This is a genomic window from Methylomonas sp. 11b (assembly GCF_000515215.1).
In the GTDB taxonomy this organism is placed as follows: domain Bacteria; phylum Pseudomonadota; class Gammaproteobacteria; order Methylococcales; family Methylomonadaceae; genus Methylomonas.
This window is the reverse complement of the sequence record NZ_KI911557.1, coordinates 2,636,794-2,693,176: the sequence shown is the minus strand read 5'-3', so window position 1 is coordinate 2,693,176 and position 56,383 is coordinate 2,636,794. Positions and strand designations below refer to the sequence as shown.

Here is a 56,383-nt window from a genome sequence, read left to right as displayed (position 1 = left end):
GAATTTTTCTCAGGCAGACCAATGGCCATCCTAATCATTTCGGAAAACTGGTCTTTAATGAATTTTTTAGGTGGTGCATAGATATCGCTATATCCAGCATCTTGATCAAGATAAAAAATTGGAAGCAATGTAGAAAGATATGGCAGGCTAAGTTTATTGTCAGTTGCTACTAAATTACTTACTTCAAAGCCTAACCAATCGAACAAAAAATAATGAATATTCTTTTTCATCAAAGAATCGCTGTATGTTATTGTTTGGATCTGTTACTTCAATATCAACATCTTTGCTGTAGACTCTTTTTATCTTAAGAATGCCTTTTGGTGTGTCTACCATCAATATCGCGTAATTACAATGATCATATATATCGTTTCTAAAAATACTTGGATATCCTAAACAATAAGTTATTGTCTGCACTAGAGGCGTTTTCCCGCATCCGTTTGGGCCATACAATTGGGTAATATCTTTCCCAAATGTAAGCAAGTCAGACTTCCAGCCAAACTGACCAGATGGAAATATTTGCAGGCTAACTAATTTCATTCGAGTTCCATATCCAATTGTTTTGAAATGCAAATATTTCTATAGGCCCGCGAGATTTGCGCTAAGTTATAAGATAAATCATTCTCTAATTCCAACGCTCTGTTGATTACTTTTTTTCCTAAGTCAGTAATCTTGATTCGGCTTTTTCTATTATTAACTTCTACTAAATTTGTATGCTCTAAAAAACTTAGCGCGTTTACAGTTCTCACTCTTAAATTGGCTGACCATCCAATATGTTGCGCAGAACCTTTAAATCCTAACATGCTTGATTCGATGCTTTCACCAACCAATTGTCCTATTTCAGCAACTCGAGGTTTTCTTTTGTCTTTGGCCATCATTAAAATAATCAGGCAAATTAAAGGCAACTGAAACAGAGCTTCATTTTCTAGTAATCTGTTCCTTTTTTCACTGACAAAGGAAACATTAATTGATATATCGGATAGCTCTATTTTTTCAAAAAAATCATCGAAATTCATGACTTTCCTTTCACTAACTCTGAAAAAACACCACCCAAAACAAGATCTTCATTTAGGTCGTATAAGATTTTGTTTTCACTTAACTTTAAAATTAAGTTTTTGATAGGAATTTTTAATGAAAATAAGCTTATTGCACTTCCATGATTATTTTCATTAACCAATACTCTTCTGACCTCACTAATTATTGCATTCAAATCCATTTCTGCTAAAACATGCCTGTTATTCCTAAGCCATATATCCCATTTTGTTTTGCATCGCGAGCAATATTCTATAGCTTCATTATTTGCCCCTGATGCTAATAAAGTTCTTTGTATGATTGAGGCGTTTTTTATAGCTTTGGTGTCGCCGCCATCAATCAGGCTATTATATGCATCTTTAGATATGCTTAAAATAGAGAGTAAGTCGTCTATTGATATTCCTGAAAGCCTTTCCACAGATTCAAATGTGATTTCTTTAATAACTCCGCTGGATTTACTTTCAACAAGATTCAATAGTTTTAATAATATTTCTTTTGCTTCAGCGTATTCTAGATCTACTTCACTGAATGTATAAATCTTGTTCCTGGCTAAAGGTTCAAAATTATCATCTACCTGTTTTAGATATTGAACATCTGCTTCAATGCGAAATTTCGCTATTCTATCTTTAACATCTTCTTCCGTAAGCTCTGTTTCATAGCAAAGATTAAAATTATCAATCAATGTTTTCGAAAAAATATTTTCAAATTTTTTGGCCTTAATGTCTTCGAGAAGATTTTCTATGTCATCATCACTATTAACATTGGTTTGGAAAACAACAGCATCGCAAAACTCATGAAAAGCAATAGTATGAAGTAGTAACTTGCCAGCAAAGCTATTCTTAATATCATCAGAGGTTTGGCTGCGTTGATCTTTTTTTCTAGTCTTTAATCCAAAAACTTCATTAAGTGTCCACAGATGATTTTGTTTACCCTTTGTCTTAACTTGATAAAAAATATAGCAATATCCTTCAGGTGTTTTCATTCGAATAACAAAATCGTCATGAAAATCACAATAAACCCTATCAATGTTACCACCCTCTAAGATTGATAAAGAAGCTATAGCTGCCGAACGAACTTGAGCTCTGTAGCGACTAAAAGAATCCCTACCATTTTGTTCACGCGGTTGTACGGTATCAAGCATTTTTTGCCTTCATATCTAGATTTCCATTTTTTTGTTTTTGCTCTATTCAGACATTAGGTTGAAAAATTATGATTTTTGGATATTTAAATCATTTTGAATTAAAAATGTTTTTCTTATAAATATAGGTTTTTCAGCACATTAATTCTTTGCGGGCGCTTTTTCGAACCTTATAAATTATAGATCATGTATGAGCTCTGGGCTTTGTTGCATAAATCCGATGGCAACCCCATGTTAAGGTCAAATTGTTAACCTAGCGCCTCGGATGCCAAAGCCACAATCCGCGAAATACCGAATCACCAACTGGCGAGACTAGAATCGCTCCTTGAAGCAACGGGGTGACCTGCCGCTATGGATTGATAAAGAGATGGATTGGTTGGCACTTGCCAGTGGAAAGCGAGGACGAGCAGAGAAATTCTCGGATGCCACCATTCAGTTCTGCCTCATGGTTACCCTAAGTCTGTCCTACGGGTTGGGGTAAGGGGAAATTTGCTTGCGAATGGATTTATGCAACAAAGCCTATCCGCTACCACAAGGCAATCAGCCGTCTTCTTGAAGCGCAGGGAAATCCATTTCGGGCGCTGGTAGCTTTTTCTGGTAGCAAGGTTGTGGATGGTATCGAATACATAGAGGCTGCATTTAGGGAGATTATCTGTCCATATTTGCAATTTTTTAATGGACACCGCTAAAAATTGTAACCTATTGATAATAAAGATATTAGTTTTGTCCATTGCCGTTAAAGTTGAGAGTAAAATGCCGCATCTGCGCGAGAAACAGCATAACAAGGCGTTTTACAAATTATGCGAGTACATGGAACCTGACTATCACCAATTGGAATTTGATATGCGGCTTTATCTGACCTATCTGGATTTAGGCGGGACGATTTATTGAGTTCATTCAAACTCCATGAGCTAACGGTTCACGGCCTGTTCTCCGCGACTTAATGGCTGTGCATATCCATGACGATGCGATATTTCTAAATTTTGCCTGGCTATAGTGTCACTATTGCGTCAGAATTTACTTACTTTTTTACAGACATTTTTATTGGAGAATCATCATGCGCGTAGCAGAATTAATGACTACCAAGGTATTTACCGTCGAACCGCACGATCTGATTGATCGCGTGTTCTTTTTGATCCATTACGAAAAAATCCGTCATCTGCCCGTGGTTGAAAAAGGCAAATTGGTCGGCATCGTTTCCGACCGGGATTTATACAAGGCTCTGGGGCCAAAAAGTAATTCCAATGCGGTGGAGGCCAGTAAGGACAACAGTCAATTGCATGTGGTTTCGCAAAAAGTCGTGCACATCATGCACCGCGGCGTTTACACCGTTACCCCGGAAACTCCGGCGTCGGAAGCAGCGGCAATGATGGCGGAACACCGCGTCGGCGCTTTACCTGTGGTGGAAAAAGACAAACTGGTAGGCATATTGTCCGCCACCGATATTTTAAGGGTGTTCGCCAAGCTGGAGCGCGCGCACGAAAAGTTGGAACAACAGATCAAAGAAGGCGCCGCGCACGGCTAAAACGGCCTAATATAAATGGGGCGATGCTGGTTGTTTCGCCCCGGGCCAACGCCTCAACCGGTAATCGCGGCTCTTTTATCCACTAAGTAAATCCATTCGTCTTGTTCTTTAACTTTCAGCGCGGTCAGTTTTTTGCCCAGGCAAATTTCGCTTAAAGACTCGCCGCTGACTGGGTCGTAGCAAATGCTGTGCATGGAACACTGCAAATAGCGTCCCGATTCGTCGAAAATGTTGCTGTTCTCACAATCCAATGCCTTAGGCATGTGCACGCATTGGTTTAGATAGCCGTAAACCTCTCCTTGAAAGCGCACCAGAACCGCGTTACGCGGCGTGCCTCGATAGAGCAGCTTAAACGAAAATTTGCCGAGTTCGGGAAGTTGTTGCGTGGGGCAGATGGTAAATTGGTGTTTCACCGACATGATTAGTATCCTCCGCTAGTTTCGGAAGCAAGCCTCGGGCCACAAAACTTTCGGTTTAAATGACCAGTCGTCGGTGAATTAGCATTTGTCGCTAAGGTTTAGCGAGCGTATCCGAACCAGCGGATATTAAGACGCTTTTGCCTGTTTCTTGGTTTTGCTCAATTGCGCCAGGAAATAGGTGTCGTAGTGCCAGCCGATACGGGGTGGTGGCGGTGTGCGTAAAATCATAAAGCCTCGATTTTTGCTGGGGTAGTGCTGAATTAATTAAGACGTTTCTTCGGGCTGCCGGAAGGCAATTACAAGAGGAGACGGTAGGAGTACGAGGGGCAAGGTTGCAGTTTTGCTGTCATTGTCGGTCGTTTGTAATCTCACTGTGGTTCGATCACGGCTTCGAATCTACCAGGAAACTGGCGACAATGATAGCAATAACTTACTTTGGCGCTTTTCTGTCTAGTGTGGGGCCTGCAATTAGCGTTGGTATTGCAGGTAAATAGCCGGAAAATTAGCTGTCATTCAAGCCGGCTTCATTGTTTTGTTCCTCGTGTTCGTTACGGATCAGCCAGTCCAGAATCAAGGCATAACTGGTTGCCAGTAAGGTTGGGCCGATAAATACACCGATAAAGCCGAAGGCCAACAGGCCGCCGAAAATGCCGAATACGATCAACACAAACGGCAATTCCACTTCCCTGCTGATCAGAATCGGCCGCAGCCAGTTGTCGATAGTGCCGACGAACAGCAAAAACCACAGCGCGATAAAGATTGCCCAGCCGGTCTCGCCTTCCGCCAGCAACCATAAGGCAATCGGCAGCCAGATCACCGTGCCGGCCGCGGGAATAATCATCAAAAAAAACGCGATTACGCCCAGCACAAAGGCGTAAGGTACGCCGGCGATGACAAAGCCCAGGATAGAAGCCAGCGCCTGCACCAGGGCAGTGCCGAGAATGCCGTATACCACCGCGCGCAGACTGGAACGCACGATGTGCAGGATGCGTTGGGTGCGCTCGCCGGCCAGGCGTTCGACGCCAATTACGACGTGTTGGGCTACGTGTTCGCCGTCGCGATAGAAAAAAAACAGCACCAAAATAGCTAGGCCCATATGCATCAGTTCGCCGGCTAAACCGATTCCCTGTTGCAGCACCCAGCTACTGGCGCCCAAGGCATATTGCCGGGCCAGATTGACGAGACGACTGGAGTCTTCGCCGACACTTTGCCAGGCAGCGACAGCGTTGTCGCCGACTACCGGCAAAGATTGCAACCAAGCCGGAGGCTCTGGCCACACATGCCGGCTTTGATTAAGCCATTGCAGCAAGTGGTTTATATCTTCGGTAAATGTCAGCGTGGCGGCTACGAACGGCGTCAGCAGCAATATGCCTATCGGCAGAACCATCGCGGTGGCTGCCCAGTTGGCGGTCAGCTTCCAGTCGCGTAAACGCAAATACAGCGGCCAGGTGACAAAACACAGAATGGCCGCCCATAGCAAATCGAAAATAAACGGCCTTAATACCTGATAGCAGGCAAATAGCAGCAGGCATAAGGCGGCCAGACTGGCGATTTTTTCGTAACGGGAAATCTGGATAGGCATGATCGAGTAGACGGCAGCTAACTGAATTAGAGTTAATATCTGGAGTTTACGGCATTATCGGTTAAGCCGGTATGACAGCCGGCGAATTAAACAATGCTTGCTTGTCCGGCGGCGCTTTACTTAGAATGCGGTAGCCTTTATCTGGAGCCCTGCCGTGAGCGAAGTCCGAGAGTTTATTCCGATCAATATCGCCGTGTTGACGGTATCCGATACGCGGACTGAATTGGACGACGTATCCGGGCAAACCTTGGTCACTGGTTTGACCGATGCGGGGCATAACTTGATCGATAAAAAAATCGTTCCCGACGATATTTATCAAATCCGCGCCGCCGTTAGTCATTGGATCGCCGATCCGGCAGTCAATGCGGTTATTACGACAGGCGGCACCGGTGTGACGGGCCGCGACGGTACCCCGGAAGCGATTCAGCCATTGTTGGATAAGGTGTTGGATGGCTTTGGCGAAGTGTTTCGGATGATTTCTTATCAAGACATCAAAAGTTCGACGATGCAATCGCGGGCTATTGCCGGTGTGGCCAACGCCACGTACATATTCTGCGTGCCCGGTTCGTCCGGCGCCTGCCGCACTGCTTGGGAGTCCTTGATCAAGGAACAATTGGATTACCGCACTCGGCCGTGTAATCTGGTGCAACTGATGCCGCGCCTGTTGGAGAAATAATGCGTCCACCTTTTTTGTTTCTGGCCGCCGTCGGCGGATTTATTGGCGTGGCGATGGGTGCATTCGGTGCGCATGGCTTGAAGCATTTATTATCCGAGCATCTGCTGGAAGTTTATAAAACCGCGGTAAGCTACCAGATGTGGCATGTATTGATCCTGGCCTTGATTGCGGTGTTACCGGAACATAAATTATTGCGCTGGGCCGGCTGGTGTTTGGTGGCCGGCATCGTGCTGTTTTCCGGCAGTCTATACTTACTGGCGATATTCAATATCGGTTGGCTGGGCATGATTACGCCGTTTGGCGGCCTGGCCTTTTTAGCGGCATGGGCCTTATTGGCTTATGTGGCTTGGCAGAAAAACCAGGAGCTGTAGATGGACACGAAACCGCCCGTTCGACCTTCCATGCCGCCACCGGCATCCACTCGGCCCGGTGCGACTCGCCGTGACGATACCCACGAAGTAAAAGTGCCGCCGGTTCCGGAAGATGCCATGCTCAAAGTCCTGCACGCGGTGATTCACTTTGCGGTCAGAATATTGGCGGTACTGATGGTACTGGTGATTTTGTGGGGCGTGGCTGACGTGGGCTACGTGATGTTTCAGCGAGTGGTCGCGGCACCATTTTTGATGCTGACGGTCTCCGACATACTGGTGATCTTTGGTTCGTTCATGGCAGTGTTGATCGCGATCGAGATATTTATCAACATCACGCTGTACATTAAACACGACACACTACCGATCAAAATGGTCATAGCCACTGCCTTGATGGCCGTGGCCCGAAAAGTCATCATGCTGGATTTCAAGGATTTGGATCCGGCTTACATTATGGCCATTGCTGCGGTCATCGTGGCATTGGGCCTTACTTACTGGCTGATTTCCTATAAACCGCCACAACCTGTCAAACAAGACGAGCGATAAATGATGCGCGATGCAAGCCCGCAAACGGTTTTCCTGAAAGACTACACCCCACCCGAATATCTGATCGAACAGATTGAACTGAATTTCGATTTGGACGAGCAACACACGCAGGTCCGCTCGACCTTGAGTCTGCGCCGCAATCCGCAAAGCCAGGACAGCAGTACCGCATTGACCTTGCTTGGCGAGGAATTGCAGTTGGTCAGTATCGCGATAGACGGCCAATTGCTGGAGCAAAGCCAGTATGTCCTGGGCGAAGAAGCCTTGGTCGTGCATGAAGTGCCGCAGGATAGGCCGTTTCAGATCGTCATCGAAAATGTCATCAATCCGCAAGCTAACACGGCGCTGGAAGGTTTGTATTTATCCAGCAGCATGCTGTGTACCCAGTGCGAGGCGCAGGGCTTTCGGAAAATCACCTGGTTTTTGGACCGGCCGGATGTGATGAGCCGGTTTAAAACCACCTTGATTGGGGACAAGAGCAAATATCCGGTCTTGCTGTCCAACGGCAATAAAACCGGCAGCGGCGAATTGGATGGCAATCGGCACTGGGTAAGCTGGGAAGACCCATTCGCCAAGCCTTGTTACTTATTTGCCTTGGTGGCCGGGCAGTTGGAATGCGTGGCTGACCAATTTACTACGATGAGCGGCCGCAATATCGCGCTGGAAATATTTGTCGAGCAGCACAATGTCGACAAATGCGCTCACGCGATGCAGTCCTTGAAAAACGCGATGCGTTGGGATGAAGAAACCTACGGTCTGGAATACGACCTAGATTTGTACATGATCGTCGCGGTCGACCATTTCAATATGGGCGCGATGGAAAACAAGGGGCTGAACGTATTCAACACCAAGTTTGTGCTGGCTCGGCCGGATACCGCTACCGACAGCGATTACGAACATATCGAAGGCGTGATCGGTCACGAATATTTCCATAACTGGTCCGGCAACCGGGTAACTTGCCGCGACTGGTTTCAGTTGAGTTTGAAGGAAGGCTTTACCGTCTTCCGCGACCAGCAATTCAGTGGCGATCGCACCTCGCCAGCCGTGAAACGCATAGAAGACGTCAACGCCTTGCGCACTCGCCAGTTTGCAGAGGATGCTGGCCCGCTGGCGCATCCGATTCGTCCGGAAGCTTATATCGAAATCAACAATTTCTACACGCTGACTGTCTATGAAAAAGGCGCGGAAGTGGTGCGGATGCTGCACACCTTGCTGGGTGCGGCCGGTTTCAGAAAGGGCTGTGATTTATATTTTCAACGCCATGACGGTCAGGCGGTAACTTGCGAGGATTTTGTCAAGGCGCTCGAAGGCGCTAATGGCGTGGAATTAAACCAGTTCCGTCTTTGGTATTCGCAAGCCGGTACGCCGGTGTTGACAGTCAGTCAGCAATACAACGCCGAATCGCAACAACTGCATCTGACCATTCAGCAAAGCTGTCCGCCCACACCCAACCAGCCGGTGAAAGCTCCGCTGCATATTCCGGTAAAGCTGGGCTTACTTGCCGCCGACGGTTCGGCTGCGCAGATTCACTGCAACGGTGCCAGCCAGGCGGAAATTACCTTGAATGTCACGGAAGCGGAGCAAACCTTTAGCTTTGATAAGTTGGCACAGCAGCCGGTCGTGTCCTTGCTAAGAGGCTTTTCCGCGCCGGTTACGCTGAAAATGGAGCGTAGCCTGGACGAATTGGCATTTTTGCTGCGGCACGACAGCGATACCTTTAATCGCTGGGAAGCCGGTCAGCAATTGGCGGTGCAGGTGATTTTCAAGCTGATCGACGCAATAGAGTTGGGCCGGCCTTTGCAGTTGGAACCGGTTATCGTCGATGCTTATCGTAGCGTGTTGACCGATAGCAGCGGCGATTTGTCTTATCAAGCACTATTGTTGGCGTTACCGGAAGAAAGTTATTTGTCCGGGCAGATGGCTATCATCGATGTCGAAGCCATCCATCAAGCCCGCGAATTTGTGAAAAAAAACCTGGCCGAGCAATTGCAAGTCGAGTTTAAACAGTTGTACTCGGAACATCATCGGGACGAATCCGGCAGTTTCGACGCCGGTGCAGTGGGGCGGCGGCGTTTGAAAAATGCTTGCTTGAGTTATTTGAGCAAACTGGAAAATGCGGACGTTTATCATATCGCCGAGCAGCAGTTCTACAGTGCCCGGAATATGACCGATCAATTGGCGGCTTTGTCGGCGATTGTGAACAGCAATCATCCGGCCAAGGCCAGAAGTTTGGACAGTTTTTATGTGCAATGGCGGCAAGAAGCGCTGGTTATCGACAAATGGTTTACCTTGCAAGCCACCAGTAGCATGCCCAATACCTTTGCGACCGTGCAGGCCTTGATGAAGCATCCTGCTTTCGATATGAAGACGCCTAACCGCGTGCGTTCCTTGATCGGCGCTTTCAGTCAAGCCAATCCGCTGCACTTCCATGCCCAAAACGGCGAGGGTTATCGCTTCCTGGCCGATCAGGTCTTGGCGCTGAATACCCTAAATCCGCAAATCGCCTCCAGGATGGTGACCGGGTTGGCGCAATGGCGGCGTTATGACGCAGCCCGGCAGGGCTTGATGAAACAGCAATTACAGCGTATCGTCGCTACCGAGCATCTGTCCAAGGATGTTTATGAGATCGCCAGCAAGAGTTTGGCGTAGTTGTCACAATCACGTAAACTAGCGCCGAAATAAGCCATTCGCATCAAGCATGAACCCACGCACCGCCCAGGTTGAGCGCAATACGCTCGAAACCCAGATCAAAGTTTCCATTAATCTCGACGGCAACGGCACGGCCGCGTTTACCACCGGCTTGCCGTTTTTGGATCACATGCTGGATCAAATAGCCAGACACGGATTGATAGACATTGAAGTTGTGTCGCATGGTGACTTACATATCGATGCCCATCACAGCGTGGAAGACATTGGCATTACGCTCGGTCAAGCCTTTGCCAAAGCGCTAGGCGATAAAAAAGGCATTTACCGATATGGTCACGCCTATTGCCCGCTGGATGAATCGTTATCGCGGGTGGTGGTGGATTTCTCCGGCCGTCCCGGCTTGTTTTATCAAGTGGAATTCAAGCGCGCCTTTATTGGCAGCTTCGATGTGGATTTATTTAAAGAGTTTTTCCAGGGCTTTGTGAATCATGCCGGCGTCACATTGCACATCGACAATCTGAAAGGCGGCAATGCTCATCATATTGCCGAAACCGTATTCAAGGCATTCGGCCGGGCCGTGCGGATGGCAATCAGCCATGACGAGCGGATGGCCGGTATCATGCCTTCCACTAAAGGCAGTCTATAATTTCCCCATTTTTCGCCTAGAAACCCCGACCTTGTATCTCTAGTTTTATGTCATCAGTAGCCGTTATCGATTACGGAATGGGAAATCTGCATTCCATTGCCAAAGCGCTTCAACATGCCGATAGCCGCGTAAATGTGCAAATAACAGCCGATGCTTCGGTGATCCGCACGGCCGATCGCGTGGTGTTTCCCGGTGTTGGGGCGATACGCGATTGTATGCAGGCCCTGAACGAGAGTGGTTTGGCGGATGTGATTCGTGAAGTAGCGCAAAGCAAACCTTTTCTGGGTATCTGCTTGGGTATGCAGGCCTTGCTAACCGACAGCGAGGAAAACGACGGCATTACCTGTCTGAATATATTCCCCGGTCACGCCCGCCGTTTTGCCGATCACATGCTGGATGCCGAGGGTAATGTTTTGAAAATCCCGCATATGGGCTGGAATCAGGTCAAGCAAAACCCGCATCCGCTCTGGCACAATATTCCGGATCATAGCCGCTTTTATTTCGTACACAGCTATTATGCGGCGCCGGACGATTCGCGCGACAGTGCTGCAACGGCCGATTATCCGCAAGCATTTACCTGCGCACTGGCAAAAGATAATAAATTTGCCGTGCAATTTCATCCCGAAAAAAGCCAGACCGTAGGATTGCAGCTATTGCAAAACTTCCTGGCATGGGATGGAGCCGCGTAACTCCCCAACCCTTAGATGTTGGCTTTACTAACCTTTAGATTTAGTGTTTTAACTGTCGAGATTTAAATATGTTGCTGATACCCGCAATTGACTTGAAGGAAGGAAAATGTGTCCGTTTGCGCCAGGGTCGTATGGAAGACGACACCGTATTCTCGGACGATCCGGTGGCTGTGGCCGGGCGTTGGGTAGAGGCAGGGGCAAAACGATTGCACCTAGTCGATTTAGACGGCGCCTTCGCCGGTAAACCGAAAAATGCCCAGGTTATTAACGCCATCGTCCAGGCTTATCCCGATGTGCCGGTGCAAATCGGCGGCGGCATCCGTGACGAAGACACCATCCAGGCCTATTTAGAGGCCGGTGTGCAATATGTCATTATCGGCACCAAGGCCGTCAGCGAACCGCATTTTGTCCGCGACGTGTCGATTGAGTTTCCCGGCCACATCATCATCGGTCTGGACGCCAGAGACGGCAAAGTAGCGATAGATGGCTGGTCGAAACTGTCTCGCCACGATGTGATCGACCTGGCGCAAAAATTTGAGTCCAACGGCGTCGCCGCCATTATCTACACCGATATTTCCCGCGACGGCATGATGCAAGGCGTCAACGTGGAGGCCACTGCCAAATTGGCGCGTTCGGTGCATATTCCGGTCATCGCCTCCGGCGGCATTACCAATTTGGACGACATTCGCGCCCTCGGCGAGGTAGCGCACGAAGGTATCATGGGCGCTATTACCGGGCGGGCCATCTACGAAGGTACGCTGGATTTTGCCGAAGGGGAAAAGCTCGCCGAGTCTTTCGGCGGAGCCGATGTCTGAGCTATTAGCCGGTAAATCGTAAACAATGAGCTTAGCCAAACGTATTATTCCCTGCCTGGATGTCGATAACGGCCGCGTCGTTAAAGGCGTTAAGTTCGTCGATATCCGCGATGCTGGTGACCCGGTGGAGATTGCCCGTCGCTATGACCGGGAAGGCGCGGACGAAATCACCTTTCTGGACATCACAGCTACCCACGACAACCGCGACACCATCGTCCATGTGGTCGAGCAAGTGGCCAGCGAAGTGTTTATTCCGCTGACCGTGGGCGGCGGCATCCGGGTGTTGGAGGATATTCGCCGCATGCTCAATGCCGGTGCGGACAAAGTGGGTATCAACAGCGCCGCAGTGTTTAGACCGGAATTCGTCAAGGAAGCCGCCGAAAAATTCGGCTCGCAATGTATCGTGGTTGCCATCGATGCCAAAAAAGTTAGTGGCGATGGCGAGGAAGACCGTTGGGAAATCTTTACCCACGGCGGCCGTAAGCCAACCGGTATCAATGCTGTCGAATGGGCCGTGAGAATGAAAGACTACGGGGCCGGCGAAATTTTGTTGACCAGTATGGACCGCGATGGTACCAAATCCGGCTTTGACTTGGCTTTGACCCGCGCCATCAGCGAAGCGGTCAGCATTCCGGTCATCGCCTCCGGCGGCGTCGGCAATCTCGATCATTTAGCTGACGGCATCATCGAAGGCAAAGCGGACGCAGTGCTGGCCGCCAGCATTTTTCACTTTGCCGAATATACGATAGAGCAGGCCAAAAAACATATGCAATCCAGAGGCATAGAGGTGCGTTTATGAGCGCGGCATGGCTGGAAGAAATCCAGTGGACCGCAGACGGCTTGGTGCCGGTCATCGCGCAACTGCACGATAGCGGCCGCGTGGTAATGTTTGCCTGGATGAATCGCGAGTCACTGGCCTTAACGGTTGCCGAAGGTTATGCGGTATATTGGTCTCGTTCGCGTAATCGCTTGTGGCGCAAGGGCGAAGAGTCCGGTCATCGGCAAAAGGTTATCGATATACAATTGGATTGTGATGCCGACGTAATATTGCTTAAAATTGAGCAGGAAGGCGGTATCGCCTGCCATACCGGCCGGGAAAGCTGTTTTTTTCGTAGCCTGGCAGACGGCGAATGGCACACCACCGAGCCTGTGCTGAAAGACCCCAAAGCCATCTACAAATAGATAATCATACGCCGGCATAGCTCAGCAGGTAGAGCAGCGCACTCGTAACGCGAAGGTCGTAGGTTCGATTCCTATTGCCGGCACCATTAATATCAACCCATTACCCTTTTTAAAAATTGCCTCGTTACACTCACGTGCAAAGTGCCGGGAAGTTTGAGAAAGCAGGCAAAAATACGGATGGTGTATAGACTTATGCCATCTTGCCCGGCCAGTCAATTTGTCCAAGCCTCGGCTGGTTTTTAGCACCGTCCGGAGCCTTCCAATCCTGACTTTTTTATCCGAAGGAATCCAACATCCTTCCCTTGCACTTTACAGAGACAACACATTTTGAGTTTAAATAGTTACCAGTCGGTTGATCGCGAGCAATTAGCCAAAGACATCAGTCAAATCCACAAACAAGCGTTAGCGGATATTGGTCCCGCAGATTTCGACCACTTAAAAAAGGTGGAACGTTGGGGAAAAGTTTGTTCGCTCATCGGTTACGCTACTGCCTGGATTTTCCCCAATCCGATTTCAGCGTTGTTGATCAGTCAAGGTAGTTTTTCCCGCTGGACCGGGGTAGGCCATCCCATCGTGCATAAAGCCTTCGATAAAATGCAGGACGTGGATAAAAATTACACCAGCAAGAAGTTTGCAAAGGGTTGGCGGCGGTTTTTGGATTGGCCGGATTGGATGACTCCCGCCGGCTGGCATCACGAACATGATTTATTGCATCATTACAACTTGGGTGAAGAAACCGACCCCAACAATGCCCAACACAACATGGAATGGTTGCGGCAATCCAAACTGCCCATTTGGCAACGCTATGTCATCGTGGCGTTTTTTTCCGGTATCTGGAAAATCATTTATTACACGCCGCGCACGCATAAAGAATTAGTTTTGAATGCCGCCCGCTTGCAAGGTAAGCCCAAGCCGGAAACCACGCGTATCGGCGCCTGGAGTCTGTTTACGCCCCAAGGTAAGGCGTTGTGGCTGCAAAGCGTGTTGCCTTATACGGCGTATCGGTTTGTGTTGTTACCGTTACTGTTCTTACCGCTGGGCGGCTTTGCCGTTGTCAGTGTATTGATAAACTCCATTCTGGCGGAAATTCTCACCAATATGCACAGCTTTCTGGTGATGATTCCCAATCATGCCGGCGACGACGTGATGATGTTCGATGAAAAATCGCATAGCAAGGGAGAGTTTTATTTGCGGCAGATTTTGGGTTCGGTCAATTATCCAACCGGGTCTAATTTGAATGACTTTTTCTACGGCTGGTTGAATTACCAAATTGAGCACCATTTATGGCCGGATTTGCCGCTAAGCCAATACCAAAAATTGCAGCCGCAAGTGAAAGCCCTGTGCGAAAAGCATAATATTCCTTACTGCCAGGAATCGGTATTTAAACGCATGCTGAAAGCAGCGGATATTATGGTTGGCAAAACCTCAATGCTGAAGCCCGCGGTTGTTTAATCCGTCCAGCGCGACTTGCTCAAATAACTACTGAATCAAACTTAACGTATTAGGCAATTAGCCTCTTCGATTCCCGGTTACTGGCGATACGCGTTAATTTATGTCAATGCAGTTAATCTGCCCACACACGAGTGTAATCAACGAAAATACTATGAGCGACATCAGAGATACCAAACCCGAACCCATCGCAGCAAAACCAAACTGGAATTACGACTCGTATTTTCTAGCTCAGCTTGAACGCATCAATCAGCAGTCAGCTAGTAAGCAGCCGAAAAAGCGCGTTGTCGAGCAGGCCCCGAAAGACGACGCAGACGCAGTCGACGAAGAATAAATAGTTTATCCGCGTAAACCGCGCAATACGGTTTAGTCTGCTTATGCCGCCTATTAGCGGACAGGACTACCAGCCGTTTTTTGTAAACTAATTTAGGCAAGGTTTCACCTAATTTTTCTGAATCTACCGTCTCGTGCAAAGTGGCGACAAACTTGCTGAGGTTGTATGTTCTCTATTTGCCGGGATTTGTTGGGTTACCGGTGTGCAGCGCCAGGATGGTAGCCAGGCAGCATTGCCAACGGCTTTGTCCCTATCGTCAAAGCGGCTAAACGAAACTGAATGAAAATGTGCGAACGGCCTACACATTTTTCTATATCGCAGTAATATCGTTACTTAAAAATTCTGTCGGAGAGCGAAATGTATTGCCCAAATTGTGGAAAGCAAAATCCGGATAATGCGAATTTCTGCCTTGAGTGTGGCGCAGCCATGCAATCGAATAACGGCTATCGCGGGCCAGTAACTAACGGACGGGACATGACGTTTACCGAATCGGTGTCCGGTTGTTTTGCAAAGGCATTTGTTTTTACAGGTAGAGCCTCGAGAGCCGAATACTGGTGGTTCGCGCTTTTCACACTATTGGTATCGATGATAGCGGGGATCATAGATCAATCGGCCTACGGCGAGCCGGCAACCGTCACGGCAATCACCAACTTGGTTATTCTATTTCCTTCGCTGGCTGTTAATATCCGCCGATTACACGATACCGGGCATAGCGGCTGGTGGTATCTGATTATTCTGACCATCATCGGCATCATCCCGTATGTCATCTGGATGGTGTCAAAAGGCGATGACCGTGCAAACGAATACGGGGCGCCTGTTTAACGCCCCCATCATTTTAAATTTCGTCGAGCAATCAATTAGCCGGGCTGATGACCAATATTGCGTTGTTCGCATCGCTAATATTGAACATTATTTTGGTCGGGCTTCTTGTCTTCAATGCCAGAAATACTCGACGCAAACATCAAAATCAAAAACAGCCCACCCTTAGAACGCCTGCCAATGTAAGGACAATTTCCTGTCCATCCTGCGCGCAGCACATCAAATTTACCTTGCCCATCGACGGTAACAAAGCGCGTTGCCGAAAGTGCCATGCACAATTCAAATTGGACATCGACGAACATCGCAATGTGTATATAACCGAAATAAAACTGCCTGAAGACGAGCAACACATCAAATCTTTGGCGGATTGTTATTTAATTCTTGGCCTGACGGCTGAAGCCCTACCGATAGACATCAAAGCGGCATACAAAAAGAAAATATCCGAATACCACCCGGACCGCGTCGGCGTGTTTGGTGCAAAAATCAAACAACTCGCCGAGGAAGAAACTCGACAAATAAACGCCGCCTACGCCATGCTGCAAGAGCAGGGCATGGTGTGACATTGTCAAACCGAGTTCAGGTTTATTGGTGCTGACAACCGCTAAACGATTTTGAGTGGCTTAACATTGGCGTGTAAACATAACCAGCGGTACAGCGATTAACAAACGCCGAAATCATCCTATGCCGAGTCTATTCATTGTTGATGAATGCGTGCGAGCGAATACACTAGCTGGCGGCGTAGCATATCTGTCAGATATGGATTTCAATCAAATCAGGGAATGAGCGTGACAGCATCGTATTTCCACTATTGGGGTAAAGCCAAGCCAGAAGCCGATGACGGTCCGGCTTACCATTGTGTGGATGTGGTGGTCGAGTGGAAATTGTTTAAGTTACTGACCGGCAACGATGGTTCACTGAAGTTGCGTATTTCGACCCTTCTGAGACATTCACCATCTAATCAACCGAGCGACCGGTTCTGGACCTAAAGCCGCTTATCAGCAACAATGCATCTCTTTGTGTACAGTTAGTCTGGGTCATTTTAAAAGCAATTCGTACCTAGTGCTTGCCAGTACATAAACCCAATTTTGATAGAGTCGCTTTTCTTATGCATATCCTGATTGTCGATGATTCTCGCTCGATTGCGTTGCCGGTAATTGCCTTTCTAGAGCAACATGGTAATCGAGTTTCCTACGCACAAAACGGCCAGGAGGCAATCCAATCCTATCGTCGCGAAGAGCCAAATCTGATCTTAATGGACATCATTATGCCTGTAATGGATGGCATCGAGGCTACGCGTCAAATCAAGGCGATGAGCAAAGCTCGGTGGGTGCCAATATTGCTGATGAGCGGACTATCAGAGAAAAAGGATGTGATCCATGGATTAGATGCCGGGGCCGATGACTATCTGGTTAAGCCGATAGACTTTGATGTGTTAGAAGCCCGTTTGCGTTCTTTTCACCGGATTACACTGATTCAGGATAGCTTGTTTAGTGTGCTGGATAATGTCTACGAGGCGATTCTGACGATTAATGAACAAGGTATGGTTCAAAGCTATAACCATGCCGCAGAACGTATTTTTGGCTATATAGCTGACGAGGTGATTGGGCAAAATGTCACCATGCTAATGCCGTCGCCTTACCGTGATGAACATGACCACTACTTGGGACGCTATTTGAAGGAGCGTATCCCTCATGTGATCGGTATCGGCAGGAAAGTCGCCGGACTTCGCAAAAATGGCCAAACCTTTCCCATGCGTTTATCTGTAACCGAAGTGCGGCGTAATAATGAAAGTTTATTCATTGGCTTGGTCAGCGATATTACCGAAGAAGAAATCGCACGTCAGCACATTGAATTTCTGGCTTTGCACGATCCGCTCACCGGGCTTCCCAACCGAACTCACTTCAATCAGACTCTCGAAGCTGTATTCTTGAATCGTGGCGATAGCAGTTTCGCGCTTTTGTTTATCGATCTTGATGGTTTCAAGTTGATCAACGACGCCATGGGTCATGATGCTGGAGACACTGCGCTCAAAGCTGCGGCCAGCCGTTTGCGGCATAGTCTTGCGGCAGATGATTTTATCGCCCGTCTCGGTGGTGACGAGTTTGTAGCCATTATTCGCAATGTGGCCGATGCAGACGTTGTCCTGATTATTGCCAATCGTATACTCGAATCGGTATCCCAACCCATGGAGTTACTTGGCAAACCGGCTAGTATGGGTGCCAGCATTGGTGTTGCTATGGTACCGCAGCATGGGACAGTGGCCAGTGAAGTATTGTCTGCTGCAGATAATGCTATGTATGTTGCCAAAGGATCCGGCAAGGGACGGGTAGTTTTGGTCGGTAGCACGACATAACTTATCAAGTTTGAAAATAGTCTATTTGGTGCTTACTGGGTGATCACCCAAATGTTTTTTCGATCTAGGTCAGCTACTATTAATAGAGATGCCTGCCTATTGCGCCAGTATCCAAAATCAGTTCGAGATTGGATCCTTTAGGAATAAGCGGCCTTACAATTTGCCAAGAGCAGCTTACAAGGATTTTTGTATGGCCCAAAAAATTATTCCGACACAACGGGAAATCGTGATGCGCGATGATGCCTTCATCGTGACCAAAACCGATAGGACCGGCAAAATCACCTACGCCAATCCGATCTTCATTGAATTTTCCGGATTTACTGAAAGCGAACTCTTAGGCAAGCAGCACAATATTGTGCGGCATCCCGATATGCCTCGCACTATATTTAACATGCTGTGGAACACCGTCAAAGCAGGCGAAGAGTTTTTCGGTTATGTCAAAAACCTCAGCAAAGACGGCTCGTTCTATTGGGTGCACGCCACTGTCACCCCGAGTTATGCGGACAATAATGGCGATGGATCTGAAATCATCGGTTTCTTTTCGGTCCGTCGTAAGCCGAACAAAGACAAATTGACCATCATTCAGGATTTCTACCGCGATATATTGACTGCTGAAAAACGTCAAGATCGCAGTGACGCGATTTCTGCTGGCACCGAGGTATTAAACAAAACACTGCAATCATCTGGGAAAAGCTACCATGAATTCATCCTTACGCTTTAACGGTTCTACCAGCGTAGCCTGGATGCTCGTATTGATGAGTGTCACCACCACGGAGTCTTTACTGATGGCGGGTATTGAATGGATTAATCTGATTCCCAATGCCTTTGGTTTTCTGATCTTCTATCTGTACCGCCAAAACGCTCGAGAAGAGAAACAAATTCTTACGGCGCTGAAAATAATGGCTCATCAAATAGAGCAAGGTAAGCTCGAATATCGCATTACGCAAATTTCGGAGCGGGCGGAACTGGCACCTGTGGCTTGGCAATTCAACAGCGCCTTGGACCAGGTGGAGACTTACATGAGAGAAGTGGCGGGGTGTTTCAACTCCGCCAAAAAGCAGCAGTTTTATCGACAGCCCAACCCTGTGGGCATTCAAGGCGCGTTTAGCCGCAGTTTGGTAAGCATTCAAACCTCGTTGGATATGATGCAGGCGAATTACCTGAACAATCTACGGGAATCGCTGTTTTCACACCTGGGACAAATGAAAACCAAAAACCTGTTATCCAGTTTGCAGCGGAGTCAGTCCGATTTATCGACGATCACCGAGCAGATGCGGCAAGTAGAAAATATTTCCAGTAAAGCGTCAAATATCGCCGCCGATAGCCGGGCTTCATTGGGAAATGTAATCGAAAAATTGACGAGCATCATCCAGAAAATTGAAGTCATGAAAGACTCATCGCTGGAGTTGAGTGAAAGTAGTAAGGAAATCACCGCTGTCACCTCGTTAATTGCTAGTATCGCTGACCAAACTAATTTGTTGGCGCTCAATGCAGCGATCGAAGCGGCTCGCGCGGGTGAGCATGGCCGCGGCTTTGCGGTAGTGGCGGATGAAGTGCGGAAATTAGCTGAAAACACCAAAAACGCTACTCAAAAAATCAACACGACAATTAAAAAGTTCACTCATGCCACCACGGTCATCGTGGGGGACACTGATAGTATGGCCAGCATGACCGACGAATCGAAAGCGGCGATTGCGCAGTTTGAACATAACATTACGGAGGTTAGCGATATTTCCATGGAAACCTACGGCAAAGTCAGTTTTACCCAAATGGTCGGTGAAATTGCCTTGGCCAAAGTCAATCAATTGATTTATATCCAAAATGGCTATCGTGCAGTGGAAACAGGATTAAACTCCGACGAAGCCAGAGCGGTGATGGCTAACCATCATGAATGTAATTTTGGAAAATGGTTTCATTTTGGTACAGGTGCAAGCAACTATAGCCATTTGCCATCCTATTCAAAAATTGATCAGCCGCATGAACAGTCTCACGCGTGTATGCACCAAGCCATGCACAATCTAGCTGAAAATTGGCAAACGTCTCCGGTCATTCAGCAGAAAATCGTTACTAATTTCGATGCCATCGAACACTTTGGTTTGGAAATAGCAGGCTTCCTTGACTCGATAGTTGCCGAAAAGCAGCGGTATGAGGGCGGCATTTCGAAGAGTCATGGTGAAGTGAATTTGTTTTAGGCCCGTGAAACATTTGAGCCGCCTTAAGAGTCGAGTCAACTTTAACCAGAGAATAACGTCTCTCAACTAAGCCCACGTTCCGTAACAATCGCGATGTTATTTAGGTGTGCCGGTCAGAACCCTTGTTACATCAGGTAAAGCTTGTTCAGATACCCCAAGTTTTAGCCGTCTGCTGTTTGGCATATACGAGTCTTTCAGGCGTTTGATTTTTCAATCTGCTGGCAGGCCGCTATTGGCCGGTCGGCGACGTTGATGGGTTTCGATTGGAATGCGATTGTTGGTTTCGACATTGGAATCGGTGGCGGATTTCATCGGAATACTCAAGCTGCAAAAACTCATGCTTTGCATGGTTTACAGAAAAAAGCCGCCCAAAATGGCGGAAAAATCCGGCTTCAGCTCCGTCAATTTCACAGGGGAACTGCAAATCACCGACCCTGATAAATTCCGTTAAACCTTTTTGGCGACCTGGGTTGGGCCAAGGCCTCAGATTACGGCTGGCTGATAGTAATACAACCGGGCAACGGGTAGTTTTTGGGGGGGTGTTCCAACGCTTTGTGGGGGCTTACAGAGGGTTTGTCGGTGCGCACAAGCGTTTCGGAGGTGCCGACGCGCGTTCTGTGGATGCCCCCAAACGGTCTGTGCGTGCGTCCAGACCTGCCGGGAGTGCCGCCAAACGTTTCGGGCGTAAATCCGAGCCTGCCGTGCGTACGCTAGAATGCTTCGTAGGTACGCTCGAACCTTCTGTGGTTGCCCATGAAGGCTTCGGAAGTGTCGCTGTTTCCGGATCGATTTTGCTCGTACCGTGAATAAGAAATGAACTTAAACCGGCGATAGGCGCTTTTTTACCGGAGGGGTATGCGATTTGGATGGCCGACGCAACCAGCAAACCCCTGTCTAGCGATTGATTGGCGCCGACTACTTACTTTGTCACTTGAAGAAAGACTGTTCGACAGGCTCCCACGGATATTATTCAGTCTAAGCTGCTATTTCTGAGCGGCTTGCGGGCAGGTAAATTGCTAAAATGGCGCGTTGGCGGGCAGAAGTGGTCGAGCCCTGCTTTAACCTGGATCCCTTATTCATACCTGGAGTCGGTCACGCAACGGGGGTATCGAATGGTGATGCGGTGTGGTATTTGTTAGTGGTATCTTGATTGAGTGCATCCGTATCAGGTGGCGTATTGGTGCCGGTATTTGTTGATTCGGTTTGTATTGGCTCGGTTCCCCGGGATTAGAAGAGGAATTTATATGATGATGTTGCAGCAAGGCTCCGCCGAAGTTAACAGGGTCGATGCGCCGGAGATGATGGCCTTAAGCGGCCGCAAATGCCGCGGATTTGCTGTTGTCATTAACTTGATATGAACAATATTCCACCCAAACGCGGTCTGGGCCGCGGGCTTGAAGCTTTATTAACCGATATGCCGGCTAAACCGGTAACGGATAAACAAAGGATTAAGGCTGATGCAGTGCCGGTGCGAGCGGTCCGCCAAGAAAATAGCCATGTGCTTCAAGAAGCCGAAGCTTTAAAGACCCTGTTGGAGGAGCTTGAAAACGTGTTGAGTGACTTCAATCCGGATTCGCCTACTTATTAGTCTTTAAATATCGCCGCGCCCACGACGGCCGGAGCCCCGCGGCTATAGTGGATTTCCGCGTTCGCGGGGATGACGACTCCAGAGAATTAAGGGCCGGGCTAATATTATTCACCCGGCCCTATTTATCCCAGGCGCCCCGTTCGGGCTGAGCTCGTCTAAGCCTGAGGTTGTTGGCCCTTCGATAGACTCCGTACCCTCAAGGTCATTAATGCGAACGGTATTTAAGGGCCATGTTAATAAACGCCCACTGAATCAGTGTCACGGAAGCGGGTTTGCCGGGAATGGCAAAAGAGTATTTGGTACTGGAGCTTTCTAGGCACCATGATACGCAGGGTCAAGGTACGGTAGGAAACATCAAATGGCGCGCCCGAGAGGATTCGAACCTCTGGCCTCAGCCTCCGGAGGGCTGCGCTCTATCCAGCTGAGCTACGGGCGCAATGTGATTTGCGGTCAAGCGGTGTAGGCTTTTTACCTTAATCCTGAAAACCTAAGAGGATTTACTTTCAGGATATATAACGGCTACTGGGCCGTATCGGGTAAGCGCGCCATTATAAGATTAAATGCCGTTAAAGTCATCGCCAATCCGGGTTTAAACGGCGGATTTTCCTTTATTGAGTTTTGCCAGCAGTTGTTTTTGCCGATTCAGCCGTTCGGATTTTTCCGCTTCCGCTCTGGCTTGGCGCCGGTTTTTGGCTTGGTGGCGCTGTCTGGACTGGTCCGCATTAGCGGTGGTCCATTCGCTGATTGCAGGGATCATGCTGATGCAGTTGACCGGGCAGGGGGCGATGCATAATTCGCAGCCGGTACACAAGGCGGCGATGATGGTATGCATATGCTTGGACGCACCGAGGATGGCGTCGGTGGGGCAAGGCGGCAGGCATTTGGTGCAGCCTATGCAGGCGGCCTCGTCTATCACGGCTACGTGTAGCGGGCGCTGGACACCGAATGCCGGATTCAAAGGCTTGGCGGGTACTTTTAATAAATCGGCCAGCAACTGGATGCCTTGGTCGCCGCCCGGTGGGCACTGGTCTATGTCCGCTAGACCGTTACTGATGGCTTCCGCATAAGGCCGGCAACCCTGATAGCCGCATTTGCGGCATTGGGTTTGCGGTAGTAGTGCGTCGATTTGGTCGGCTAGCGATGTCTCGTTTAGCGCGCTCATTGCCAATTAATCAATCTCCACGGCTTTGCGTTATTTAACCCGCATGCCCGGCTGTGCGCCTTGGTCCGGCGATAGCACCCAGATGTCTTTGCCGCCGGGGCCGGCCGCCAGCACCATGCCTTCCGAGGTGCCAAAGCGCATTTTGCGCGGCTTTAGATTTGCCACTACCACGGTCAATTTGCCTTCCAGCTCTTCCGGTGCGTAAGCCGATTTGATGCCGGCGAAAATATTGCGGGTTTCGCTGCCCAGATCGACGGTCAGTTGCAGCAGTTTTTCGGCGCCTTCCACCGATTCGGCTTTGACGATCCGGCCGATACGCAAATCTATTTTGGCGAAATCTTCGATCTCTATCGCTTCGGCAATCGGTTCGGCTATCGCTTTTGCCACTTGCTCGGGATTGGGTTCTACAGCGGCAGTTTGTTTGACCGGTTTGGCTGACACCGATGGCGTTTTTTCCAGATTTTCCTTGGAAGCTTCCACAATCGCGGCAATCTTGTCAGGCTCTACTCGAGTCATCAACGGTATGAAGCTGTTGATTTTATGGCCGAGCAGCGGTTGCACTTCGTCCGGCCAGCTTTGCGCCGGGATGTTTAAAAAGCTTTCGGCATTGCTTGCCAGCGTCGGAATGACCGGGCGTAGATAAACGACCAGCAGCCGAAATAGATTCACGCCCATGCTGCATACCGCATGCAGCTCGGCGTCTTTGCCTTCTTCCTTGGCGATTAGCCAGGGCTTTTTCTCGTCGATGTACTGATTAGCTTTGTCGGCCAGCGCCATGATTTCCCGCATCGCTTTACCGAACTCACGGCTTTCGTAAAGATCGGCGATGGTGCTGTTGGCGTCGACAAACTGTTGGAATAAGGCCGGTTCCGTGCATTCAGCGGAAAGTACGCCGTCGAAGCGCTTGGCGATGAAACCGGAACAGCGGCTGGCGATGTTGACCACTTTACCGACCAGGTCCGAGTTAACCCGTTGGCTGAAGTCGTCGAAGTTTAAATCAATGTCATCCACGCCGGCGCTGAGTTTGGCGGCGAAGTAATAACGCAAATATTCCGGATTCAGATGGTCCAGGTAAGTGCGGGCCTTGATGAAGGTACCGCGGGATTTGGACATTTTTTCGCCGTTCACGGTCAAGAAGCCGTGGGCGAAAATTGCGCTCGGGGTGCGGAAGTCGGCGCCGTGTAGCATGGCCGGCCAGAACAGGGCGTGGAAATAAATGATGTCCTTGCCGATGAAGTGATACAGCTCGGCGGTGCTGTCTTTTTGCCAAAAGCTGTCGAAGTCCAGGCTTTGGCGGTCGCAGAAGTGTTTGAAGCTGGCCATGTAGCCGATGGGCGCATCCAGCCAGACGTAAAAATACTTGCCCGGTGCGTCTGGGATCTCGAAGCCGAAATACGGCGCATCGCGGGAGATGTCCCATTGCTGCAAGCCGTTTTCCAGCCATTCTGCCATCTTGTTACTCACTTCCGGTTGCAAGTGGCCGGCAGTGGTCCAGTCGCGTAACATCTCGGCGAAATGGCCCAGTTCGAAGAAATAATGCTCGGAATCTTTTTCGATGGGGCGTTCGCCGGAGATTGCGGAGACGGCATTTTTTAATTCGGTAGGTGAATAGGTGGCGCCGCAGGCTTCGCAGCTGTCGCCGTATTGGTCGGCCGCGCCGCATTTCGGGCATTCGCCTTTGATGAAGCGGTCCGGCAGGAACATATTTTTGACCGGATCGTAAGCCTGGGTGATGCTACGTTGGCTGATGTGGCCGCCGTCGCGCAGGCGCTTGTAGATCAGCGCCGAGTATTCTTTGTTTTCCGGGGAATGGGTGCTGTGGTATTGATCGAAGGCAACGCCGAACTCCTGGAAGTCGGCGCGGTGCTGCTTTTCCACATCCGCAATTAATTGTTCCGGAGTAATGCCTTCCTTGTCGGCGCGTAGCATGATCGGCGTACCGTGGGTGTCGTCGGCGCAAACGTAATAGCAATTGTGCCCGCGCTGTTTCTGGAACCGCACCCAGATGTCGGTTTGGATGTATTCGACGAGATGGCCCAAGTGGATAGGGCCGTTGGCATACGGTAAGGCGCTGGTAACAAGGATTTTTCGGTTAGACATGGGGTTAAAACAGCCTGGGAAAATGAGGGCGGATTATGGCATAAATCGCCAGGGCTTTCATGGTTTGGGCGGCGCTTTGCCGATTGCCGGCGCGTTACCCGGATGTGGGGGCGAGGGATGTTTGGTAATAGGGATCAGTAAGGTACAATCCCAATCAAGCCTCCAGCTTAAGCGCTATACCGTCCGGCATGGCATACTAAAGTCGGATAGGCCTTAGCCCTTTTTGAACCACTTAAACTTATAAGAAGAGGTAACATCATGAGAAAAACGTTGTTTCTGGCCATCGCGATGCTGGCTTCCGGTACTGCTGCGGCGGCTACCGATCATTATCTGTTGCGCGACGGCAATCATGTGCAGCATTTGAAGGTCACGACCTTAGGTAAAGAAATTAACGCCACGGTGGATGTGGATTTCGAACCCAATCCCGACGAAGCCGGCAAGCACGCCTGTTCCGCAACGGTATCCGATGAAGCTAAGAGCGTCGGCGAAAACGAATTGGTATTGAAAAAACACATTGAGGGCGAAGCACGCTCTTGCTCTGTGAAAATTCATTTGACGCCTAACGGTGCCAAATTGGAGCAATCGGAGGAATGCACTTACTTCGCGGCCGGTATTTGCAGTTTCTCCAGCAATGGTAAGGAACTGGTCAAAATCAAATAAATTCCTGGCGCAATGGCTTCGGCTTATTGCGCCGTTTTTTATTTTTCTCCTCGGGTTTGCCAGGACTGCCAGCTTGCCTTTTTAATAGCTATTGTTAACGCTTTTCATCAGTTGCTCGTATGGTTGGTTTTCAAAAATTGTGTGATATGCCGCACTGTAGAGACATATTGTCGCGCGGCAATCGGCCACATTTTAAACGTTAGGGTTATTTGCTAGATTATCGCCAGCTCATGCGGGTTTGCATGGGCTTTAATCGTCCCCCCGATAATCGAGAAGCCAAGGAGTTTTTTATGAAAAAAGCACACATGATGATAGTAGCCGCAGCTGTTGCCGCGCTGGGTTTGACCACTGCGTTGAATGTTACTAATGCTAATGAAGCGGCTGGCGAGGATGTCAAAACCGTCGCCTGGTACGTAGCCAACATTAAGGAGGCTCGCGCCCAAAACCAAGCCTGTCACGATGACCCGGCTATTCAAGGCAGCGCCAATTGCGCTAATTCCTTGCACGCGTTGGAAATCACCTTTAAAGGCGGCAACTGAGACCTGTTAAATCTATCCGGTTCAATAACTTGCCGGACAAGACTTTACGATATTACTATTAACCCGACCCTATTTATTACCGATATTCCATTCGGGCTGGGCTCGACGAAGCCCAGGCTGGTGTGCCCTTCGATAGACGCAAAGCGAACGGTATTTAAGGGCCGGGTTAATTCTAATTATTAAATATCGTCGCTCCCGCGAAAGCGGGAGCCCAGTGGCTATACTGGATTCGCTGAGCGTCTATAACGGTTGCGACCTTCTCGGGAATGACGACTACAGGGAGTTTAAGAGTCTGTTGGATAGATGGTTTTGAACGGTTTGGTTTGAACCGAGATAATTGTTCTTGGCGGACATTTCCGCCTGTTTTGTGAACGAACAATCCCCTTTCATTGCTTGTCCGGATGGCGTTTACCGGTTTGCTTAGTTGACGTCCGTCGTCTAAATAAGCAAGCCGGCAACGCAATGCAAATTCCCGCTTTCCGAGTGCTTTCTGTAGCCGTTGCGGATGAATAGTCGCTAAAGTGCATGATTTTAGCGGTAACTTTTAAGTCCTTCCTTTCTTCATTTCCATAGCACGCGGTCGAACGGTAAGCGAAGCCTACAAGTTGGTGTCGGCGGTTACTGAAATAATTCTCAAAGCTGAAAATCTGCTAAATTAACCTTTCAATTTGTCAGATAATTCGACCTTTAGACCATGCATAAAGCCAGCCAAAATCAAATTCATATTTCTGCCAACTTGGGTGAATACGCTATTCCACCTTTAAAAGATATGTTGGTATTAGGCAAGGAGTCGCCGATTGGCTGTATTGCCATGCGCCGGGCTATCGAACTATTGGTAAAAGCACCGTTTGAGCATATTGAGTTCGATGACGATGTGATCAGCGATATTTTGGTGAGACAGAGCTTGCTAAAACGCATCAGCAAAGGCGCGTTGATCGACTTTGTGCTGAATCAGATAAAGCCGTTGATGAGTGTCGATGAAATATTGCATGCGGAGATGGATATTTCCGTTCAACTTAATACCAAGCTATGAAACAACTGGCGGTTGGCGATTGTTTATGGCCGCATGTTTCTCGGGTCAAGGAGGAGGATCGGCCATATAGCGTGGCATGCGATATTGTTTTTGCCGTGTTTCGGGATGCTCCGGCGGAAGAGTTTTGCGGTTTGGCCACCGATCACGATATATCAAAACATCCCAATTGGATTTTTGCCGATTTGGTCGAACATCGGCCGATGCTTAGTGTCGCTCCCAAGCTTGGCGTCCGCAAAGCGTTAGGTCTGATGGATGAAAATCAGTTGGGCGCCTTGGCCGTGCTCAATAAAGGTCAATTCGTCGGTGTGGTTACCCGGCAAAGTATTTTGGAAGCTCTACTAAACCGCGAACGGCAATTACTGAAAGAGACTATGCGCCTTAAGATTGCGGCGGAAACCAACCACGAGCAAACTGTAGTGTGGGTCGAACGTTTGGCGGCATTGAACGACGCTGCGCGCAGTTTATTGGGAGTGTTGGCGCATACATCTATCGAAACCGAGTTATTGCAGGCCGGCATTGATGCGCTTTGCAAGCTATTGGATGCCCGTTATGGTGCTATTGGAATTGTCGACAATGTCGGTGCGTTGAAGGAATTTATTTATGCCGGAATCAGCGACGAACAGGCTCAGCAAATCGGGCATTTACCGGAGGGCAGGGGCTTGTTGGGGGTCGTGATTGAGGAAAATGTCTCGTTGCGGCTTGAGGATATGGGCAAGGACCCGCGCAGCGCCGGTTTTCCGCAGCATCATCCGCAGATGAAATCCTTATTGGCGGTGCCTATTTCCCATCAAGGCCGGGTGTATGGGCGTATCTATCTCAGCGATAAATACAGTGGTGAGCTGTTTACCAAGAACGATGAAGAGTTGGCGTTGAGTTTTGCGCATTCATTGTCGCTGGTAATCGATAACGCCCGGGAAATTGAGGAAGTGAAACGTGCACGGCAACGCCTGGATTACATTGCCCATTTCGATGCGCTTACCGAGTTGCCGAACCGAACTTTGTTAACCGATAGAGCCTTGCAGTTCATTACGCAAGCGCAGCGCAAGAATGACATTATCGCGTTTCTATTTCTCGATCTGGATAACTTCAAGGCGATCAACGATACCTTTGGACATGCCGTGGGTGACGAATTGCTCAGAGCTGTTGCTAAGCGAATTTCGGATTGTTTGAGGGAAGGCGATACGCCCTCCAGAATGGGTGGCGATGAGTTTATTATCATGCTGCCCAATATTGCAGATAGTCTGGACGCCGCCAAAGTGGCCATCAAAATATTACATGCCTTGAACGAGCCTTTGCAGGTTCAACAGCATCAAATCTATTCCCGGGCCAGTATCGGTATCAGTATTTATCCGGATAATTCGCTTTCGTTTGACGAGTTGCTGGCGCAGGCCGACTCTGCTTTGTATCACGCCAAAAAACTGGGCAAAAATAATTATCAGTTTTTTACCCCGGAAATGAACAGCGCCGCTCAGTATTATCTGAAGTTGGAGCATCATTTGCGCCAGGCCCTGGAGTTGGAGGAACTGGTGTTGCATTATCAGCCGCAGGTGAAAATCGACAACGGTTGCATCATCGGCATGGAGGCCTTGATCCGTTGGCACAATCAAGCCTTGGGTATCGTCATGCCGGATCAATTCATCGGCTTGGCGGAAGAGACCGGGCTGATCGTCCCGATAGGAGCTTGGGTATTGCGGACTGCATGCAAACAAGCGCGGGCCTGGCAGTTGGCCGGTATGCCGATTCGAATTGCGGTCAATTTGTCCGGACGGCAGTTTCACCGTTTCCAAGATCAGCGTCAGCTGCTGGATGTGGTGTTGGATGTGCTGAAAGAAACCGAACTTTCGCCGGAGTTGTTGGAGTTAGAGATTACCGAAAGCATCTTGATGCATAAGCTGGATACGACGCTGGACACGCTGAATCAGATCAAGCAGCTGGGAGTGCGGATTTCGGTGGATGATTTCGGTACCGGTTATTCTTCGCTCAGTTATTTGAAGCGTTTTCCGCTCGATACCTTAAAAATCGATAAGTCGTTCGTGAAGGATATTTGCACCGATGCCAACGACAGAGCGATTGTGTCGGCTATTTCGGCCATGGCGGGCCAGCTGAGGCTGGAGTTGGTAGCGGAAGGCGTCGAAGATCAGAGTCAGTTGGATTTTTTGGGTGGACAGCAGTGCAATTACGGACAAGGGTATTTTTTCAGCAAACCTGTGCCGGCCGAGCAGGCGTCGGCCTTGTTGCGGCAGTCCTTGCAGGGCCGGCAATAAGTCCTGGCTGCACTTAGTTTCTTGCAGCCTGTTTCGGATCTATGGCTTTAACGTCCATGTCGAAATTCTGCTTGATGCGTTGCGCTACGGTTTTGGCTTCTTTCTTATTCTTAAACGGTCCGGCTACCACTTGAAAGCCGCCATCTTTGGCAATTTTTCGGGCAGGAATCGGCGGTCCTTGGTGATTGAGCATGGCTGCCAGCTTTTGGGCGTCGGTCTCATTTTCGAAGCTGGCGGCCAGAATCGACCAGTCGCTGTCGCTCAATTCGTTGATGACCGGTTGGCCGTAGAATTGCTCAGGATGGGCAAGTTGCACCGCATCGGCTGTTAATTCGGGTAGATCAGAACTGCCCGGCAATACGGGAGTGGGGACGCCGTCGGCACGTTGCAAGATGCGCTCGACTTTGCTCCAATCAACCGTTGTTTGCTTTTCGGATGCTAGCTGTTGCAATTTTTTTCGAATATCTTTTTGCAGCTGTTTTTGTTGTTTTTCCCATTTGTCTAATGGGCGGTGGGCTTCCAGATAAAGCATGTCATCTTGCCAGGTTGCCATGTACGGCTGGTGGACGATACGAACCGGGGTGCCGACTTCTACTTTGTTGAATAGGACTTCTATGTCTTCGGGGTATAGCTGTACGCAGCCATGACTGACTTGTAAGCCGATTCCGTAAGGCTTGTTGGTGCCATGGATCAGATAGCCGCTGAAACCCAAAGGCATGGCATAACTGCCCAAGGGGTTGTCCGGGCCGGAACGTATCACTTTCGGCAGCGGGTCACCCAATGCCTGGTGTTCGCGGTGAATGGATTCCGGCACCGTCCAGTCCGGATTGGCCTTTTTTGCGACAATTTGGGTTTGTCCTAACGGCGTGTTCCAGCCTTGGCGGCCGATGCCCACCGGATACGTCAGTACGGTATTGGCTTGATTTTTGGGGTAATAGAACATGCGCATATTGGCCAGATTCAGCACGATACCTTTGCGTGGGGCGTCGGGGAGCACGAAACGCAAAGGCAGCAACACGGTTTGCTCGGCGGGCAAGGTCCATGGATCGAGATGGGCATTGGCGATGGTAATGTCGTTGTAACCCAAACCGTAATGGCGGCCGATGTCGGACAGCGTATCGTTTTCGCGGCTGCTGATACTGGCAAGCGTACCGACCATGCCTTGGTCACTGCTCAGGTTAAATTCATGACTGGCTATATTGTCCGGTTTGGAGTTCCAGACGATGTGTTCCGGCTGGTTGTCGGAAAATAACGGTATGCTTTGACAGCCGCTAAGCAGGGCGCTGACTACTGCTACAACGAAGACTAGCGGTATTGGTGAAACAGTACGGTTTTGAATGACTGCTGACATGTTTATGATAGGCGCGGATAGTGACGGAGCTGGACGTTTGAAGTTAAGCGATCCAAATTAAAATCAGATTAAGGCGGCATTAAGTCTTAATTAAGAATTAACTGTTAAGGCTAATTGTTAAGTCGTTACGATAAATCATTATTCTGCAAGAGAAAACTATTTTTTAACAATGGCGCGGATTTAATGGCTTCCTGTTAAGGTGTTATCATATTCGCACTATTTTACTTGGTTATTATTTCCCTTTACTTCGGAGTTCCGCATGGCGAGCATTGACAAAACGGCTGTCGAAAATTTACTCAAACACTTTATCGATCCGAATGTAGAAACCGACTTGGTTTCGGCAAAATCCGTTAAAAAAATCAGTGTGGATGGCAATGATGTCAGCGTCGTTATCGAGTTGGGTTATCCGGCTAAAAGCTATCTTGAAGAATTGAAGGCGGCGGTAATACAGCGTCTGCAAACTTTGCCGGACGTCGGCAAACTGGATGTGTCGGTTAGTTTCAATATCGTTTCGCATTCCGTACAAAAGGCATTAAAACCCCTGCCGAACGTGAAAAATATTATTGCGGTGGCTTCAGGCAAGGGTGGGGTGGGTAAGTCCACCACTTCCGTGAATCTGGCTCTGGCGTTGGCAGCGGAAGGTGCCAATGTCGGTATTCTGGATGCGGATATATACGGCCCCAGCATTCCGACCATGTTGGGCTTGTCCGGTAAGCCCGATAGCCCTGACGGCAAAAGTATGTTGCCGAAAATCTCGTTCGGCGTGCAGACTATTTCGATCGGTTATTTGATCGACCCTGACCAACCGATGATCTGGCGTGGCCCCATGGTTACTGGTGCTTTGCAGCAATTACTGAATCAAACCCAATGGCACGATGTGGATTACTTGATCATCGATTTGCCGCCCGGCACGGGTGATATTCAGCTGACGCTGGCGCAACAGATTCCGGTGAGTGGTGCGGTGATTGTTACCACGCCGCAAGATATTGCGCTAATCGATGCGCAACGCGGCTTGGGGATGTTCGAAAAGGTCAATGTGCCGATATTGGGGCTAGTGGAAAATATGAGTGTGCATATTTGCAGTAACTGCGGGCATGAAGAAGCGATTTTCGGCCAAGGCGGCGGCGTAGCGATGGCAATCAAGAATAAGCTGGATTTGTTGGGCTCTTTACCGCTGGATATTCACATCCGCGAGTATGCCGATAGCGGCAGGCCTACAGTGGTGGCCGATCCGGATGGTCGGCCGGCGCAAATCTACAAAGCGATTGCACGGAAGATGGCAGCCAAGTTGGCGATGCGGGCGCGGGATTATAGCGGCCGGTTTCCAAATATTGTTATTCAGAATACCTGAGATTGATGACAGGCGACTTGGCTAGTAGCTAAGTCGTCCGGCCTCAGACTAACACTAAATTATCGCGATGGATAAGTTCGTCTTCGTCGGCGTAGCCCAGCAAAATTTCGAATTCGCTGCTGGGTTTGCCGGCAATTTTATTGGCGTCGTCCGCGCCGTAATTAATTAAGCCGCGGGCGATTTCGTTGCCCTGTAAATCCAGGCAAGACACTAAATCACCACGTTTAAAGGAGCCTTGCACGGCCTTTACGCCGACTGCCAGCAGGCTTTTGCCGGCGTCTTTCAGGATTTTTACCGCGCCGTCGTCCAATACCACGCTGCCTTTCAGCTGCAATTGCCCGGCCAGCCATTGTTTGCGAGCCACCAGCGGTGCAATGTTTGGTATTAAATAAGTACCTAAGTCATTGCCGTCGAATACCGCGTGGATGACGTTGTCAATTTTGCCCGATACAATCACTGTCGCTGCTCCGGAGCGCGCGGCCAGCCTGGCGGCACGGACTTTGGTGTACATGCCGCCGCGTCCCAGGCCGCTGATGCTGCCGCCGGCCACTTCGTCGAGCAGGCTTTCGTTGACGCTGATACTGGAAATCAGCTTGGCATTGGGATTCAGGCTGGGATTGGCGTCGAATAAACCGGTTTGGTCGGTAAGAATGATCAACAAATCGGCTTCTACCAAGTTGGCAACCAAGGCGCCCAAGGTATCGTTGTCGCCGAAGCGGATTTCTTCGGTAGCGACTGCGTCGTTTTCGTTAATAACCGGTATTACACCGAAATCGAGTAAGGTCAGCAAAGTGCTGCGGGCGTTAAGGTAGCGTTGGCGGTCGGAGAGGTCGTCATGGGTCAGCAGTACTTGCGCGGCCAGCACGTCGTGTAGCTGGAACTCATCTTCAAAGCGTCTGACCAAGCCCATTTGTCCTACAGAGGCTGCTGCCTGTAATTCATGCAAGGTCTTAGGTCGGGTTTTTAGCTTTAAGCGGGACATGCCTTCCGCGACGGAGCCGGAAGATACCAGCACCACATCGACACCCTGGCGTTTGAGGGCGGCCATTTGTGCGACCCAGCCGGCAATCGCTTGTTTGTTAAGGCCTCGTCCGCCGTCGGTCAGCAGCGAGCTGCCGATTTTGACGACAACTCGCTGGGCTTGGGAAAACTCAGAACGGCTCATGACGCGGCTCCTCTGCCTGCAGATCCTGCTCGGCCTTTTGTTGGTCGAGGAAGTCCATGATGGCGTACATCAGTGCCTGTGTGCCTTGATTTTTTAACGCGGAAATCAGGAATACCGGGCCAGTCCAGGCGAGGTCGTCGACGATGGCTTGGCAATGTTGCTCAACTTCGTCGTCGGGCACATTGTCGATCTTATTCAATACCAGCCAGCGTGGCTTGCTGGACAGGTCGTCGCTCCATTTCTCCACTTCGTGGATGATTTTACGCGCTGCTGTGACGGGCGTTTCGTCGCTTTCGTAGGGGGCGATGTCGACGATATGCAGCAACAGGCCAGTTCTGGATAGATGTTTTAGAAACTGTAAGCCAAGGCCTGCACCTTCTGCGGCGCCTTCAATGACGCCGGGGATGTCTGCGATGACAAAGCTGCGTAAATCGTCCACTCTAACCACGCCCAAGTTGGGGTGTAAGGTTGTGAACGGGTAGTCCGCGACTTTGGGGCGTGCTGAAGAGACGGTGCGGATTAGGCTGGACTTGCCGGCATTGGGCATGCCGAGCAAGCCAACATCGGCGATAACCATTAATTCCAGGCGCAACATCCGGTGTTCGCCGGCCGAACCTTTACTGGTTTGTTGCGGGGCGCGATTGACGCTGCTTTTGAAGCGCGTGTTGCCGAGGCCGTGGAATCCGCCTTTGGCGACTAACAGTTGCTGGCCGGGTTTGGTAAGATCGCCGATTTTTTCGCCGGTATCGGCTTCGTAAACGATGGTGCCGGGTGGGACCGGGACGAAGCAGTCGTCGCCTTTCTTGCCGGTGCAGTCGCGACTGCCGCCGTTCTGTCCTCGTTGGGCGCGATGTGTCGAGTGATAGCGAAAATCCACCAGCGTGTTGACATTTTCGGTCGCGACCAGATAAACGCTGCCGCCGTCGCCGCCATCCCCGCCGTCCGGGCCGCCCAAAGGAATATATTTCTCGCGGCGAAATGAGGCCTTGCCATTGCCGCCGTCGCCTGCTTCTACGCGGATTTCCGCTTCGTCAACAAATCTCATAATCTACCGGTATAAACAAAAAAGCCCCGCTGAAAACGAGGCTTTTCTTTTCAGTTGTGCCAATCAGCACAGCCAAGAAATTTACGCTGCTGCAATGCTGACGTATTTGCGGTTTTTAGGACCTTTTTCTTCAAAAACCACTTTGCCGTCGACTGTTGCAAACAAGGTGTGGTCTTTGCCGATTCCGACGTTGGTGCCGGGGTGAAACTGGGTGCCACGTTGACGAACCAGAATGTTGCCGGCTTTAACAACTTGACCGCCGAAACGTTTGACACCGAGGCGCTGCGCCTGAGAGTCGCGGCCGTTACGAGTACTACCGCCTGCCTTCTTATGAGCCATTTCTTATCCTCGTTATATTAAGCAGAAATGCCAGTAATCTGGATTTCTGTGTAGTATTGACGATGCCCCATTTGTTTCATGTGGTGCTTACGTCTTCTGAATTTAATGATTCTGACTTTTTTGTGTCTGCCCTGGGAAACCACAGTTGCAGTCACTTTGCCGCCTTCGACAAATGGCTGACCTACTTTTATGGAGTCGCCTGATTGGACCATCAGCACTTTGTCGAACTCTACGCTGTCGCCTGCGCCCAACTCAAGTTTTTCTATTTTTAAGGTAGTACCCTCTGCGACCCGATACTGTTTACCACCTGTTTGAATTACCGCATACATCAGCGTAAGCTCCATCAAGCATAATCTGTTAATAGTGAACAGAGGATTATATTTTTTATTTAAGCCACAGTCAAACTAAAATTCCAGGAGAAACCTGCTGTCCAGCAGGTGTATGCGGGAAGTACTATTGACACTACTCGGTATTCTTCATAGCATGACCGGTTATTCACGTTATACGCTACCGAGCGAAAAGTTCACAACATCACATGATAGCTAAAGTTTCAACGCCAGCGTCAGTCACTATAGACTTCGATTCCATCAAAAATTTAACCAGTGCGGAAACTCAAGCCGTCGACCAGTTGATTTTAGAGGAACTGAGTTCCGATGTTGTGCTGATTAATCAAATTGGACATTACATAATCGGTAATGGCGGAAAAAGATTGCGACCGATGCTGTTGCTGTTGGCGGCAAAAGCCTTGGGCAAGGTTGATGATCATCATCTGATCTTAGCGGCGGTGATCGAATTCATCCATACTGCAACCTTATTGCACGACGATGTGGTCGACGAATCGGCTCTGCGGCGCGGCAAAGAGTCGGCCAATGCGGTATGGGGCAATGCGGCCAGCGTGTTGGTAGGGGATTATTTGTACTCCAGTGCCTTCGAAATGATGGTCCGCACCGATAATATGCGGGTGATGGCGATTATGTCCAAAACCACCACCGCGATTGCCGAGGGCGAGGTGTTGCAATTATTGAATTGCAATAATCCGGAGACCAGCGAAGCCAGGTATTTAGAAGTTATCGCCCGCAAGACCGCCATTTTGTTCAGTACGGCCACCCGCTTGGCGGCAGTCGTTTCAGCGACGGACCCAGCTACGGAAGAAGCGTTGGCGGTTTATGGTCAGCAATTGGGTGTGGCGTTTCAGTTGATAGACGATGCATTGGATTACAAGGCCACCAGCGAAGAGCTGGGTAAAAACTTGGGCGATGACTTGGCTGAAGGTAAGCCGACCCTGCCATTAATTTATGCCATCCAGCACGGCAACGAGCAGCAAGCCAAAATTGTGGTTGATGCGATTCGGCAAGGCTCGCGTGATGCGTTTAACGAGGTCTACGAAGTCGTCAAAGCCACTAACGCCATCGAGTATACCGAGCGATGCGCGGACAGGGCAGCAGAGCAGGCGATTGCAGCATTGCAATGTTTGCCTGATTCAGAATACAAGCAGGCCCTTGAAGAGCTGGCGCGCTTCTCTGTGCAACGCAGTCACTGACGGTTTATAGCTTATCCTGCATAGCAGTTAATTGCTGGATTGACGACAGTAGCGGCGAATACAGTTTTTCGATTTTATCGAGCAACTGTTGAAAAAATTCACCTACTTCGTCCGATTCTTGATCAGCATGAACTGCAAACAGCCGTTGTTCCAGTGTGCTGATCGGATCACTATCAATCAGCTCATCCAATATCTCGAGTATTTCCGATTCTGCCAAAGTGGCGTTGAATTCTGCTTTTTTTAAGCCGGCTAATTGTTGGTTCAATGTCTCGATGTTTGTTTTTAGGCTTAGCGCCAGTTCATGTGTGTCTGCAAGCAAGGTTAAATCGCTGGTCAATCGCGCTAAATGATTTGCTGAGTCCTGTATGTCCTTTAATAGGCGTTTGCTTTGTTTTTTTAGGGATGCCATGTTTTCTCCTGTTTTTTTCCGTACGTTGATTGCTGTGGCTGCATAGGTTCTGGCTTAGAGGCGAAGCCTTATGATAGCAAGAGTGTTGGGAGTGATTGATCGGCTTATAAAACCCATTGTTTTATAAGCTTTTTGCGCCTTGGGAGCTTGGCGCTGCGCTTGCAATTGGCTCGATTATCATTTAACTTAACCAGTCACCTGAAAGGCTAGGGGTGCTTTCCGCTGTATGCAAGCCCGGAAAGCTGAGAAAAACCCTTCGAACCTGAACCGGTTAACACCGGCGTAGGAAAGCCCTATCTTCCCTGCGCTTGCGATTTATTGAGATTTTGGAGATAAGCATGAGCGCTGTCCGCAATGAGATTACTACCGATACCGGTAGTAGCGTAAGAATCGATTCCTATCCCGCGTCCGAGAAAATTTATATCCAGGGCAGTCGCGCGGATATTCAAGTGCCGATGCGTAAAATCAGCATGTCGGATACTCCAGCGCACTTCGGCGCGGAAAAAAATCCGCCGATTTTTGTGTACGATACTTCCGGTGTTTACACCGACCCGAATGTGGATGTTAACTTGCATAAGGGTTTGGGTTCGATTCGCGGTAACTGGATTGCAGAACGCGGCGACACAGAATTATTGAGCGGTCCGACCTCAAAGTACGGTCACGAGCGCTTACACGACCCGAAAACAGCGCATTTGCGTTTCGAACTGACGCGCAATCCACGCCGTGCCAAATCAGGGCATAACGTTTCGCAAATGCATTATGCCCGTAAAGGCATTATTACTCCGGAAATGGAATATATCGCCATCCGCGAGAACCAAAATCTCGAAGCGATGCGCGACCGTTACCAAGGTCAGCATCCCGGTTTCTCCTATGGCGCGAATATTCAGTCGTTCATCACGCCCGAATTCGTCCGCTCCGAAGTGGCCAGAGGCCGAGCCATTATCCCGGCCAACATCAACCACCCGGAACTGGAGCCAATGATCATCGGCCGCAACTTCCTGGTGAAGATCAACGGTAATCTGGGTAACTCTGCCGTGACTTCTTCCATCGAAGAAGAAGTGGAGAAAATGCTGTGGGGTATTCGTTGGGGCGCCGATACCATTATGGATTTGTCCACCGGTAAGAACATCCACGAAACTCGCGAATGGATTTTACGTAATTCACCTGTGCCTATTGGCACTGTGCCGATTTACCAAGCGCTGGAAAAAGTCGACGGCAAAGCTGAAGAATTGACCTGGGAAATCTTCCGCGACACGCTGATCGAACAAGCCGAGCAAGGTGTGGATTACTTTACTATTCACGCTGGCGTGCGCTTGCACCATGTGCCATTAACCGCCAAACGTCTGACCGGCATAGTCTCGCGCGGTGGTTCGATCATGGCCAAATGGTGTCTGGCTCACCATACCGAAAGTTTCCTCTATACCAACTTCGAGGAAATTTGCGAAATCATGAAAGCCTACGACGTATCGTTCTCTCTCGGAGACGGTTTGCGTCCCGGCTCGATTTACGATGCTAACGACGAAGCGCAGTTCGGTGAATTGGAGACCTTAGGCGAATTAACTCAAGTAGCCTGGAAGCATGATGTGCAAACCATGATCGAAGGCCCTGGTCACGTGCCGCTGCAAATGATCAAGGTTAACATGGACAAGCAATTGGAAGATTGTTTCGAAGCGCCGTTCTACACCCTGGGACCTTTGACCACGGACATTGCGCCCGGTTATGACCACATCACTTCAGCGATTGGCGCCGCCAATATCGGCTGGTACGGCTGCGCGATGTTGTGCTACGTCACTCAAAAAGAACACTTGGGCCTGCCGAACAAGCAAGACGTGCGCGAAGGGATCGTGACTTACAAAATCGCCGCGCACGCTGCGGACCTTGCGAAAGGTCATCCCGGTGCACAGATCCGCGATAACGCCATGTCAAAAGCCCGTTTTGAATTTCGCTGGGAAGATCAATTCAATATCGCGCTAGACCCAGAAAAAGCCCGCTCCTTCCATGACGAAACCTTGCCGAAAGATTCAGCCAAGGTCGCGCATTTCTGCTCGATGTGCGGTCCGCATTTCTGCTCGATGAAAATTACTCAGGATGTACGTAACTATGCCGAGCAAAAAGGCCTGGAAGAAGCGGAAGCCTTGAAAATTGGTATGGAAGAAAAATCCAAGCAGTTCCTGGAAGAAGGCGCTGCGATTTATCACGAAATCTGATTCTCGCCTCATTCGTCAGTGGTGCGGTTCTTCGCATCGCTGACGGCTTCAAGTGTTCGCCTGCTTCAAACGATTGCCCGGCGGCATCACGATACAACCGTGTTAAAGTCTTACGCATGGCTCGATGAGTTTGGATAAAATCCTTACTTCATCTATAGTTGCAGCACATAGTTGCAGTAAAACCAATCCAGACTTTTTTCATGGCGACAGCACCTTCTAACATCCATTTCAGCGGCTTGGTCAAATGCCTGATTCAGAAAGGTTTGTTGACCGAGGAATCGGCGGCGACCTGCCTGCAGGAGGCGCAGAAGCGCAAACAAGCGTTTATAAGCTATTTGGTGGAACATAAATACGCGGACAGCAAAACCGTGGCCACGCTGGCTTCGGCGGAGTTTGGTGTACCGTTTTTCGATCTGGATGCCATAGACCCTTCATTTCTGCCTATCAAGCTGGTCAGCGAGAAATTGATTCGCCAGCATCACGCCTTACCTTTATTCAAGCGCGGCAATCGCTTGTTTGTCGCAACCGCCGATCCGACCAATTTTCAGGCGTTGGATGAGATCAAGTTCCATACCCGGCACAATACCGAAAACATTCTGGTCGAAGAAGACAAGCTGATCCGGATGATAGACACGGCGCTGGAAGCTGCCGATACGTCAATGAAGGATCTGTTGGACGACGATCTGGACAATATCGATATTTCCGCAGGAGACGAAGTCAAACCCGCCGACGAGGGGATGGGCTCGGATATCGACGATGCGCCTATCGTTCGCTTTGTGAATAAGATTCTGCTGGATTCAATCAAGCGCGGGGTGTCGGATATCCACATGGAGCCCTTCGAGAAGAAATTCCGCATCCGCTTTCGTGCCGACGGTATTTTATCGGAGGTAGCCAGTCCGCCGGTGGGGATTGCTAACCGGATTATTTCCAGGCTGAAAGTCATGTCCAGAATGGACATCGCCGAACGCCGGGTGCCGCAGGACGGCCGGATCAAGATGCAGATTTCCAAGAATCGGGCGATCGATTTTCGGGTTAACACCTGTCCGACGTTGTTCGGTGAAAAAGTGGTGCTGCGGATTCTCGATCCCACCAGTGCCCAGATCGGTATCGAGAAGCTCGGTTTCGAGCCGGAACAGCAGAAAAACTTTTTGGAGGCGATTCACAAGCCTTACGGCATGGTGTTGGTCACCGGGCCGACCGGTAGCGGTAAAACTGTATCGCTGTATACCGGGCTGAATATTTTGAACAGCATTGAAACCAATATTTCCACTGCCGAAGATCCGGTAGAGATCACCGTGGAAGGTATCAACCAGGTCAATGTCAATCCAAAAGCCGGTCTGACCTTTGCCGAGGCGCTGCGGGCGTTTTTGCGGCAAGACCCGGACATCATTATGGTCGGCGAGATTCGCGACTTGGAAACCGCCAGCATCGCGGTCAAGGCTGCGCAAACCGGTCATATGGTGTTATCCACGCTGCATACCAACGACGCGCCGCAAACTATCAATCGTCTGGTGCAGATGGGCATAGAGCCCTTCAATATCGTTTCCGCGGTGGTGTTGATTATGGCGCAGCGGCTGGCCCGGCGCTTGTGCGAGCATTGCAAGCAAGAAGTCGATTACCCTGAAAGTGCCTTGCTGTCGGCCGGGTTTAAGCAGGAAGAAATCGGGACGTTCAAAGTCTACGGCCCGGTGGGTTGTGAACATTGCAATAACGGTTACAAGGGCAGGGTGGGTATCTATCAGGTGATGCCTATTACTGAAAAAATGCGCGCGCTGATTTTGAACGGCGGCAACTCCATGCAAATGGCGGAATTGTCGAAAAGTGAAGGGATTAACGATTTAAGAATGTCCGGGCTGTTAAAAATAAAGCAAGGCATTACCTCGCTGCAAGAAATTGACAGGGTCACCAAGGAATAAAAATGGCAAAGCAAGAAGAACAAATCGAGTTTAATTGGGACGGTTTCGATAGGCAAAACAAGAAAACCAAAGGCACCATCAGCGCCAAGAGCGAGGTGATTGCCCGCGCCGAATTAAGGCGGATGGGCATCCGGGTAGTCGGTATCAAAGCCAAGTCCAAGCCTTTGTTCGGCGCCAGAGTGCAGAAAATTACGCCCGGCGACATCGCGGTGTTCGCCAGACAGTTGGCGACGATGCTGGCCGCAGGTGTGCCCTTGGTGCAATCTTTCGACATCATCGGCAAGGGGCACGACAATGCCAGCATGTCGGAATTGCTGCTATCGATAAAAACGGATGTTGAAGGCGGCGATACCCTGGCGCAGGCATTGAACCGTAAGCCGCTCTATTTCGACGCCTTGTTCTGCAATCTGGTTGAGGCCGGCGAACATGCCGGGGTATTGGAAACCTTGTTGGATAAGATTGCCACTTACAAGGAAAAAACCGAATCGATCAAAAAGAAAGTCAAAAAAGCCTTGACCTACCCAATTGCGGTATTGGTCGTAGCGTTTATCGTGACCGCGATTTTGCTGATTTTTGTGGTGCCGGTATTCGAGGATTTGTTTAAAGGTTTCGGTGCCGATTTGCCGGCCTTTACCCAATTCGTTATTGAGCTGTCGGCCTGGGTACAGGAATGGTGGTGGGCAGTGGTCGGCGTTATCGCCATTACTGCGTACGTGTTCAATTATTTTAAAAAGCGTTCCAAAGCGTTTAACCACTTTCTGGATAAGACCCTGCTGAAGATTCCGGTGGTGGGTATGATTCTGGAAAAATCGGCCATCGCTCGTTTCGCAAGAACGCTGTCCACCATGTCGGCGGCTGGCGTGCCCTTGGTCGAAGCCCTGGTTTCGGTAGCCGGTGCCTGCGGCAATATTTTATTCTACGAAGCGGTGATGAAGGTACGAGACGACGTATCCACTGGTCAACAATTGAAGTTTGCCTTGGAGACGACCGGTATGTTTCCGAATATGGTGGTGCAGATGGTGGCCATCGGAGAGGAGTCCGGCTCCATTGATGCTATGCTGGATAAAGTTGCGGATTTTTACGAAGAAGAAGTCGATAACCTGGTCGATAACTTGAGCAGTTTGATGGAGCCCATCATCATGGTGATCTTGGGTATCCTGGTCGGCGGTTTGATCGTCGCGATGTATCTGCCGATCTTCAAGCTGGGCGCGGCTATTTAGTTTTGCTACTCCCCGGCGCTCGTTATCGTTGCGCCGAGCGCCGGGGCCGAATTACAGACATCCTCTCTTCCTCATGGTTTTTGCCACTCTACAACAATATCCGCTTTTTCTGATCGGCGTCGTTTGCGTACTGGGCCTGTTGGTCGGCAGTTTTCTAAACGTGGTGATCTACCGTTTGCCGGTGATGATGCAGGCAAGTTGGCGCCGAGAATGCCACGAATACTTGCAACTGCCGCAGGCCGAAGCAACCGAAGTGTTCAACCTGATGTTGCCGGCCTCCCATTGCCCGTCTTGCAAGACCGAGATCAAAGCCTATCAGAATATTCCGGTCATCAGTTATCTGTTGTTGGGTGGTAAATGCGGTCATTGCGGCGTCAAAATCGCTATCCGTTACCCGCTTATCGAATCTTTTACCGGTTTGTGTTCTGCGGTCGTAGCCTGGCATTTCGGATACGGCTGGGCTTTGGCGTTTGCATTGCCTTTGACTTGGTGTTTGATTGCATTGAGTTTTATCGACATCGATCAGCAATTGTTACCGGATTCGATCACGCTGCCGATGCTGTGGCTGGGTCTATTGTTAAGCCTGTTTGATATTTATACTAATAGCCACGACGCGATTATCGGTGCGATGGCAGGTTATTTGAGCCTGTGGAGCGTTTATCAGCTGTTCAAATTACTGACCGGCAAGGAAGGTATGGGCTATGGCGATTTCAAACTATTGGCGCTGTTCGGGGCTTGGCTGGGTTGGCAATATCTGCCGCTGATTATTCTTCTGTCATCTTTGGTGGGCGCAGTCATCGGCATTGCGATGATCGTGTTCGGCAAGCGCGATGCCGGTAAGCCAATTCCGTTTGGGCCTTATCTGGCCATGGCTGGTTGGCTGGCGATGCTATTCGGACCGGAGCTGAATGCCTTATATTTGCATATTGCCGGCCTGTAGGCGATGCTGAAGATAGGTCTGACGGGCGGCATAGGCAGCGGCAAATCCACGGTCTGTCGTTTGTTTGCTGAGTTTGATGTCCCCATTGTCGATGCCGACCTGATTGCCAGGCAGCTGGTAGAGCCAGGGCAGCCGGCCTTATCGCTGATCGTTACGTGTTTTGGATCGCAGATGATCAACCAGGACGGTAGCTTGAATCGGGCTAGGCTGCGCGACGCGGTATTTGCCGATGCGGATAAAAAACGTGCATTGGATGGCATCATGCATCCCTTGGTTTACGCGCAAATCGCGGCGGATGTAAATGCTCTGACGGCTGACTATTGCATTATTGCCGTGCCGCTGCTGTTGGAGTCGAAAAATCCTTATGCCGTGGATAGGGTTTTATTAATTGATTGCCCGGTGGATCTGCAAATAGCACGAGTTACTGCACGCGATAAACTCACACGCCAACAAGTGCAAGCCATCATCGACAGCCAGATGTCGCGGCAAGAACGATTAAGCAAAGCGGACGACGTCATCGAGAATATCGCCGGCCCGGAGCAACTTGCAGAACAGGTTAAAAGACTGCACAATTCCTACACTTTATTAGCCACCGTCAGGACACAATCGGCTTGAATACACAAACTATCTACGAATTCCCTCTTAATGAACGAATTCGGGTGTTTATGCGCTTGGAGCAACTCTTTCAACAGCTCAGTCATTTCATGTTGGGCGCTTCGGTTTTCGATAAACGCGCCGCCATCTCGGTTTTACTCGACATCCTGATGATCTTCAGCCGCAGCGACTTGAAGTCCGAGCTGATCAAGGAGCTGGATAGGCACACCAAAGTACTGAATCAGCTGGCGCATAACCATGGCGTCGACGACGAAAAATTGCAGGAGATTCTCGCCGAGCTGAATCAGGCCAGTCGCAATTTGTATAGCGCCAACGGTAAAATCGGCATCAGCGTGATGGAAAGCGATTTGTTTCAAAGTATTTCGCAGCGCAACTCCATACCCGGAGGCAGCTGTTCTTTCGATTTGCCGGCCTTTCATTACTGGCTGGAGCAACACGAAGCCGAGCAGCAAAAAGACCTGGAACGCTGGACTCAGCCGTTCGTGGATATTCGGGTAGCCATCGATTTGATCCTGGGTTTTATTCGGCAAAGCAGCGTGCCGACGCAGGAACTTGCCAAGGCCGGATTTTTCCAATTGGCGCTGGACAATAAAAATCATCCGGTGCAATTGCTACGCGTGGGGTTGGCCGCCGATATGCCTTGTTTTGCGGAAATCAGCGGCGGCAAGCATCGGTTCAGCATTCGTTTTATGAACCCGTCGGTCGATGAAAACCGGCCCAGCCAGACGCTTGACGATATCGAATTTTCCTTGACCCGCTGCATGTTCTGATGACTGCGAATACCCCGACTATGGTGGCGTGCCCTACTTGTCGCAAGCCGGTAGCCTGGATAGCTGCCGAAACATTCAAACCGTTCTGTTCCGAACGTTGCAAACTGATCGATTTAGGCGATTGGGCTACCGAAGCCCACAAGATCCCTGGTCCGCCACTGCTTGACGAAGACGACGAAAATTCGGAATTCGACTCCTACTAACTGTTCTTTCAGACTAATCTGCCGTTAAAAATGCGCTGATGCCGGCTACGCCTTGTGCGCCGGCGGCAAGCGCTCGATCCAAGTCGTGCCTGCCTAAACCACCCAAAGCAAACACCGGTAAATTGATGTGCTCAAGCAATTCGGCCAAGGCCTGCCAGCCTAATGGTGGCGTGTCGGGATGAGATGCGGTTGCTTGGATAGGGGCTAAAACCGCAAAGTCCAAGCCTAGCGTTTCCGCGCGTCTTAGTTCATCAAGGTTATGACAAGACGCCGCCACCCAGCGATAGCCGTTTGGTCGTTCATGGCAGGCTAGTAAGGCGTGGCTGCTCAGGTGTAGGCCTGGCGTGTTGGTGGTATCGATAGGCAAATCGGCGTTGACCAGCAAGCTAACCTGCTGCTGACGGCAAAGCTGAGAAACCTGTTCGAAGACAGTTTGCAAATCGGCAATCGGCAAAGATTTGGCGCGAAATTGCAGCAGTTTTATGTCGTTGGCCAAAATTCGTTTGCAATTGTCTAACGCTTCTGTAGCGCTACGGCCTTCTAATATCGCGTAATAGCACGGCAATTGCGCGGCGGCGATGATCGGTAAGTTGGCGGCCGGGAAGCTGAATTCCTGCAGCTGCTCCGCATCAATCCAGCGCATTGCCTGACCTTCGCAGCCTCTAGCTTGTCCGACAAAAACGGTGACATTCCAAACATCCAGCAACACGTGCCTGTCGCCGTAGTCGTAGTTGATTTTGATAAGCGGTGCTGCGCTTTGTACCTGAATACCGACTTCTTCCGCCAGCTCGCGGGCCAAAGCCTGTTGCACCGGTTCACCGTCTTCGAGTTTGCCGCCCGGGAATTCCCACAAGCCGCCTTGATGCGCGTGTTTGGCGCGTTGGGTGATCAAGATTCGGCCGTCGCCGTCGCGGATCACCCCCACCGCGACATGCAGACGCTGGTTAATGGTTGACATACTTTTTGCCGCTTAAGTACGGTATTCGGCGTTGATTTTCACGTAGTCGTAGGAAAAGTCGCAGGTCAATACTTCCTCGCTGGCCGCACCGCGGCCCAGCCTGACGGTGACGACGATTTCCTCCTGATTCATCACGCGCTGACCATCCTGTTCGGTATAGGAGCGGGCTCTGCCGCCGTTTTCGACGATGCACACCGTGCCCAGATAAATTTCGATTTTATCCAGGTCCATGTTTTCGACGCCGGCCCGGCCGACCGCCGCTAAAATTCGGCCCCAGTTGGGGTCGCTGGCAAAAAACGCGGTTTTCACCAGTGGCGAATGAGCAATGGTTTTGGCGACTTGCACAGCCTCGGCAGTGTCGCGCGCTTGTTCGACGACGATGCGCATCAGCTTGGTAGCGCCTTCGCCGTCGCGAATAATCAGTTCCGCCAGGCGTTTGCAAACCGCCATAACCGCCTCGGCGAAGGCTGCATACTCAGCGCTGTCTGGCAGAATTTCCGGGGCTTCGCTGCAACCGCTGGCCAATAGTACGCAGGCGTCGTTAGTCGAAGTATCACCATCCACGGTGATGCGATTGAAGGATTTTTCCGCTGCTGCGGACAGGCATTCTTGCAACAGAGATTGCTCGATACTGGCATCCGTAGCGACAAAACCCAACATGGTAGCCATATTGGGTTGAATCATGCCCGCACCTTTGGAAATGCCGGTTATTGTCACCGGGTGGCCGGCGATATCGATAACGACCGATGCGCCCTTGGGGAAGGTATCGGTAGTCATGATCGCGCGGGCGGCTTGGTCCCAATGCGCTTCAGCCAAGTTTGCAACAGCGCTTGGCAATGCCGCCGTGAGTTTTTCCACCGGCAGGGGTTCGCCGATGACGCCGGTAGAGAACGGCAACACCTGTTGTGCCAAGGCTTCGACCTCACCGGCCAAATTGGCGCAGCAAGCGAAGGCGTCCTGCAGGCCTTGTTTGCCGGTGCCGGCATTGGCATTGCCGGAATTGACCAGCAACCAGCGCGGATTTTGCGACAAATGTGCTTTGGCGATATGCACCGGCGCCGCGCAAAAGGCATTTTGGGTAAATACTGCCGCGCAACTGCCGCCCTCGGCCATTTCGATGACTAAAATATCGTCGCGAACGGTTTGTTTGATGCCGGCATTGCAGGTGCCGAGTTTGATGCCTTTGACGGCATGCATGGTGGGGAAGTCGATTTGTCCTACTGCCATTGTTGTAACCTGTTAATTTGTGTCGCTATCGCGACGGCTTATTTTTATGTCGGGTCTCGGCCCGACAGCCGAGATACTTTTCTTTGCTTGTCCAAAGAAAAGTATCCAAAAGAAAAGACACCCGGATGCCGCTTTGATCCTGCGCTCCTCGCTTTTGAACGGGGTTGCCGAAAGGGGCTTCCTGCCCCTTCGGCAACGTGCGGCATCCCTGCCGCACCCCTACGGGCTGTTCCGCTCAAAAGCTCCGGTGCTCGGCGCGGCATACGGGAGGACAACCATCCCGGGTTTGGCAAGTAATACAATACCCCCAAAGCCTTTTATTTAACCCTCGTAGGGTGCATTAGCGATAGCGTAATGCACCGAATAATCGGAGGCCAACATGCGGAGCAATACGGCTTCGCCTATTGACGCCCTACGGATTGCACCTCACCGCGTTGTTTCAAAATCCAAGGCCTGTCTCCAAATCAATTTTGCTCAATGTATAACGTTGAGTTAACGCGTGGCGAAGCCGTCGCGTTGAACGTCTTGTTGGGTGTCAGGTCGATATGCGTTTAAGCGTGCCTCCAAATCCGAGATTTTTTCTTCCACAACGGCAATTACCTCTGAAGGTGATTCAAAATACTTTTCTGGTCCGAAATAAATATATGCTCCAAGAACATTACTCTGAAAAGGGTAAACGCCGGAACATGCACGGGCAAGCAAATCCGAGCATAGATCAACCACTTGCGCACCTGAATAGTTGTGCTCCATATATTCGAAGCGCAGGCCAACGCGTATCCGTTCTTCTTTCGGAATATCCCAGTATCGGTCCTTGGCTCGAGCTACGCGATCGAGGAGTTCAACGAGGCGAACGGAGTTAATTTTTGCGGCAGTAGAGGCCTTTAGCTCTGCGATGGACGATAGTTGTACGTTCGTTAAGGCGGCCGCTTCGTGAGCTCCACTCTGATACCCGGATTCGGAAAGGAGAATGCCTCTATCGGCGCCAACGTCTGCCACTATTTCTCTTAACGCCATGACATGAAGCTTAGAGACGCTTGATTTCCAGTGTTTGCATTCCACTAACCATTTGATCTCGACGCCAACGTGCTCGAACGTGACGAGTACATCGATGTCATGTTTAGTTCTTGCTCCAGATATGGTCGCGTCGGTTTTAGCGCTCAAACCTAAGGAGCGAAAGTAACTTGCCGCAGCCTCTTGGTATTCCTGCCAAGGTTTCATTGAGACTCCCAACAAATAATTGAATGGTTTCTGTATGTCATCCCATTTTCGAAGATGAACCGATTCTTTCAATCGCGACGGTTTTCCTCCCGTATGCCGCGCCGAGCACCGGAGCTTTCGGCGGGAATAGCCCGTAGGGGTGCGGCATGGATGCCGCACATCGGCAGAGGGGCAGGAAGCCCCTTCTGTCGATCCCCGTCGAAAGCTTCGGAGCGCAGGATCAAAGCGGCATCCGGGTGGCGTTTCTTTTGGTGACTTTTCTTTGGCCAAACAAAGAAAAGTCACTCGGCTGTCGGGCCGAGACCCGACATTAAATCAACCCGTCGCGACAGCGACACAAACAACAACTCAACCCACTTCCAAAACAATCACATACTCCCCATCATCAGCACGAGTCTCCAACACCTTATGCCCATTGATCCGACACCAGGCTGGAATATCCTGCATCACCCCAGGATCTGTGCATTCCACCGTCAACACATCACCCATTTGCAGGGTTTTCACTTTGTCCTGAGTGCGGATAACCGGCAATGGGCAGAGCAAGCGGCGGGCGTTCAAAACATGCGCACTCATACAAACCATTCCTCGGGGATTTGATCGGCAGGCAGCGGCTTGACGAACACATTGCGCTCGTTGCCTTCCCGGTCGCGGATAGTCACTTCCACCTGCTCGGCTTCGCGGCCTTGGCCATAGCGCGCGGTAATCTGCGCGGCCTGAAGCAGATCGTCTTCGCTGGGAGTGCCGTCGATTAAGGCTAGCGGGCCGCGATGGCTGGCGCAGTTCATACTGACAAACTCTTTTTTATAACCGCTCATGAAACGGGCCTCGCCGTCCTCGCGAGCAATGATGACTTTAAAATGCGGTTTGGGGCGAATATGCCTGCCCACTTTCAGTAGCATCACATCGTCCAGATCGTAATCGCGTTCGCCGCGCGCTTTCCATAGATCGACCAGTTTCAAGGAATAGGCTTCGTCGGTCAAAAAGCAGCAGCCGCCGGCCGGTTGGGCATAGTCGGTAAAACCATACTCTTTAGCCAAGGTCATTTGCGGTTTGCGTGACCGACCGCTAAAGCCGAATAGTTTTTCCCGGCTGATCCAGCCTTCGCGCTCCGGTAAGGTGGCAGGCAAATTTTGCGCGGATAAAGGCCTGACCAATAAATCGTCGGCACCTGATTCGGCAGCGACGATGGGCATGGTTTGCTTGCGCTGCGACATGGGCCGTTGGCCGACCACTTCGCCGGTAATGATGAAATCGAAACCGTTTTCCTGCATCCACTGCTTGGCCTTGTTGACCATGAAAATCTTGCAGTCCAGACAAGGGTTCAAGTTGGCGCCATAGCCGTGCTTGGGGTTAAGCAGCACGTTTTTGTATTCTTCGATGACGTCGATGATGTGCAGTTTTATGCCCAATTGCTCGGCCACCCACAGCGAGTTGTTGCGCTTGACCTTGTCGGCGTCTTGCTTGCGTATCGCATGGGTGTGGCCTTCCACGCAAAAGCCGGTGAAAAAGTTGATACCTTCGACGTGGATACCTTGCTCCATGATGGCCTTGCTGGCCAGCATGGAATCCAGGCCGCCGGAAATCAGCGCCACCGCTTTTCTTTGTTGACTCATAACTCAGATGTCTAGCAGGAAAAACGGCGCATTATACTGTGGATTTCAGCAAGATGCGGCCGCCAGCAACGCTGGCAAGCAATTAATTTGGCAAATTCCAGCGGGAAAAACCACTAAAAATCAGCGGTTTGATTCTGGTTAATCTGTGATTCGCCGGCGGCTAACGGCCGGCGAATCACAGGCGCCGCGATGGCGTCAAATTCTAAAATGACCGACCGTCTGGCGTAATTGATTGGCCAGCTCAAGCAACTCGCGGCAGGCCTCGGCGGTATGTTTGGCGCCGTTGGAGGTTTCTCCAGACACGTGGCTGATATTGCTGACATTACGGTTAATTTCTTCCGCTACGGCTGTTTGTTGCTCTGCTGCGGTGGCGATCTGATTATTCATATCGTTGATGGTAAATATTCTCTCGCTGATGGTATTGATCGAATCACCGGCCGAAGCGGCTTGCTCAACGCTGGACGCGGCGCGTTTTCTGCCGTTTTCCATCACTGAAACCGCTTGTTTCGCCCGGCCTTGCAGCCGTTCTATGGTTTGGCGGATTTCCAGCGTCGAGTTTTGTGTGCGGCTGGCCAAGGTACGGACTTCATCCGCCACCACCGCAAAGCCGCGGCCTTGTTCGCCGGCGCGCGCCGCTTCAATGGCCGCATTTAACGCCAGCAAATTGGTTTGCTCTGCGATGCCCTGAATCACACTCAATACTTCGCCTATGCTGTTGCTGTCGTTTTCCAGATCGTGAATCACATTGGCGGCATTTTCCACTTCGGTAGCCAGTTCGTTAATGCCGCCAACCGCTTGCGTGACGATATTTTTTCCCGACGTCGCTTCCCGGTCCGCCGTTTCCGCGGCTTCGGACGCCTTGATCGCGTTCTTGGCAACTTCTTGTACTGTCGAGGTCATTTGTTTCATCGCATTGGCCACCAGCGTGGTTTCTTGCAATTGCCGCTCTACGCCTTGTTGGGTGGATTGGGTGATAGTCGCCAGCTTATTGGCGGCCTGCGCCAGCCTGTCGCTGGTCACGCTGATTTCTTCAACGGTTTTGGCGATCTTTTTCACGAAGGCATTAAAGCTTGAGGCCACCCAGGCAAACTCGGACTTACCCGAGGCGCTGAGCCTGGCACGTAAGTCGCCGTCGCCGCTGCAAATGGCTTGCAGATTCAGCGCCAATGCGGTTAATGGGCCAATGATAATTCTGCTCATCACCAGATAACCGGTGATACCAATAATTAAAAGTGTCAAACCCAAAAAGCCGATAGCGTAAAACACGGTTTGCTTCAACTCGCCAAATGCGGTGCTGAAGGGGGTGATGATTTCGAATGCGCCGTGCAGCTCGCCGGCCCGGCGGTTTTCCATGGCATAACCGAGTAAATCCTGGCCCTTGTCGTTGCCCCACAAGGCTTGCGAGGTATTCGGGTCGCCGTGGCAAAGCTCGCATTGCTTGACCATTTTCACCGGCCTGAAATAGCGAATTTCTTGTTTTTCTTCGTCAACAATACTGTATTCGCTTACCGAAGGCTCTTTTTGGAATTTGGCCAGAACCTGTTGTTCCAGTTGATCCGGCATGTTTCTGGGCGGGTTACGCGGATTAAGTGCTGGCGCCTTAAAACGAAAACCGCCTTCCTTGGCTTTGGCCTCGATTACGTCCCAGGCGTTGGCGGTGGGGACGGTAGCAATAATCAGGGAGCGGCGGCTGGCGTCATCCTTGTCTTGCACCAACTGCCGGAGGTATGCCGGCGAGTAAAGACCGCTTTCCCACTTCTTGCTTACATTGTCGCGAATCGATTCGGAAAGCAGTAGCAATTGCCGAGAAGATTCAATCTTACGGTCTATCAGTTTTTGTTTTTCGATGTTGGCAAACATCAACAACAAGCCCAAGCCCAGGACGAAGAGGATGCCCGTGGTTATTGCTACCACTTTGACTCCGACCGAATGCCAGTTCATCAAGAACATAAGATTTCCCCGTTAAATTTATTGTTATAAGACTCAGCAAATTGGTAGATGGATGATCAAGTATTCCTTCCGCCAAGTAGTGTAGAAAATCAATTAAGGCTTGAAATTACGGCCATTTAGGTGCCGGTGTGGATGTTTTGTGGTCGAATCGCCCTGTTCAAGCTGCGAATAACGCGTTCGAACTCAGGTAAGGGCATGGGCTTACCGAATAGGTAGCCTTGAAAGGCATCGCAGCCTATACGCTCCAGGCAGATGCGTTGATCCTGGGTTTCCACCCCTTCCGCAATGACATTCAAGCCCAGGTTGTGGCCCATGCCGATAATGGTTTGGGCAATCACCGCATCGTTAGGGTCAACGATAAGGTCACGCACAAAGCTTTGATCGATTTTGAGTTGGCTAAGCGGCAACTTCTTCAGATAACTCAATGAGGAATAACCGGTGCCGAAATCGTCCATCGAAAAACGTACGCCCAATGATTTTAGCGTTTGCATTTTTTCGATAGCGTCCTCGACATCTTGCAATACCATGCTTTCAGTCAATTCCAGTTTGAGCTTTGCCGAGTTGGCGCCTGTGTTGTTAAGAATCCTGCAGATTGACTCGACGAAATCGGACTGACGGAACTGTCTGGCGCTCACATTCACCGCAAGTTGTAAATGCTGGGTGAGCGGATTTTGTTCCCAGGCCCGAAGTTGCTCGCAGGCGCATTGCAATACCCACTCGCCGATAGGCAAAATCAAGCCGGATTCTTCGGCAAGCGGGATAAACTCAGCCGGCGAAATCATGCCTTTTTGCGGATGTTGCCAACGTAATAACACCTCTGCGCCAAAAATATGGGCGTTTTTATCTACCTGTGGTTGGTAATGCAGGCTTAGCTGTTCTTGGGCCTGGGCATGGCGTAAATCGAACTCCAGCAATACGCGCGATTCCAGTAACGCCTGCATCTGCGGATCGAAGAAGCGCAACGTGTTGCGGCCGGCATCCTTGGCCTGATACAGGGCCGCGTCGGCGCGCCTAAGCGTGTCGTCGAACGAGTTGTTGTGTTCGTCGAATATGGCTATTCCGATACTGATAGAGGCGAGATGTTCTTTGCCGTTTAACAACATGCCGGTGTTGATGGCGCGCAATATCTTGTGCGCCACTTCTTCTGCATTCGTGGTTGCCTCCGCTTGTGCGCTGCCCAGATTTTCCAGCAACACGATAAATTCGTCGCCGCCCAACCGGGCAACGGTATCGCCTTGACGGACGCAGGCCTTTAGGCGCGAGGCAATTTCTATCAATAGCTGATCGCCGATTTGGTGGCCCTGAGTATCGTTAATCGTTTTGAAATTATCGACATCTATCATCAACACCGCGCCATGCTTACGCGCGCAACGGCTGTTGTGTAAAGCCTGCTGCAACCGGTCTTGCAACAGGCGCCGATTAGGCAGGTCGGTGAGCGGGTCGTAATACGCCAGACGATGAATGGCAGCTTGTGCTTCCTTGTGCTGGCTGATGTCGGTAAAGGCCGCCACATAATTGCAGGTATGGCCGTCCGCGCCGGTCACAACACTGATCGTCAGCCATTTCGGGTAAATGTCGCCGTTTTTACGCCTGTCCCAGACTTCGCCTTGCCAGAATTTTTCGCGCTTCAGTGTGGCCCACATTTCCCGGTAAAACTCTTGACTGTGGCGGCCGGATTTTAAAATCGAGGGCTTGTTGCCGATTACTTCGTCCGGCTGGTAACCGGTCAGCCGGGTGAAGGCGTTATTGACGCGCAGGATGATATTATTTTCGTCGGTAATCATGATCCCTTCCTGGGATTCGATTGCCCTCTCGGCAATCCGCAATTGACTCTCCGCCCAGCGGATGTTGCTGATGTCCCGGCTAATCACCACCATGCCTTTGCGTTGGCCGTTTTCCTGATAAATCGGCGTTTTGCGTACCTCTATTTCGATCGAACGGCCCTCGTCGTTGACGATGTGATCTTCGAACATGATCAAGTGCCCGGCCTTCCATACCGCTTCTTCGTCCGAAAATAGTTTTATATGCTTATCCAGTGCGTCCGGTTGTTGATCCGCCAGCTCCAGATAGGTCTTGCCCTGCCAATCCATGCCGTCAAATCTGAACAACTGTTGCGCGTGCTCATTGGCGAATAACAAGCGGCCGTCGCCGTCTTTGAACAGAATGGCGTCGGGAATGGCTTCTATCAGGCTGATGAGTTGCTGGCTGAGGGCTTTTAGCTTGCTTTCGCTTTCCTGTAGATCCAGTTGCGCCTGCGTGCGCACGGCAATTTCGGCTGCCAGTTGCTGATTGCTCGGTAGTTTCAATGCATGCGGTACCAACTTGAGGAGCAATATGGCGGCGGCCAGGGAGATGGTTGCCGTCAAGGCTTTTATGCTGGTATCCAACCAATACAACGGTTGCCAGATCAGGAAGATGGACATCAAGTGCGATGCCCCGCAGGCCAGAATAAATGAGCTGAACATCAAATAGATGCCGCGAAACTTCAAGTCTCGGCGTTGCGATACGACGTAAGCCAGAATGACGGCAATCGCGAAATAGGCCAGGGTGATTAACGCATCGGAAATTACATACGACCAGAGCAGGCCGGGCGTCCACTTTAAGCAAAACCCGTGCGGCATTAGTCCACCCGCACTGAAAAAATCGAAGAATGGTGTTTTCACGCTAATTTTCCAGCACGGTTTGGTCCGGACGTGAACGTGGACGGGTTTTGTGTATCGGACAATCCTTGGCTAAGCTCGGTTTTGTGCGCTCCAGGCAGTCATGGCAGGCGGCGCGAACGAATGGTGTGTGTTTGCTGAAGTATTTATCGAATATGCCGGTATCGAAAACCTGATGTACGTCGCCGCCACAGCCTTGCAGATTCAGTTCGACGCCGGCCTGCATCCAGTCGCAGATTAGCGAGATGGTGGCGATGCCGCACATATTGAATGTAGGGATGTTCTCGAGCGTTATCCTGGCGCTGGCGCGCGGATTGATTTTGGCGTGGGCCTTGCATGACGCCAGCAATTTATGGCATTTTGCAAACTCCAACGTGTTACGGATAGTCACCTCAAACAATTCACCTGTTACCGATACTTGCATAGATGAACCCCGATGCATTCAAAATTTTGGATTCTGCATCATATGTAAATGTGGATCGTCTGAATATCAGTCAATCTGAAATTCTAGGCAAGTAAATATGTAATTTTGTGTGGGCCTATTCCTGGTATTGTAGGTAAACGACTACATGTTCAGGCGGTGTGCATCATAGTAGCGGATCAATTCGGCGTTATTGCTGATGTGCAATTTTTCAAACAGCCGGGCTTTGTATGTACTGACAGTCTTGTTGCTGATTGCCAGGTCCTTGCCGATGTCGTTCAGGCTTTGGCCCTTGGCCAGTAACTGCAAGATTTGAAACTCGCGCTCGGATAGTTTTTCATGCGGTTTGTTTAGCTCGGAGCTCTCGAATTCAAATACCATTTTTTCGGCGAGTTTAGGGTCTATAAAACGGCCGCCGCCGGCGACTCGGCGGATCGCTATCAATAACGTCTCCGGGTCGTTATCCTTGGTTAGATAGCCATTCGCACCGGTTTTCAACGCGCGTGAGACGATTTGTAATTCGTTGTGCATGCTCAAAATCAGGATGGGCAATGTCGGATATTGGCCGCGAATCCGGCTGATCATTTCCACGCCGCCGAGATCGGGCATGGTCAGATCCAGTAACACCAGATCAACAGAATTTTCATCGAGAAAACTCAACAATTGCTGGCTGTTTTCGGCTTCGCCGACCACGGTAATATCGGTGGAGAGTGCGAATAGTTGTTTGAGACCGCCTCGCACGATGGCATGGTCGTCGGCAATGATTAGTCGGATCATAGTTCTGGTCTTTTAGGGTTAGCTGGGATACGTACCTGGATAGAGGTACCTTGGCCCGGGACACTGGAAATAGTGGTTTCTCCGCCCAACATCAAGGAGCGTTCACGTATGCCGATCAGGCCAAAAGATTTGGTCTTAGTGGGGGCATTCGCGTCGAAACCACGACCATTATCGTAAATTTCCAGGCAATAGTGGTCTTTCTCCAAATTGACGGCAATTTTTACCTTGCTGGCTGCCGCATGTCGCAGCACATTGGTCAGCGATTCTTGGGCGATCCGAAAAATCACGATTGCACATTCCTCGTCCATATCGAAATCATCTTCCGGATACAACAGATCGCACTGAATCCCGGATTGTTCCGCGAATTTCCTTACCAGCCACTCCAAAGCCGGCACTATCCCCATTTCTATCGCCGAGGGACGTAACGAGGTCGCCACATCGCGGGTAACCTGGATGGTTTGGTCCAGTAATTCCATGATGTTGCGGATTTGTTCGGCCAGTCCCCGGTTGTTAATTGCGAATTTCATGCGAAGCAGCGACATTTCCATGCGCAGGGCCGTCAACATTTGTCCCAGTTCGTCGTGAACTTCGCGGGCCATGTGCTTGCGTTCTTCTTCGCGGGCCTTTTCCCGGCGGGCGGCCAGTTGCCGCAATTGTAAGCGGGACGATTCCAGGTCTTTTTCTATTACTTTCAGCTCCGTGATGTCCTGCGATGTGCCTATGCCGCGCACGAAACT

Annotated in this window: 58 protein-coding genes, 2 tRNA genes, 2 pseudogenes and 1 riboswitch (2 of these 63 running past the window's edge); of the genes and pseudogenes, 36 read left to right on the top strand and 26 right to left on the bottom strand. The window is 50.3% G+C overall.

Annotated elements, in window-relative coordinates; all coding sequences use genetic code 11:
* The 4 genes in view from METH11B_RS0112970 to METH11B_RS0112960 are tightly spaced (each overlapping or abutting the next) and all read right to left on the bottom strand, a layout consistent with a single transcriptional unit that may run on beyond the window.
* Positions 1-230, bottom strand: partial view of a hypothetical protein gene (locus METH11B_RS0112970; protein ID WP_026602378.1) — the 5' portion only. It extends 1,222 nt beyond the left edge of the window; only the first 230 of its 1,452 coding nucleotides appear in the window; its start codon is at positions 228-230; the stop codon falls past the left edge of the window.
* Entirely contained in the window at positions 184-537 is a 354-nt protein-coding gene (locus tag METH11B_RS29470) for an ATP-binding protein (RefSeq protein ID WP_197026954.1), read from the bottom strand. The genes METH11B_RS0112970 and METH11B_RS29470 overlap by 47 nt, the downstream gene beginning before the upstream one ends.
* Positions 534-1,013 (bottom strand): hypothetical protein, encoded by a 480-nt coding sequence (locus tag METH11B_RS0112965; protein WP_026602377.1) that lies wholly within the window; start codon positions 1,011-1,013, stop codon positions 534-536. The genes METH11B_RS29470 and METH11B_RS0112965 overlap by 4 nt, the downstream gene beginning before the upstream one ends.
* A complete protein-coding gene (locus METH11B_RS0112960; RefSeq protein WP_026602376.1) occupies positions 1,010-2,170 on the bottom strand; it encodes a dsDNA nuclease domain-containing protein in 1,161 nt (386 codons plus the stop codon). Before METH11B_RS0112960 ends, METH11B_RS0112965 begins: the two co-directional genes overlap by 4 nt.
* A gap of 262 nt (positions 2,171-2,432) precedes the next feature.
* Between METH11B_RS0112960 and METH11B_RS28555 the strand changes: the two are divergent.
* The 3 genes and pseudogenes from METH11B_RS28555 to METH11B_RS0112950 form a co-directional block, all read left to right on the top strand.
* A pseudogene (locus METH11B_RS28555) lies at positions 2,433-2,618 on the top strand (transposase); the annotation flags it as partial.
* Between the two features lie 272 nt (positions 2,619-2,890).
* A complete protein-coding gene (locus METH11B_RS0112955; RefSeq protein WP_269319478.1) occupies positions 2,891-3,058 on the top strand; it encodes a DUF45 domain-containing protein in 168 nt (55 codons plus the stop codon).
* Between the two features lie 166 nt (positions 3,059-3,224).
* Positions 3,225-3,692 (top strand): CBS domain-containing protein, encoded by a 468-nt coding sequence (locus tag METH11B_RS0112950; protein WP_020484490.1) that lies wholly within the window; start codon positions 3,225-3,227, stop codon positions 3,690-3,692.
* Positions 3,693-3,745: 53 nt separating this feature from the next.
* On the opposite strand, the gene METH11B_RS0112945 is transcribed toward METH11B_RS0112950, so the two are convergent.
* Both METH11B_RS0112945 and METH11B_RS0112940 read right to left on the bottom strand, forming a co-directional pair.
* Positions 3,746-4,111, bottom strand: a complete 366-nt coding sequence (locus METH11B_RS0112945; protein ID WP_026602374.1) for a Rieske (2Fe-2S) protein — start codon at positions 4,109-4,111, stop codon at positions 3,746-3,748.
* Positions 4,112-4,613: 502 nt separating this feature from the next.
* Entirely contained in the window at positions 4,614-5,693 is a 1,080-nt protein-coding gene (locus tag METH11B_RS0112940; protein ID WP_026602373.1) for an AI-2E family transporter, read from the bottom strand.
* A gap of 154 nt (positions 5,694-5,847) precedes the next feature.
* Between METH11B_RS0112940 and moaB the strand changes: the two genes are divergently transcribed.
* The 19 genes and pseudogenes from moaB to METH11B_RS30170 all read left to right on the top strand — a co-directional run bounded on the left by moaB (position 5,848) and on the right by METH11B_RS30170 (position 20,405).
* On the top strand, positions 5,848-6,369 hold the full coding sequence (moaB, locus tag METH11B_RS0112935; RefSeq protein WP_026602372.1) for a molybdenum cofactor biosynthesis protein B: 522 nt from the start codon (positions 5,848-5,850) through the stop codon (positions 6,367-6,369).
* On the top strand, positions 6,369-6,740 hold the full coding sequence (locus METH11B_RS0112930) for a DUF423 domain-containing protein (RefSeq protein ID WP_026602371.1): 372 nt from the start codon (positions 6,369-6,371) through the stop codon (positions 6,738-6,740). Before moaB ends, METH11B_RS0112930 begins: the two co-directional genes overlap by 1 nt.
* Entirely contained in the window at positions 6,741-7,283 is a 543-nt protein-coding gene (locus tag METH11B_RS0112925) for a phosphate-starvation-inducible PsiE family protein (RefSeq protein WP_026602370.1), read from the top strand. It begins immediately after the preceding gene.
* A gap of 3 nt (positions 7,284-7,286) precedes the next feature.
* Complete coding sequence (pepN, locus tag METH11B_RS0112920) at positions 7,287-9,929, top strand: aminopeptidase N (RefSeq protein WP_036277495.1); 2,643 nt, start codon at positions 7,287-7,289, stop codon at positions 9,927-9,929.
* 49 nt (positions 9,930-9,978) lie between these two features.
* The gene (hisB, locus tag METH11B_RS0112915) at positions 9,979-10,572 is read left to right on the top strand and encodes an imidazoleglycerol-phosphate dehydratase HisB (protein WP_026602368.1); all 594 of its coding nucleotides are present in this window, start codon (positions 9,979-9,981) and stop codon (positions 10,570-10,572) included.
* Between the two features lie 47 nt (positions 10,573-10,619).
* The gene (gene hisH / locus METH11B_RS0112910) at positions 10,620-11,261 is read left to right on the top strand and encodes an imidazole glycerol phosphate synthase subunit HisH (RefSeq protein WP_036275943.1); all 642 of its coding nucleotides are present in this window, start codon (positions 10,620-10,622) and stop codon (positions 11,259-11,261) included.
* A 68-nt stretch (positions 11,262-11,329) separates the two neighbouring features.
* Positions 11,330-12,076: a 1-(5-phosphoribosyl)-5-[(5-phosphoribosylamino)methylideneamino]imidazole-4-carboxamide isomerase gene (gene hisA, locus METH11B_RS0112905; protein ID WP_026147134.1), complete on the top strand. Its 747-nt coding sequence runs from the start codon at positions 11,330-11,332 to the stop codon at positions 12,074-12,076.
* 25 nt (positions 12,077-12,101) lie between these two features.
* The gene (gene hisF / locus METH11B_RS0112900) at positions 12,102-12,875 is read left to right on the top strand and encodes an imidazole glycerol phosphate synthase subunit HisF (protein ID WP_026602366.1); all 774 of its coding nucleotides are present in this window, start codon (positions 12,102-12,104) and stop codon (positions 12,873-12,875) included.
* Positions 12,872-13,258: a phosphoribosyl-AMP cyclohydrolase gene (gene hisI / locus METH11B_RS0112895; RefSeq protein ID WP_026602365.1), complete on the top strand. Its 387-nt coding sequence runs from the start codon at positions 12,872-12,874 to the stop codon at positions 13,256-13,258. Before hisF ends, hisI begins: the two co-directional genes overlap by 4 nt.
* Before the next feature lie 10 nt (positions 13,259-13,268).
* Positions 13,269-13,344: transfer RNA gene (locus tag METH11B_RS0112890), tRNA-Thr, on the top strand.
* A gap of 241 nt (positions 13,345-13,585) precedes the next feature.
* On the top strand, positions 13,586-14,710 hold the full coding sequence (locus METH11B_RS0112885; RefSeq protein ID WP_026602364.1) for a fatty acid desaturase family protein: 1,125 nt from the start codon (positions 13,586-13,588) through the stop codon (positions 14,708-14,710).
* Positions 14,711-14,861: 151 nt separating this feature from the next.
* On the top strand, positions 14,862-15,041 hold the full coding sequence (locus METH11B_RS0112880; RefSeq protein WP_155931123.1) for a hypothetical protein: 180 nt from the start codon (positions 14,862-14,864) through the stop codon (positions 15,039-15,041).
* Between the two features lie 357 nt (positions 15,042-15,398).
* Complete coding sequence (locus METH11B_RS0112875; protein ID WP_081733797.1) at positions 15,399-15,863, top strand: DUF805 domain-containing protein; 465 nt, start codon at positions 15,399-15,401, stop codon at positions 15,861-15,863.
* 47 nt (positions 15,864-15,910) lie between these two features.
* Positions 15,911-16,420: a DnaJ domain-containing protein gene (locus tag METH11B_RS27860; RefSeq protein ID WP_026602362.1), complete on the top strand. Its 510-nt coding sequence runs from the start codon at positions 15,911-15,913 to the stop codon at positions 16,418-16,420.
* A gap of 225 nt (positions 16,421-16,645) precedes the next feature.
* Positions 16,646-16,846, top strand: coding sequence for a hypothetical protein (locus METH11B_RS0112865; RefSeq protein ID WP_155931122.1), 201 nt, complete (start codon positions 16,646-16,648; stop codon positions 16,844-16,846).
* A gap of 119 nt (positions 16,847-16,965) precedes the next feature.
* Positions 16,966-18,213 (top strand): GGDEF domain-containing response regulator, encoded by a 1,248-nt coding sequence (locus tag METH11B_RS26765; protein ID WP_026602360.1) that lies wholly within the window; start codon positions 16,966-16,968, stop codon positions 18,211-18,213.
* A gap of 190 nt (positions 18,214-18,403) precedes the next feature.
* Positions 18,404-18,934: a PAS domain-containing protein gene (locus METH11B_RS0112855; RefSeq protein WP_026602359.1), complete on the top strand. Its 531-nt coding sequence runs from the start codon at positions 18,404-18,406 to the stop codon at positions 18,932-18,934.
* Positions 18,912-19,958, top strand: a pseudogene (locus METH11B_RS29995) (methyl-accepting chemotaxis protein); the annotation flags it as partial. The gene METH11B_RS0112855 and the pseudogene METH11B_RS29995, both read left to right, overlap by 23 nt.
* Entirely contained in the window at positions 19,950-20,405 is a 456-nt protein-coding gene (locus METH11B_RS30170; RefSeq protein ID WP_442919031.1) for a CZB domain-containing protein, read from the top strand. The pseudogene METH11B_RS29995 and the gene METH11B_RS30170, both read left to right, overlap by 9 nt.
* Positions 20,406-20,615: 210 nt before the next feature.
* Here METH11B_RS30170 and METH11B_RS29990 read toward each other — a convergent pair whose 3' ends face one another.
* Entirely contained in the window at positions 20,616-20,744 is a 129-nt protein-coding gene (locus METH11B_RS29990; protein WP_269319477.1) for a hypothetical protein, read from the bottom strand.
* A gap of 1,015 nt (positions 20,745-21,759) precedes the next feature.
* Between METH11B_RS29990 and METH11B_RS0112830 the strand changes: the two genes are divergently transcribed.
* A complete protein-coding gene (locus METH11B_RS0112830; protein WP_026602357.1) occupies positions 21,760-21,993 on the top strand; it encodes a hypothetical protein in 234 nt (77 codons plus the stop codon).
* 359 nt (positions 21,994-22,352) lie between these two features.
* Here METH11B_RS0112830 and METH11B_RS0112825 read toward each other — a convergent pair.
* From METH11B_RS0112825 to metG, 3 genes are all read right to left on the bottom strand, one after another.
* A tRNA-Arg gene (locus METH11B_RS0112825) sits at positions 22,353-22,429 on the bottom strand.
* A 153-nt stretch (positions 22,430-22,582) separates the two neighbouring features.
* Entirely contained in the window at positions 22,583-23,155 is a 573-nt protein-coding gene (locus tag METH11B_RS0112820; protein ID WP_026602356.1) for an RnfABCDGE type electron transport complex subunit B, read from the bottom strand.
* Positions 23,156-23,185: 30 nt separating this feature from the next.
* On the bottom strand, positions 23,186-25,255 hold the full coding sequence (gene metG, locus METH11B_RS0112815; RefSeq protein ID WP_026602355.1) for a methionine--tRNA ligase: 2,070 nt from the start codon (positions 25,253-25,255) through the stop codon (positions 23,186-23,188).
* A gap of 258 nt (positions 25,256-25,513) precedes the next feature.
* Here metG and METH11B_RS0112805 point away from each other — a divergent pair, with 258 nt between their 5' ends.
* The 4 genes from METH11B_RS0112805 to METH11B_RS0112790 all read left to right on the top strand — a co-directional run bounded on the left by METH11B_RS0112805 (position 25,514) and on the right by METH11B_RS0112790 (position 29,751).
* Positions 25,514-25,915: a hypothetical protein gene (locus METH11B_RS0112805; RefSeq protein ID WP_026602353.1), complete on the top strand. Its 402-nt coding sequence runs from the start codon at positions 25,514-25,516 to the stop codon at positions 25,913-25,915.
* Positions 25,916-26,205: 290 nt separating this feature from the next.
* Positions 26,206-26,454, top strand: a complete 249-nt coding sequence (locus METH11B_RS0112800) for a hypothetical protein (protein ID WP_020484530.1) — start codon at positions 26,206-26,208, stop codon at positions 26,452-26,454.
* Between the two features lie 694 nt (positions 26,455-27,148).
* A complete protein-coding gene (locus METH11B_RS0112795) occupies positions 27,149-27,487 on the top strand; it encodes a hypothetical protein (protein WP_020484531.1) in 339 nt (112 codons plus the stop codon).
* Between the two features lie 71 nt (positions 27,488-27,558).
* Positions 27,559-29,751 (top strand): EAL domain-containing protein, encoded by a 2,193-nt coding sequence (locus tag METH11B_RS0112790; protein WP_231499615.1) that lies wholly within the window; start codon positions 27,559-27,561, stop codon positions 29,749-29,751.
* A 13-nt stretch (positions 29,752-29,764) separates the two neighbouring features.
* Here the strand turns inward: METH11B_RS0112790 and METH11B_RS0112785 are convergent, their stop codons facing one another.
* Entirely contained in the window at positions 29,765-31,102 is a 1,338-nt protein-coding gene (locus tag METH11B_RS0112785; protein WP_026602350.1) for a L,D-transpeptidase family protein, read from the bottom strand.
* Positions 31,103-31,361: 259 nt separating this feature from the next.
* Between METH11B_RS0112785 and apbC the strand changes: the two genes are divergently transcribed.
* Entirely contained in the window at positions 31,362-32,453 is a 1,092-nt protein-coding gene (gene apbC, locus METH11B_RS0112780) for an iron-sulfur cluster carrier protein ApbC (RefSeq protein WP_026602349.1), read from the top strand.
* 43 nt (positions 32,454-32,496) lie between these two features.
* On the opposite strand, the gene proB is transcribed toward apbC, so the two are convergent.
* The 4 genes from proB to rplU form a co-directional block, all read right to left on the bottom strand.
* Positions 32,497-33,618: a glutamate 5-kinase gene (gene proB, locus METH11B_RS0112775; protein ID WP_026602348.1), complete on the bottom strand. Its 1,122-nt coding sequence runs from the start codon at positions 33,616-33,618 to the stop codon at positions 32,497-32,499.
* Entirely contained in the window at positions 33,605-34,663 is a 1,059-nt protein-coding gene (gene cgtA / locus METH11B_RS0112770; RefSeq protein ID WP_026602347.1) for an Obg family GTPase CgtA, read from the bottom strand. The genes proB and cgtA overlap by 14 nt, the downstream gene beginning before the upstream one ends.
* 81 nt (positions 34,664-34,744) lie before the next feature.
* Positions 34,745-35,002, bottom strand: a complete 258-nt coding sequence (gene rpmA / locus METH11B_RS0112765) for a 50S ribosomal protein L27 (RefSeq protein WP_020484554.1) — start codon at positions 35,000-35,002, stop codon at positions 34,745-34,747.
* 17 nt (positions 35,003-35,019) lie between these two features.
* On the bottom strand, positions 35,020-35,331 hold the full coding sequence (rplU, locus tag METH11B_RS0112760) for a 50S ribosomal protein L21 (protein ID WP_020484555.1): 312 nt from the start codon (positions 35,329-35,331) through the stop codon (positions 35,020-35,022).
* A gap of 206 nt (positions 35,332-35,537) precedes the next feature.
* Here rplU and METH11B_RS0112755 point away from each other — a divergent pair, with 206 nt between their 5' ends.
* Positions 35,538-36,542: a polyprenyl synthetase family protein gene (locus tag METH11B_RS0112755; protein ID WP_026602345.1), complete on the top strand. Its 1,005-nt coding sequence runs from the start codon at positions 35,538-35,540 to the stop codon at positions 36,540-36,542.
* Between the two features lie 4 nt (positions 36,543-36,546).
* Here the strand turns inward: METH11B_RS0112755 and METH11B_RS0112750 are convergent, their stop codons facing one another.
* On the bottom strand, positions 36,547-36,951 hold the full coding sequence (locus METH11B_RS0112750; RefSeq protein ID WP_026602344.1) for a hypothetical protein: 405 nt from the start codon (positions 36,949-36,951) through the stop codon (positions 36,547-36,549).
* Positions 36,952-37,149: 198 nt separating this feature from the next.
* Positions 37,150-37,257: riboswitch (TPP riboswitch) on the top strand.
* A gap of 32 nt (positions 37,258-37,289) precedes the next feature.
* Here METH11B_RS0112750 and thiC point away from each other — a divergent pair.
* The 7 genes from thiC (at position 37,290) to yacG (ending at position 44,822) form a co-directional block, all read left to right on the top strand.
* A complete protein-coding gene (thiC, locus tag METH11B_RS0112745; RefSeq protein ID WP_026602343.1) occupies positions 37,290-39,158 on the top strand; it encodes a phosphomethylpyrimidine synthase ThiC in 1,869 nt (622 codons plus the stop codon).
* A gap of 200 nt (positions 39,159-39,358) precedes the next feature.
* Positions 39,359-41,074, top strand: coding sequence for a type IV-A pilus assembly ATPase PilB (gene pilB / locus METH11B_RS0112740; RefSeq protein WP_026602342.1), 1,716 nt, complete (start codon positions 39,359-39,361; stop codon positions 41,072-41,074).
* 2 nt (positions 41,075-41,076) lie between these two features.
* Entirely contained in the window at positions 41,077-42,294 is a 1,218-nt protein-coding gene (locus tag METH11B_RS0112735) for a type II secretion system F family protein (RefSeq protein WP_026602341.1), read from the top strand.
* A gap of 73 nt (positions 42,295-42,367) precedes the next feature.
* A complete protein-coding gene (locus METH11B_RS0112730; RefSeq protein ID WP_026602340.1) occupies positions 42,368-43,234 on the top strand; it encodes a prepilin peptidase in 867 nt (288 codons plus the stop codon).
* A 3-nt stretch (positions 43,235-43,237) separates the two neighbouring features.
* Complete coding sequence (gene coaE, locus METH11B_RS0112725; protein WP_026602339.1) at positions 43,238-43,849, top strand: dephospho-CoA kinase; 612 nt, start codon at positions 43,238-43,240, stop codon at positions 43,847-43,849.
* The gene (gene zapD, locus METH11B_RS0112720) at positions 43,846-44,619 is read left to right on the top strand and encodes a cell division protein ZapD (protein ID WP_051427004.1); all 774 of its coding nucleotides are present in this window, start codon (positions 43,846-43,848) and stop codon (positions 44,617-44,619) included. The genes coaE and zapD overlap by 4 nt, the downstream gene beginning before the upstream one ends.
* Positions 44,619-44,822 (top strand): DNA gyrase inhibitor YacG, encoded by a 204-nt coding sequence (gene yacG / locus METH11B_RS0112715; protein WP_020484564.1) that lies wholly within the window; start codon positions 44,619-44,621, stop codon positions 44,820-44,822. Before zapD ends, yacG begins: the two co-directional genes overlap by 1 nt.
* 13 nt (positions 44,823-44,835) lie before the next feature.
* On the opposite strand, the gene METH11B_RS0112710 is transcribed toward yacG, so the two are convergent.
* The 10 genes from METH11B_RS0112710 to METH11B_RS27855 all read right to left on the bottom strand — a co-directional run.
* Positions 44,836-45,780, bottom strand: a complete 945-nt coding sequence (locus tag METH11B_RS0112710; RefSeq protein WP_026602337.1) for a Nudix family hydrolase — start codon at positions 45,778-45,780, stop codon at positions 44,836-44,838.
* A 12-nt stretch (positions 45,781-45,792) separates the two neighbouring features.
* Positions 45,793-47,007: a bifunctional glutamate N-acetyltransferase/amino-acid acetyltransferase ArgJ gene (gene argJ / locus METH11B_RS0112705; RefSeq protein ID WP_051427003.1), complete on the bottom strand. Its 1,215-nt coding sequence runs from the start codon at positions 47,005-47,007 to the stop codon at positions 45,793-45,795.
* 492 nt (positions 47,008-47,499) lie between these two features.
* Entirely contained in the window at positions 47,500-48,225 is a 726-nt protein-coding gene (locus METH11B_RS0112700) for a restriction endonuclease (RefSeq protein ID WP_026602335.1), read from the bottom strand.
* A 348-nt stretch (positions 48,226-48,573) separates the two neighbouring features.
* Positions 48,574-48,798 carry a sulfurtransferase TusA family protein gene (locus METH11B_RS0112690; RefSeq protein WP_026602334.1) on the bottom strand — a complete coding sequence of 75 codons (225 nt, stop codon included), beginning with the start codon at positions 48,796-48,798 and terminating at the stop codon, positions 48,574-48,576.
* Positions 48,795-49,838, bottom strand: coding sequence for a tRNA (5-methylaminomethyl-2-thiouridylate)-methyltransferase (locus METH11B_RS0112685; RefSeq protein WP_026602333.1), 1,044 nt, complete (start codon positions 49,836-49,838; stop codon positions 48,795-48,797). Before METH11B_RS0112685 ends, METH11B_RS0112690 begins: the two co-directional genes overlap by 4 nt.
* 195 nt (positions 49,839-50,033) lie before the next feature.
* The gene (locus METH11B_RS0112680; protein WP_026602332.1) at positions 50,034-51,788 is read right to left on the bottom strand and encodes a methyl-accepting chemotaxis protein; all 1,755 of its coding nucleotides are present in this window, start codon (positions 51,786-51,788) and stop codon (positions 50,034-50,036) included.
* 116 nt (positions 51,789-51,904) lie between these two features.
* Positions 51,905-54,451 carry a putative bifunctional diguanylate cyclase/phosphodiesterase gene (locus METH11B_RS0112675; protein WP_051427002.1) on the bottom strand — a complete coding sequence of 849 codons (2,547 nt, stop codon included), beginning with the start codon at positions 54,449-54,451 and terminating at the stop codon, positions 51,905-51,907.
* Between the two features lies 1 nt (position 54,452).
* Positions 54,453-54,872, bottom strand: a complete 420-nt coding sequence (locus METH11B_RS0112670; RefSeq protein ID WP_026602330.1) for a hypothetical protein — start codon at positions 54,870-54,872, stop codon at positions 54,453-54,455.
* A 141-nt stretch (positions 54,873-55,013) separates the two neighbouring features.
* A complete protein-coding gene (locus METH11B_RS0112665; protein ID WP_026602329.1) occupies positions 55,014-55,646 on the bottom strand; it encodes a response regulator in 633 nt (210 codons plus the stop codon).
* Positions 55,643-56,383: the end of a PAS domain-containing sensor histidine kinase gene (locus tag METH11B_RS27855; protein ID WP_026602328.1), read on the bottom strand. It continues 1,845 nt past the right edge of the window; the window shows 741 of its 2,586 coding nt (coding positions 1,846-2,586); its start codon lies beyond the right edge, outside the window — the gene reads right to left on this strand; the stop codon is at positions 55,643-55,645. The genes METH11B_RS0112665 and METH11B_RS27855 overlap by 4 nt, the downstream gene beginning before the upstream one ends.

What these genes read in the sequence shown, in the direction of transcription:
- METH11B_RS0112685 (WP_026602333.1), bottom strand. Translation starts at nt 49,838, where the DNA reads ATGAGTCAACAAAGAAAAGCGGTGGCGCTGATTTCCGGCGGCCTGGAT.
- hisF (WP_026602366.1), top strand. Translation starts at nt 12,102, where the DNA reads ATGAGCTTAGCCAAACGTATTATTCCCTGCCTGGATGTCGATAACGGC.
- argJ (WP_051427003.1), bottom strand. Translation starts at nt 47,007, where the DNA reads ATGGCAGTAGGACAAATCGACTTCCCCACCATGCATGCCGTCAAAGGC.
- METH11B_RS0112805 (WP_026602353.1), top strand. Translation starts at nt 25,514, where the DNA reads ATGAGAAAAACGTTGTTTCTGGCCATCGCGATGCTGGCTTCCGGTACT.
- METH11B_RS0112940 (WP_026602373.1), bottom strand. Translation starts at nt 5,693, where the DNA reads ATGCCTATCCAGATTTCCCGTTACGAAAAAATCGCCAGTCTGGCCGCC.
- METH11B_RS0112875 (WP_081733797.1), top strand. Translation starts at nt 15,399, where the DNA reads ATGTATTGCCCAAATTGTGGAAAGCAAAATCCGGATAATGCGAATTTC.
- METH11B_RS0112820 (WP_026602356.1), bottom strand. Translation starts at nt 23,155, where the DNA reads ATGAGCGCGCTAAACGAGACATCGCTAGCCGACCAAATCGACGCACTA.
- METH11B_RS29990 (WP_269319477.1), bottom strand. Translation starts at nt 20,744, where the DNA reads ATGAGTTTTTGCAGCTTGAGTATTCCGATGAAATCCGCCACCGATTCC.
- pepN (WP_036277495.1), top strand. Translation starts at nt 7,287, where the DNA reads ATGCGCGATGCAAGCCCGCAAACGGTTTTCCTGAAAGACTACACCCCA.
- rpmA (WP_020484554.1), bottom strand. Translation starts at nt 35,002, where the DNA reads ATGGCTCATAAGAAGGCAGGCGGTAGTACTCGTAACGGCCGCGACTCT.
- hisB (WP_026602368.1), top strand. Translation starts at nt 9,979, where the DNA reads ATGAACCCACGCACCGCCCAGGTTGAGCGCAATACGCTCGAAACCCAG.
- rplU (WP_020484555.1), bottom strand. Translation starts at nt 35,331, where the DNA reads ATGTATGCGGTAATTCAAACAGGTGGTAAACAGTATCGGGTCGCAGAG.
- METH11B_RS29470 (WP_197026954.1), bottom strand. Translation starts at nt 537, where the DNA reads ATGAAATTAGTTAGCCTGCAAATATTTCCATCTGGTCAGTTTGGCTGG.
- METH11B_RS0112930 (WP_026602371.1), top strand. Translation starts at nt 6,369, where the DNA reads ATGCGTCCACCTTTTTTGTTTCTGGCCGCCGTCGGCGGATTTATTGGC.
- METH11B_RS0112730 (WP_026602340.1), top strand. Translation starts at nt 42,368, where the DNA reads ATGGTTTTTGCCACTCTACAACAATATCCGCTTTTTCTGATCGGCGTC.
- METH11B_RS0112785 (WP_026602350.1), bottom strand. Translation starts at nt 31,102, where the DNA reads ATGTCAGCAGTCATTCAAAACCGTACTGTTTCACCAATACCGCTAGTC.
- thiC (WP_026602343.1), top strand. Translation starts at nt 37,290, where the DNA reads ATGAGCGCTGTCCGCAATGAGATTACTACCGATACCGGTAGTAGCGTA.
- METH11B_RS0112830 (WP_026602357.1), top strand. Translation starts at nt 21,760, where the DNA reads ATGAACAATATTCCACCCAAACGCGGTCTGGGCCGCGGGCTTGAAGCT.
- METH11B_RS0112680 (WP_026602332.1), bottom strand. Translation starts at nt 51,788, where the DNA reads ATGTTCTTGATGAACTGGCATTCGGTCGGAGTCAAAGTGGTAGCAATA.
- METH11B_RS0112925 (WP_026602370.1), top strand. Translation starts at nt 6,741, where the DNA reads ATGGACACGAAACCGCCCGTTCGACCTTCCATGCCGCCACCGGCATCC.
- METH11B_RS0112950 (WP_020484490.1), top strand. Translation starts at nt 3,225, where the DNA reads ATGCGCGTAGCAGAATTAATGACTACCAAGGTATTTACCGTCGAACCG.
- METH11B_RS0112945 (WP_026602374.1), bottom strand. Translation starts at nt 4,111, where the DNA reads ATGTCGGTGAAACACCAATTTACCATCTGCCCCACGCAACAACTTCCC.
- apbC (WP_026602349.1), top strand. Translation starts at nt 31,362, where the DNA reads ATGGCGAGCATTGACAAAACGGCTGTCGAAAATTTACTCAAACACTTT.
- METH11B_RS0112670 (WP_026602330.1), bottom strand. Translation starts at nt 54,872, where the DNA reads ATGCAAGTATCGGTAACAGGTGAATTGTTTGAGGTGACTATCCGTAAC.
- hisA (WP_026147134.1), top strand. Translation starts at nt 11,330, where the DNA reads ATGTTGCTGATACCCGCAATTGACTTGAAGGAAGGAAAATGTGTCCGT.
- METH11B_RS27860 (WP_026602362.1), top strand. Translation starts at nt 15,911, where the DNA reads ATGACCAATATTGCGTTGTTCGCATCGCTAATATTGAACATTATTTTG.
- METH11B_RS0112690 (WP_026602334.1), bottom strand. Translation starts at nt 48,798, where the DNA reads ATGAGTGCGCATGTTTTGAACGCCCGCCGCTTGCTCTGCCCATTGCCG.
- pilB (WP_026602342.1), top strand. Translation starts at nt 39,359, where the DNA reads ATGGCGACAGCACCTTCTAACATCCATTTCAGCGGCTTGGTCAAATGC.
- METH11B_RS0112750 (WP_026602344.1), bottom strand. Translation starts at nt 36,951, where the DNA reads ATGGCATCCCTAAAAAAACAAAGCAAACGCCTATTAAAGGACATACAG.
- metG (WP_026602355.1), bottom strand. Translation starts at nt 25,255, where the DNA reads ATGTCTAACCGAAAAATCCTTGTTACCAGCGCCTTACCGTATGCCAAC.
- METH11B_RS0112710 (WP_026602337.1), bottom strand. Translation starts at nt 45,780, where the DNA reads ATGTCAACCATTAACCAGCGTCTGCATGTCGCGGTGGGGGTGATCCGC.
- METH11B_RS0112755 (WP_026602345.1), top strand. Translation starts at nt 35,538, where the DNA reads ATGATAGCTAAAGTTTCAACGCCAGCGTCAGTCACTATAGACTTCGAT.
- yacG (WP_020484564.1), top strand. Translation starts at nt 44,619, where the DNA reads ATGACTGCGAATACCCCGACTATGGTGGCGTGCCCTACTTGTCGCAAG.
- METH11B_RS0112665 (WP_026602329.1), bottom strand. Translation starts at nt 55,646, where the DNA reads ATGATCCGACTAATCATTGCCGACGACCATGCCATCGTGCGAGGCGGT.
- METH11B_RS26765 (WP_026602360.1), top strand. Translation starts at nt 16,966, where the DNA reads ATGCATATCCTGATTGTCGATGATTCTCGCTCGATTGCGTTGCCGGTA.
- cgtA (WP_026602347.1), bottom strand. Translation starts at nt 34,663, where the DNA reads ATGAGATTTGTTGACGAAGCGGAAATCCGCGTAGAAGCAGGCGACGGC.
- METH11B_RS0112800 (WP_020484530.1), top strand. Translation starts at nt 26,206, where the DNA reads ATGAAAAAAGCACACATGATGATAGTAGCCGCAGCTGTTGCCGCGCTG.
- hisH (WP_036275943.1), top strand. Translation starts at nt 10,620, where the DNA reads ATGTCATCAGTAGCCGTTATCGATTACGGAATGGGAAATCTGCATTCC.
- METH11B_RS0112795 (WP_020484531.1), top strand. Translation starts at nt 27,149, where the DNA reads ATGCATAAAGCCAGCCAAAATCAAATTCATATTTCTGCCAACTTGGGT.
- METH11B_RS0112965 (WP_026602377.1), bottom strand. Translation starts at nt 1,013, where the DNA reads ATGAATTTCGATGATTTTTTTGAAAAAATAGAGCTATCCGATATATCA.
- proB (WP_026602348.1), bottom strand. Translation starts at nt 33,618, where the DNA reads ATGAGCCGTTCTGAGTTTTCCCAAGCCCAGCGAGTTGTCGTCAAAATC.
- coaE (WP_026602339.1), top strand. Translation starts at nt 43,238, where the DNA reads ATGCTGAAGATAGGTCTGACGGGCGGCATAGGCAGCGGCAAATCCACG.
- METH11B_RS30170 (WP_442919031.1), top strand. Translation starts at nt 19,950, where the DNA reads ATGGAAACCTACGGCAAAGTCAGTTTTACCCAAATGGTCGGTGAAATT.
- hisI (WP_026602365.1), top strand. Translation starts at nt 12,872, where the DNA reads ATGAGCGCGGCATGGCTGGAAGAAATCCAGTGGACCGCAGACGGCTTG.
- METH11B_RS0112700 (WP_026602335.1), bottom strand. Translation starts at nt 48,225, where the DNA reads ATGAAACCTTGGCAGGAATACCAAGAGGCTGCGGCAAGTTACTTTCGC.
- METH11B_RS0112735 (WP_026602341.1), top strand. Translation starts at nt 41,077, where the DNA reads ATGGCAAAGCAAGAAGAACAAATCGAGTTTAATTGGGACGGTTTCGAT.
- METH11B_RS0112880 (WP_155931123.1), top strand. Translation starts at nt 14,862, where the DNA reads ATGAGCGACATCAGAGATACCAAACCCGAACCCATCGCAGCAAAACCA.
- METH11B_RS0112855 (WP_026602359.1), top strand. Translation starts at nt 18,404, where the DNA reads ATGGCCCAAAAAATTATTCCGACACAACGGGAAATCGTGATGCGCGAT.
- METH11B_RS0112960 (WP_026602376.1), bottom strand. Translation starts at nt 2,170, where the DNA reads ATGCTTGATACCGTACAACCGCGTGAACAAAATGGTAGGGATTCTTTT.